58 protein-coding genes (1 of these 58 only partly in view) are annotated in these 56,366 nt (G+C 74.8%); 38 read left to right on the top strand and 20 right to left on the bottom strand.

Going from position 1 to position 56,366, the window contains the following annotated elements; all coding sequences use genetic code 11:
- The first annotated feature begins 34 nt into the window (after positions 1-34).
- The 8 genes from AB0637_RS11555 to AB0637_RS11520 are packed head-to-tail and all read left to right on the top strand — an operon-like array spanning position 35 to position 4,960.
- Positions 35-514 carry a VOC family protein gene (locus AB0637_RS11555; RefSeq protein ID WP_366172303.1) on the top strand — a complete coding sequence of 160 codons (480 nt, stop codon included), beginning with the start codon at positions 35-37 and terminating at the stop codon, positions 512-514.
- Between the two features lie 52 nt (positions 515-566).
- Complete coding sequence (locus tag AB0637_RS11550; RefSeq protein ID WP_366172302.1) at positions 567-806, top strand: hypothetical protein; 240 nt, start codon at positions 567-569, stop codon at positions 804-806.
- Positions 806-1,726, top strand: coding sequence for an FAD:protein FMN transferase (locus tag AB0637_RS11545; protein ID WP_366172301.1), 921 nt, complete (start codon positions 806-808; stop codon positions 1,724-1,726). Before AB0637_RS11550 ends, AB0637_RS11545 begins: the two co-directional genes overlap by 1 nt.
- Positions 1,723-2,301, top strand: coding sequence for a ferric reductase-like transmembrane domain-containing protein (locus tag AB0637_RS11540; RefSeq protein WP_366172300.1), 579 nt, complete (start codon positions 1,723-1,725; stop codon positions 2,299-2,301). Before AB0637_RS11545 ends, AB0637_RS11540 begins: the two co-directional genes overlap by 4 nt.
- The gene (locus tag AB0637_RS11535) at positions 2,301-3,395 is read left to right on the top strand and encodes an NADH-ubiquinone oxidoreductase-F iron-sulfur binding region domain-containing protein (RefSeq protein ID WP_366172299.1); all 1,095 of its coding nucleotides are present in this window, start codon (positions 2,301-2,303) and stop codon (positions 3,393-3,395) included. The genes AB0637_RS11540 and AB0637_RS11535 overlap by 1 nt, the downstream gene beginning before the upstream one ends.
- On the top strand, positions 3,392-3,607 hold the full coding sequence (locus AB0637_RS11530) for a ferredoxin (protein WP_366172298.1): 216 nt from the start codon (positions 3,392-3,394) through the stop codon (positions 3,605-3,607). Before AB0637_RS11535 ends, AB0637_RS11530 begins: the two co-directional genes overlap by 4 nt.
- A 9-nt stretch (positions 3,608-3,616) precedes the next feature.
- Positions 3,617-4,093 carry a DUF1992 domain-containing protein gene (locus AB0637_RS11525; RefSeq protein ID WP_366172297.1) on the top strand — a complete coding sequence of 159 codons (477 nt, stop codon included), beginning with the start codon at positions 3,617-3,619 and terminating at the stop codon, positions 4,091-4,093.
- A gap of 9 nt (positions 4,094-4,102) precedes the next feature.
- Positions 4,103-4,960, top strand: coding sequence for an LLM class flavin-dependent oxidoreductase (locus AB0637_RS11520; RefSeq protein ID WP_366172296.1), 858 nt, complete (start codon positions 4,103-4,105; stop codon positions 4,958-4,960).
- A gap of 3 nt (positions 4,961-4,963) precedes the next feature.
- Here AB0637_RS11520 and AB0637_RS11515 read toward each other — a convergent pair whose 3' ends face one another.
- From AB0637_RS11515 to AB0637_RS11500, 4 genes are read right to left on the bottom strand one after another with little or no spacing between them, the layout of a single operon-like run.
- On the bottom strand, positions 4,964-6,490 hold the full coding sequence (locus AB0637_RS11515; RefSeq protein ID WP_366172295.1) for an alpha-L-arabinofuranosidase C-terminal domain-containing protein: 1,527 nt from the start codon (positions 6,488-6,490) through the stop codon (positions 4,964-4,966).
- A gap of 8 nt (positions 6,491-6,498) precedes the next feature.
- A complete protein-coding gene (locus tag AB0637_RS11510; RefSeq protein ID WP_366172293.1) occupies positions 6,499-7,410 on the bottom strand; it encodes a carbohydrate ABC transporter permease in 912 nt (303 codons plus the stop codon).
- A 1-nt stretch (position 7,411) separates the two neighbouring features.
- Positions 7,412-8,353 carry a sugar ABC transporter permease gene (locus AB0637_RS11505; protein WP_366172292.1) on the bottom strand — a complete coding sequence of 314 codons (942 nt, stop codon included), beginning with the start codon at positions 8,351-8,353 and terminating at the stop codon, positions 7,412-7,414.
- Positions 8,350-9,711, bottom strand: coding sequence for an extracellular solute-binding protein (locus tag AB0637_RS11500; protein WP_366172291.1), 1,362 nt, complete (start codon positions 9,709-9,711; stop codon positions 8,350-8,352). The genes AB0637_RS11505 and AB0637_RS11500 overlap by 4 nt, the downstream gene beginning before the upstream one ends.
- A gap of 220 nt (positions 9,712-9,931) precedes the next feature.
- Here AB0637_RS11500 and AB0637_RS11495 point away from each other — a divergent pair, with 220 nt between their 5' ends.
- On the top strand, positions 9,932-11,785 hold the full coding sequence (locus AB0637_RS11495; protein ID WP_366172290.1) for a sugar-binding domain-containing protein: 1,854 nt from the start codon (positions 9,932-9,934) through the stop codon (positions 11,783-11,785).
- A 164-nt stretch (positions 11,786-11,949) separates the two neighbouring features.
- A complete protein-coding gene (locus AB0637_RS11490) occupies positions 11,950-13,185 on the top strand; it encodes a CAP domain-containing protein (RefSeq protein WP_366172288.1) in 1,236 nt (411 codons plus the stop codon).
- Here AB0637_RS11490 and AB0637_RS11485 read toward each other — a convergent pair.
- Both AB0637_RS11485 and AB0637_RS11480 read right to left on the bottom strand, forming a co-directional pair.
- Positions 13,182-14,771 (bottom strand): ABC transporter permease, encoded by a 1,590-nt coding sequence (locus tag AB0637_RS11485; RefSeq protein WP_366172287.1) that lies wholly within the window; start codon positions 14,769-14,771, stop codon positions 13,182-13,184. The genes AB0637_RS11490 and AB0637_RS11485 overlap by 4 nt on opposite strands.
- Positions 14,768-15,742 (bottom strand): ABC transporter ATP-binding protein, encoded by a 975-nt coding sequence (locus tag AB0637_RS11480; protein WP_366172286.1) that lies wholly within the window; start codon positions 15,740-15,742, stop codon positions 14,768-14,770. The genes AB0637_RS11485 and AB0637_RS11480 overlap by 4 nt, the downstream gene beginning before the upstream one ends.
- Before the next feature lie 65 nt (positions 15,743-15,807).
- Between AB0637_RS11480 and AB0637_RS11475 the strand changes: the two genes are divergently transcribed.
- The 3 genes from AB0637_RS11475 to AB0637_RS11465 all read left to right on the top strand — a co-directional run bounded on the left by AB0637_RS11475 (position 15,808) and on the right by AB0637_RS11465 (position 17,861).
- Positions 15,808-16,323 carry a MarR family transcriptional regulator gene (locus tag AB0637_RS11475; protein ID WP_366172285.1) on the top strand — a complete coding sequence of 172 codons (516 nt, stop codon included), beginning with the start codon at positions 15,808-15,810 and terminating at the stop codon, positions 16,321-16,323.
- A 10-nt stretch (positions 16,324-16,333) separates the two neighbouring features.
- The gene (locus tag AB0637_RS11470) at positions 16,334-17,401 is read left to right on the top strand and encodes an aldo/keto reductase (RefSeq protein WP_366172283.1); all 1,068 of its coding nucleotides are present in this window, start codon (positions 16,334-16,336) and stop codon (positions 17,399-17,401) included.
- Between the two features lie 115 nt (positions 17,402-17,516).
- Positions 17,517-17,861 carry an ANTAR domain-containing protein gene (locus AB0637_RS11465; protein WP_366172281.1) on the top strand — a complete coding sequence of 115 codons (345 nt, stop codon included), beginning with the start codon at positions 17,517-17,519 and terminating at the stop codon, positions 17,859-17,861.
- Positions 17,862-17,880: 19 nt separating this feature from the next.
- On the opposite strand, the gene AB0637_RS11460 is transcribed toward AB0637_RS11465, so the two are convergent.
- A complete protein-coding gene (locus tag AB0637_RS11460; protein ID WP_366172280.1) occupies positions 17,881-18,597 on the bottom strand; it encodes a GAF and ANTAR domain-containing protein in 717 nt (238 codons plus the stop codon).
- A gap of 102 nt (positions 18,598-18,699) precedes the next feature.
- The gene (locus AB0637_RS11455) at positions 18,700-18,969 is read right to left on the bottom strand and encodes a hypothetical protein (RefSeq protein WP_366172279.1); all 270 of its coding nucleotides are present in this window, start codon (positions 18,967-18,969) and stop codon (positions 18,700-18,702) included.
- 171 nt (positions 18,970-19,140) lie between these two features.
- Between AB0637_RS11455 and AB0637_RS11450 the strand changes: the two genes are divergently transcribed.
- From AB0637_RS11450 to AB0637_RS11440, 3 genes are read left to right on the top strand one after another with little or no spacing between them, the layout of a single operon-like run.
- Positions 19,141-19,728: a biliverdin-producing heme oxygenase gene (locus AB0637_RS11450; RefSeq protein ID WP_366172278.1), complete on the top strand. Its 588-nt coding sequence runs from the start codon at positions 19,141-19,143 to the stop codon at positions 19,726-19,728.
- Entirely contained in the window at positions 19,721-20,755 is a 1,035-nt protein-coding gene (locus AB0637_RS11445; RefSeq protein WP_366172277.1) for a DUF4037 domain-containing protein, read from the top strand. The genes AB0637_RS11450 and AB0637_RS11445 overlap by 8 nt, the downstream gene beginning before the upstream one ends.
- A complete protein-coding gene (locus AB0637_RS11440) occupies positions 20,752-21,099 on the top strand; it encodes a hypothetical protein (protein ID WP_366172276.1) in 348 nt (115 codons plus the stop codon). The genes AB0637_RS11445 and AB0637_RS11440 overlap by 4 nt, the downstream gene beginning before the upstream one ends.
- On the opposite strand, the gene AB0637_RS11435 is transcribed toward AB0637_RS11440, so the two are convergent.
- Both AB0637_RS11435 and AB0637_RS11430 read right to left on the bottom strand, forming a co-directional pair.
- A complete protein-coding gene (locus AB0637_RS11435) occupies positions 21,081-21,644 on the bottom strand; it encodes a dihydrofolate reductase family protein (protein ID WP_366172275.1) in 564 nt (187 codons plus the stop codon). The genes AB0637_RS11440 and AB0637_RS11435 overlap by 19 nt on opposite strands.
- Before the next feature lie 125 nt (positions 21,645-21,769).
- The gene (locus AB0637_RS11430; RefSeq protein WP_366172274.1) at positions 21,770-22,819 is read right to left on the bottom strand and encodes a substrate-binding domain-containing protein; all 1,050 of its coding nucleotides are present in this window, start codon (positions 22,817-22,819) and stop codon (positions 21,770-21,772) included.
- 293 nt (positions 22,820-23,112) lie between these two features.
- Between AB0637_RS11430 and AB0637_RS11425 the strand changes: the two genes are divergently transcribed.
- Genes AB0637_RS11425 through AB0637_RS11405 form a run of 5 tightly spaced genes read left to right on the top strand, consistent with a single transcriptional unit; the run spans position 23,113 to position 28,118 of the window.
- Positions 23,113-24,447, top strand: coding sequence for an extracellular solute-binding protein (locus AB0637_RS11425; RefSeq protein WP_366172273.1), 1,335 nt, complete (start codon positions 23,113-23,115; stop codon positions 24,445-24,447).
- 35 nt (positions 24,448-24,482) lie between these two features.
- Positions 24,483-25,373: a sugar ABC transporter permease gene (locus tag AB0637_RS11420; protein WP_366172272.1), complete on the top strand. Its 891-nt coding sequence runs from the start codon at positions 24,483-24,485 to the stop codon at positions 25,371-25,373.
- A 3-nt stretch (positions 25,374-25,376) separates the two neighbouring features.
- Positions 25,377-26,264, top strand: coding sequence for a carbohydrate ABC transporter permease (locus tag AB0637_RS11415; protein ID WP_366172271.1), 888 nt, complete (start codon positions 25,377-25,379; stop codon positions 26,262-26,264).
- Between the two features lie 16 nt (positions 26,265-26,280).
- Positions 26,281-27,006, top strand: coding sequence for a ThuA domain-containing protein (locus AB0637_RS11410; RefSeq protein ID WP_366172270.1), 726 nt, complete (start codon positions 26,281-26,283; stop codon positions 27,004-27,006).
- Positions 26,991-28,118 (top strand): Gfo/Idh/MocA family oxidoreductase, encoded by a 1,128-nt coding sequence (locus AB0637_RS11405; protein WP_366172269.1) that lies wholly within the window; start codon positions 26,991-26,993, stop codon positions 28,116-28,118. The genes AB0637_RS11410 and AB0637_RS11405 overlap by 16 nt, the downstream gene beginning before the upstream one ends.
- 73 nt (positions 28,119-28,191) lie before the next feature.
- On the opposite strand, the gene AB0637_RS11400 is transcribed toward AB0637_RS11405, so the two are convergent.
- From AB0637_RS11400 to AB0637_RS11390, 3 genes are read right to left on the bottom strand one after another with little or no spacing between them, the layout of a single operon-like run.
- On the bottom strand, positions 28,192-29,112 hold the full coding sequence (locus tag AB0637_RS11400) for an aminoglycoside phosphotransferase family protein (protein WP_366172268.1): 921 nt from the start codon (positions 29,110-29,112) through the stop codon (positions 28,192-28,194).
- A complete protein-coding gene (locus AB0637_RS11395) occupies positions 29,109-29,870 on the bottom strand; it encodes an AAA family ATPase (protein WP_366172267.1) in 762 nt (253 codons plus the stop codon). The genes AB0637_RS11400 and AB0637_RS11395 overlap by 4 nt, the downstream gene beginning before the upstream one ends.
- The gene (locus tag AB0637_RS11390; RefSeq protein WP_366172266.1) at positions 29,855-30,220 is read right to left on the bottom strand and encodes a VOC family protein; all 366 of its coding nucleotides are present in this window, start codon (positions 30,218-30,220) and stop codon (positions 29,855-29,857) included. The genes AB0637_RS11395 and AB0637_RS11390 overlap by 16 nt, the downstream gene beginning before the upstream one ends.
- A 114-nt stretch (positions 30,221-30,334) precedes the next feature.
- Between AB0637_RS11390 and AB0637_RS11385 the strand changes: the two genes are divergently transcribed.
- From AB0637_RS11385 to AB0637_RS11370, 4 genes are read left to right on the top strand one after another with little or no spacing between them, the layout of a single operon-like run.
- The gene (locus AB0637_RS11385; protein ID WP_366172265.1) at positions 30,335-30,820 is read left to right on the top strand and encodes a sigma-70 family RNA polymerase sigma factor; all 486 of its coding nucleotides are present in this window, start codon (positions 30,335-30,337) and stop codon (positions 30,818-30,820) included.
- Positions 30,820-31,410, top strand: coding sequence for a methylated-DNA--[protein]-cysteine S-methyltransferase (locus tag AB0637_RS11380; protein ID WP_366172264.1), 591 nt, complete (start codon positions 30,820-30,822; stop codon positions 31,408-31,410). The genes AB0637_RS11385 and AB0637_RS11380 overlap by 1 nt, the downstream gene beginning before the upstream one ends.
- A complete protein-coding gene (locus AB0637_RS11375; RefSeq protein WP_366172263.1) occupies positions 31,407-31,949 on the top strand; it encodes a DUF1697 domain-containing protein in 543 nt (180 codons plus the stop codon). Before AB0637_RS11380 ends, AB0637_RS11375 begins: the two co-directional genes overlap by 4 nt.
- Before the next feature lies 1 nt (position 31,950).
- Positions 31,951-32,511 (top strand): DUF6328 family protein, encoded by a 561-nt coding sequence (locus AB0637_RS11370; protein WP_366172262.1) that lies wholly within the window; start codon positions 31,951-31,953, stop codon positions 32,509-32,511.
- Here AB0637_RS11370 and AB0637_RS11365 read toward each other — a convergent pair.
- Positions 32,463-33,479: an ABC transporter substrate-binding protein gene (locus AB0637_RS11365; protein WP_366172261.1), complete on the bottom strand. Its 1,017-nt coding sequence runs from the start codon at positions 33,477-33,479 to the stop codon at positions 32,463-32,465. The two genes, AB0637_RS11370 and AB0637_RS11365, sit on opposite strands and share 49 nt — an antisense overlap.
- A gap of 209 nt (positions 33,480-33,688) precedes the next feature.
- Here AB0637_RS11365 and AB0637_RS11360 point away from each other — a divergent pair, with 209 nt between their 5' ends.
- Positions 33,689-34,888, top strand: coding sequence for a DegT/DnrJ/EryC1/StrS family aminotransferase (locus AB0637_RS11360; protein ID WP_366172260.1), 1,200 nt, complete (start codon positions 33,689-33,691; stop codon positions 34,886-34,888).
- Between the two features lie 22 nt (positions 34,889-34,910).
- On the opposite strand, the gene AB0637_RS11355 is transcribed toward AB0637_RS11360, so the two are convergent.
- The 5 genes from AB0637_RS11355 to AB0637_RS11335 form a co-directional block, all read right to left on the bottom strand.
- Positions 34,911-36,002, bottom strand: coding sequence for a glycosyltransferase (locus tag AB0637_RS11355; RefSeq protein WP_366172259.1), 1,092 nt, complete (start codon positions 36,000-36,002; stop codon positions 34,911-34,913).
- 74 nt (positions 36,003-36,076) lie between these two features.
- On the bottom strand, positions 36,077-37,927 hold the full coding sequence (locus tag AB0637_RS11350) for a thiamine pyrophosphate-requiring protein (protein ID WP_366172258.1): 1,851 nt from the start codon (positions 37,925-37,927) through the stop codon (positions 36,077-36,079).
- Between the two features lie 67 nt (positions 37,928-37,994).
- The gene (locus AB0637_RS11345) at positions 37,995-38,318 is read right to left on the bottom strand and encodes a YtxH domain-containing protein (protein ID WP_366172257.1); all 324 of its coding nucleotides are present in this window, start codon (positions 38,316-38,318) and stop codon (positions 37,995-37,997) included.
- An 84-nt stretch (positions 38,319-38,402) separates the two neighbouring features.
- Positions 38,403-39,563 (bottom strand): aminotransferase class V-fold PLP-dependent enzyme, encoded by a 1,161-nt coding sequence (locus AB0637_RS11340; protein ID WP_366172256.1) that lies wholly within the window; start codon positions 39,561-39,563, stop codon positions 38,403-38,405.
- A 33-nt stretch (positions 39,564-39,596) separates the two neighbouring features.
- The gene (locus AB0637_RS11335) at positions 39,597-39,836 is read right to left on the bottom strand and encodes a hypothetical protein (protein WP_366172255.1); all 240 of its coding nucleotides are present in this window, start codon (positions 39,834-39,836) and stop codon (positions 39,597-39,599) included.
- Positions 39,837-39,969: 133 nt separating this feature from the next.
- Here AB0637_RS11335 and AB0637_RS11330 point away from each other — a divergent pair, with 133 nt between their 5' ends.
- The 9 genes from AB0637_RS11330 (at position 39,970) to AB0637_RS11290 (ending at position 46,961) form a co-directional block, all read left to right on the top strand.
- Positions 39,970-40,695 (top strand): metal-dependent transcriptional regulator, encoded by a 726-nt coding sequence (locus tag AB0637_RS11330; protein ID WP_366172254.1) that lies wholly within the window; start codon positions 39,970-39,972, stop codon positions 40,693-40,695.
- Entirely contained in the window at positions 40,692-41,621 is a 930-nt protein-coding gene (locus AB0637_RS11325) for a ribokinase (protein ID WP_366172253.1), read from the top strand. The genes AB0637_RS11330 and AB0637_RS11325 overlap by 4 nt, the downstream gene beginning before the upstream one ends.
- Positions 41,618-42,619 (top strand): Gfo/Idh/MocA family oxidoreductase, encoded by a 1,002-nt coding sequence (locus tag AB0637_RS11320; protein ID WP_366172251.1) that lies wholly within the window; start codon positions 41,618-41,620, stop codon positions 42,617-42,619. Before AB0637_RS11325 ends, AB0637_RS11320 begins: the two co-directional genes overlap by 4 nt.
- Before the next feature lie 10 nt (positions 42,620-42,629).
- A complete protein-coding gene (locus tag AB0637_RS11315) occupies positions 42,630-43,067 on the top strand; it encodes a nitroreductase family deazaflavin-dependent oxidoreductase (protein WP_366172250.1) in 438 nt (145 codons plus the stop codon).
- Positions 43,068-43,237: 170 nt separating this feature from the next.
- Entirely contained in the window at positions 43,238-43,660 is a 423-nt protein-coding gene (locus AB0637_RS11310) for a hypothetical protein (RefSeq protein WP_366172249.1), read from the top strand.
- Between the two features lie 49 nt (positions 43,661-43,709).
- A complete protein-coding gene (locus AB0637_RS11305; protein WP_366172248.1) occupies positions 43,710-44,384 on the top strand; it encodes a histidine phosphatase family protein in 675 nt (224 codons plus the stop codon).
- The gene (locus AB0637_RS11300; protein ID WP_366172247.1) at positions 44,385-45,029 is read left to right on the top strand and encodes a nucleoside/nucleotide kinase family protein; all 645 of its coding nucleotides are present in this window, start codon (positions 44,385-44,387) and stop codon (positions 45,027-45,029) included.
- 101 nt (positions 45,030-45,130) lie between these two features.
- Positions 45,131-45,535 carry a hypothetical protein gene (locus AB0637_RS11295; RefSeq protein WP_366172246.1) on the top strand — a complete coding sequence of 135 codons (405 nt, stop codon included), beginning with the start codon at positions 45,131-45,133 and terminating at the stop codon, positions 45,533-45,535.
- A gap of 25 nt (positions 45,536-45,560) precedes the next feature.
- Positions 45,561-46,961 carry a threonine/serine exporter family protein gene (locus AB0637_RS11290; RefSeq protein WP_366172245.1) on the top strand — a complete coding sequence of 467 codons (1,401 nt, stop codon included), beginning with the start codon at positions 45,561-45,563 and terminating at the stop codon, positions 46,959-46,961.
- Here the strand turns inward: AB0637_RS11290 and AB0637_RS11285 are convergent.
- Positions 46,945-47,910, bottom strand: coding sequence for an MsnO8 family LLM class oxidoreductase (locus tag AB0637_RS11285; RefSeq protein ID WP_366172244.1), 966 nt, complete (start codon positions 47,908-47,910; stop codon positions 46,945-46,947). The two genes, AB0637_RS11290 and AB0637_RS11285, sit on opposite strands and share 17 nt — an antisense overlap.
- 64 nt (positions 47,911-47,974) lie before the next feature.
- Between AB0637_RS11285 and recC the strand changes: the two genes are divergently transcribed.
- The 3 genes in view from recC to recD are tightly spaced (at most 2 nt apart) and all read left to right on the top strand, a layout consistent with a single transcriptional unit that may run on beyond the window.
- Positions 47,975-51,385: an exodeoxyribonuclease V subunit gamma gene (gene recC / locus AB0637_RS11280; RefSeq protein ID WP_366172243.1), complete on the top strand. Its 3,411-nt coding sequence runs from the start codon at positions 47,975-47,977 to the stop codon at positions 51,383-51,385.
- Complete coding sequence (locus tag AB0637_RS11275) at positions 51,382-54,777, top strand: UvrD-helicase domain-containing protein (protein WP_366172242.1); 3,396 nt, start codon at positions 51,382-51,384, stop codon at positions 54,775-54,777. The genes recC and AB0637_RS11275 overlap by 4 nt, the downstream gene beginning before the upstream one ends.
- Positions 54,778-54,779: 2 nt before the next feature.
- On the top strand, positions 54,780-56,366 hold the 5' portion of the coding sequence (gene recD, locus AB0637_RS11270) for an exodeoxyribonuclease V subunit alpha (protein WP_366172241.1). 270 nt of this gene lie beyond the right edge of the window; only the first 1,587 of its 1,857 coding nucleotides appear in the window; its start codon is at positions 54,780-54,782; its stop codon lies off the right edge, out of view.

The following is a 56,366-nucleotide window of genomic DNA, read 5'->3' as shown; positions in this document are numbered from 1 at the left end:
GCGGTCGCGCACACCGGGGCACCAGGCTGGGCGCATGACCACTGGAGAGCACACGACGAACGGCGTCCCGCACGGCCTGACGAGCCTCACCCCCTTCCTGGCGGTGCCCCGCGCGGCGGAGGCGGTCGCCTTCTACCGGGACGTGTTCGGGGCGCGCGTCGTCGACGTCACCGAGGTGGGTGGCGTCGTCGTCCACGCCGACCTCGACTTCGGCAACGGCCACCTGCAGGTCGGGGAACCGAACCCCGAGTACCACCTCGTGCCCGGTCCGGCGGGGGAGGACGACTGCGTCTCCCTGGGCCTGTACTGCGCCGACGCGGACGCCGTCGTGGCGCGGGCCGAGGCGGCGGGGGCGACCGTGCGCGAACCGCTGACCGACTTCGTCTCCGGGGACCGGTTCGCGAGCGTCCGCGACCCCTTCGGCGTGCGGTGGTCGGTGATGACCCGGACGGTCGACCTCTCGGAGGAGGAGAGCGCCCGCCGGGTGCGGGATTGGGCGGCCTCGCTGGGCTGACCCACAGCCGGTTCCTGGGGTGGGGCGAGCCGGGCCGCGCACGCTGAGCGGCATGGGAACGACACGGGCGCGGTGGATCACCGCAGGGGTGGTGGTGGGCGGGGTCGTGGCCACCGCCGGCGCGACGGCCGCCTTCGCCACGACGAGCAGCACGGACACATCGGGCACGAGCGCGGGCACGAGCACGAGTTCCACCACGACCACGGACCAGGGGTCGTCGGGCTGGGCCCCCGGAACGTCGGGCACGTCGGCCGGGTCGGGGTCCGGCGCGGCCACCTCGGGCGGTTCGTGATGCCGCTCACCGAGACCCTGCCCGTCACCGAGGCGGTCGCGCAGTGGGACGTCTGGGGCACGACGGCCCGCCTCGTGGTCGAGGACCCCGCGGGCCTGCCGGCCGCGCGCGGGATCGTCGTCTCGGAGTTGTCCCGCGTCGACGACGCGTGCAACCGGTTCCGCCCCGACAGCGAGCTGTCCCGCCTGCCCGCGGACCGCTGGACGGAGGTCTCGCCCACCCTGGCCGACCTGCTGGCCGAGGCCCTGCGCGCCGCCGAGCGCACCGACGGGGACGTCGACCCGACGCTGGGCGACGCGATGTGCGCCCTCGGCTACGACCGTCCCCTCGCGCAGTTCTCGCTGTCCGGCGCCGCCGGGCCGCTGGCGGTGCGGGTCGTGACGCGCGGACGGCGGGACTGGCGGGACGTCGAGCTGGTAGGGAGCCGGGTGCGCGTCCCCGCGGACGTCCACCTCGACCTCGGGGCCACCGCGAAGGCCGTCGCCGCCGACCGGGCCGCGCGCCTCGTCGCCGACCGCCTCGGGACCGGCGTCCTCCTCGCCCTCGGCGGCGACGTCGCGACCGCGGGGCCGGACCGGCGCTGGGAGGTGCTCGTCAGCGACGGGCCCGGGGAACCCGCGCAGGTCGTCGCGCTCCCGGCCGGGGGTGCGCTCGCGACGTCCAGCACCCGGTCGCGCCGGTGGCGCCACGGCACCCGCGAGGTGCACCACGTCCTGGACCCGCGGACGCTGCTGCCGGCCGACCCCGTGTGGCGCACGGTGTCCGTCGCCGCGGACAGCTGCGTCGAGGCCAACACGGCCAGCACGGCGGCGCTGGTGCGCGGCCGGGCGGCGCTCGGCTGGTTCGCCGCCGCGGGGGTCAGCGCGCGGTGCGTGAGCGCCGACGGGACCGTCCGGACGACGGGGCGGTGGCCGGCGTGAGCTCCGAACTGCTCTGGGCGCTGTCGCGCGCCAGCGGCCTCGTCCTGCTGCCGTTGTTCACCCTCGTCGTCGTCCTCGGCGTCCTGGCCCACGGCGGCCGCCGGCTCGGCCGCTCGCCCCGCGTCGTGACGCCGCTGGTCCACCGCGCCCTGGCGCTCGCGGCGCTGGGGTTCCTCCTCCTGCACGTCGGGAGCGTCGTCGCGGACTCCTTCGTCGACGTCCCGCTGCTCGCCGTCGTCGTGCCCTTCAGCGCCGGGTACGAGCGGTTCTGGACGGGGCTGGGCACCGTGGCGGTGCTCCTGCTCGTCGCGGTCGTGGCCACGAGCCTGGCCCGCGTCCGGCTGGGCCGGCGCGTGTGGCGGGCCGTGCACGCCCTCGCCTGGCCGTTCCTCGCCGTCAGCCTCGCCCACGCGCTCGGCGTCGGCACCGACACCCGCACGCCCTGGGGCCTCGCGCTCGCGACCGCCTGCGTCGGCGCCGTCGTCGCGGCCGTCGTGGCCGGTCGCCGCCGCGACCGCTGGCGCCCCGCCGACCCCGTCCGCCGTCCCTCCGTCCTGCAGGAGAGTCCCCGGTGATGCTCACCACCAGCCCCGACCGTCCCGCCGGCACCGCCGGTGTGCCCGACCTGATCGACCGGTTGCGGCGCAGCGGGTTGCAGGGTCGAGGCGGGGCCGCCCGCCCCGTCGCGGCCGAGCTCGACCGCGTCCGGGCGGCCGGACCCGGCGGGGTCGTCGTCGTCAACGGCGTGGAGGGGGAGCCCCTCTCGCGCAAGGACGCGACCCTGCTCACCACCGTCCCGCACCTCGTCCTCGACGGCGCCGTCGCGGCCGCCACGACGGTCGGGGCTCCCGACGTCGTCGTCTGCGCGGCCGCCGGGCCGGGGCTCGAGGCCGTGCGCCGGGCCGCCGGGGAGCGGGGCGGGGTCGACGGCCCCGTCCACGTGCACGTGGTGGCGGCCGCCCCCGGGTTCGTCGCCGGGCAGGAGTCGGCCGTCGTCGCCCACCTCGACGGGTTCGCGGCCCGGCCGCGGGGCACGGGTGTCCCGTTGTGGCGCAGCGGTCTGGCGGGCCGCCCCACGGTGGTCAAGAACGTCGAGACCCTGGCCCGGACCGGTCTGCTGGCCCGGCACGGGCACCAGCCGGACACCGTCCTGCTGACCCTCGCCACGGCCGCCGGACCCCGGGTCCTGGAGGTGCCGGCGGGTTCCGCGCTCGACGTCGTGCTCGACCGCGAGGGCGTCGCGACCGGGGCCGGGGTGCTGCTCGGCGGCTACCACGGGACGTGGACCCCATCCGACGTGACGGTCCCGCTGACGGTCGACGCGGTCCGCGCGGGCGTCGTGCGACCGCTCCTCGCGGGGGAGTGCCCCCTCGCCGTCACGGCCGTCGTCGTCGGGCACCTGGCCGCGGCGTCGGTCCGCCAGTGCGGTCCCTGCACCTTCGGGCTGCCGCGGCTGCACCAGCTGACCCTCGCCCTGGCCGCCGGGCGCCTCGACGCCGACGGGGTGCACGAGCTGCGCCGCACCGTCGGCCTCCTGGTGGACCGCGGGGCCTGCCGGCACCCCGACGCCTCGGCCCGCACGGTGGCCAGCGCGCTCACCGCCTTCCCGGCGGAGGTGGCGGCCCACCGGCGCGGGGCGTGCCTGGCCGCCCGGGCGGTGGCGGCGTGACCGAGCTGCGCATCGACTTCGCCGCGTGCGACGGGCACGGCGCGTGCACCGACCTGCTGCCGGACCTGCTCGTCGCCGACGACTGGGGCTTCCCGGCCGTCCGCGGCGGGGGACGGCGCGCCGTCGTCCCGGACGGACTGCTGGCGCGGGCGCGGGAGGCCGAACGGCTCTGCCCCGTCCTCGCGCTGCGCCTGGGGTCCTCGCGGGGTTAGCGTCGCGGCGTGAGCACCGGCGGGCGCAAACCGTTCGGCACCTCCTTCGAGGACTGGATCGAACGGCAGGTGCGGGAGGCGCACGAGCGCGGGGACTTCGAGAACCTCCCCGGTGCCGGCAAACCCCTGCCCGGTCTGGACCGGGAGTTCACCGCCGAGCAGTGGGCCGCCGACAAGGCCCGCCGCGAGGGGTTCGACGTCAGCGCCATGCTGCCGCTGCCGCTGGCGCTGCGCCGGGAACGCGAGGTGCTCCTGCGCGACCTGCACCAGCTGGGCGGCGAACGGACCGTGCGCGAGGTGGCCGCCGACTTCAACGACCGCGTCCGCGAGCTGTACCGGCGACCGGCGGACGGGCCGCTCGTGGTCGTGGCGCTGCTCGACGTCGAGGCGCTCGTCGAGCAGTGGCGTCAGCGGCGCCCGCCGCCGCCGCCCGCCCCGGCCCCGGAACCGCCGCGCACCCGGCGCCGGTGGTGGCGCCGCGGCTAACGTTCCCGTGTGGACCTCTCCTGCGTCGTGCTCAACGACCTGCACCCGCACGCGTTCGCCGACACCGCCCGGACCGCCGAGGAGGCCGGGGTCCGCACGGTGTTCAGCTACGACCACCTCTCCTGGCGCGACCTGCGCGACGGGCCCTGGTTCGCCGCCGTCCCGCTGCTGGCCGCGGCGGCGCTCGCGACCGAGCGGGTCCGCCTCGGGACGCTCGTCGCCTCCCCGAACTACCGCCACCCCGTGACGTTCGCCGCCGAGGTCATGACGCTGGACCAGCTCTCCGGTGGCCGCGTCGAGCTCGGCGTGGGGGCGGGGACGTCGGCCCACGACGCGTCGGTCCTGGGCGTGCCCCCGCTCACCCCGCGCGAACGGCAGGACCGCTTCGAGGAGTGGACGACGCTGCTGCGCACGCTGCTCTCGCAACGGGTCACCGACGTCGCGGGGGAGCACTACACCGCGCACGACGCCAGGAACCTGCCCGGACCGGTGGCCGGGCGGGTCCCGTTCACGGTGGCCGCCGCCGGTCGGCGGGGGATGCGCTTCGCCGCCCGGCTGCGGGAGGGGTGGGTCACCTACGGCGAGGGCGAACCCCGCCCCGGGGACGGGGTCGAGGAGGCCGTCGCCCGGTTCACGGCACCGCTCGAGCGCTTCGCCGCGCTGCCCGGGGCGGGCGAGGTCCGGAAGGTGGCGCTGCTCGGCCTCGACGAGCGCGGCGCGTACGCGGACTGGCCGCGGTTCGCCGGTGCGCTCGCCGAGGCCGGCTACGACGAGGTGTGCGTGCACTGGCCGCGCCCGGACGGCAGGGGACTGCCGTCCGGGACGCTGGCCGGGGTCCTGCGGACCTGCGAGCTCACGACGGGCTGAGGCTCACGAGAGCGTGAGCTCCACCGTCGCGAAGGAGTGCGGCGGCAGGTCGACGACGAGGGTGTCGCCGTCCCGGCGCGCCCCGTCGAACGACGCGGGCGCGACGGCGTCCGGGGCGTCGACCGTGTTGTGGGCCTGGACGGTCGCTCCGGCCAGCACCCGCGCACGGGAGATCTCCCAGTTCCTGCCCCGCAGGTCGAGGCGGACCGTCGCGGGCCCCTCGACGTCGAGGTTGGTCAGGGAGACGAGCGCGGAACCGTCCTTGGAGCTGACGGTCGTGGTGAGCGTCCGGTAGGACCCCTGCTCACCCTCGTACGCCGCGTCCGCCGACGTCACCTGGACGGCGTGGGACGTGGCGTCCTGGTGCCCCGCGTTCATGGCGAACACGTGGTACGTGGGCGTCAGGACCATCCGCGCCCCGTCGGTGAGGACCATGGCCTGCAGCACGTTGACGGTCTGCGCGATGTTGGCCATGACGAGCCGGCGGGCGTTCTCGTGGAACACGTCGAAGTGCAGCCCGGCCACGAGTGCGTCCCGCAGGGTGTTCTGCTGGAAGAGGAACCCCGGGTTGGTCCCCGGTTCGACGTCCCACCAGGTGCCCCACTCGTCGCAGACGAGCCCGACGGCCGCCTCCGGGTCGTAGGCGTCCATGACCCGGACGTGGCCGCGGACGATCTCGTCGATGCGCCACGCCCGCACCATCGTCTCGTGGTACTCGGCGGCGGTGAACTCCGTCGCCGACCCCTTGTGCTGCCAGTCGTCGCTGGCGTGCGTGTAGTAGTGGAACGACAGCGCCTGCCACCCGTTGTGCTTGCGGGCGGTGACCGGGCCGCCGAGGCTGCTGATCGACTTCATCAGCGTCTCGGTCCAGTGGTAGTCGTCCTTGCTGGGACCCGCCGCGATCCGGTAGAGCTCGTTGCCGTCGTGGTTGCGGCAGTACGTCGCGAACTGGGCGGCGAGTTGGGTGTACTGCTCGGCGGTCATGTTGCCGCCGCAGCCCCAGTTCTCGTTGCCGATGCCCCAGAAGGGGACCGTCCAGGGGTCGGACCGGCCGTGCTCGCGGCGCAGCCGGGACATGGGGGCGTCGCCGGAGCGGGTGAGGTACTCGATCCAGTCGCTCATCTCGGCGACCGTGCCGGACCCCACGTTGCCCGAGACGTACGGGTCGGCCCCCAGCAGCTCGCACAGCCGCATGAACTCGTGCGTGCCGAAGGAGTTGTCCTCGACGACGTCACCCCAGTGGGTGTTGACCATCGACGGCCGCTCCTCGCGCGGGCCGACGCCGTTCATCCAGTGGTACTCGTCGGCGAAGCAGCCGCCCGGCCAGCGCAGGTTCGGGATGCTGATGTCCTTCAGCGCCTGCACGACGTCGTCGCGGACGCCCGAGGTGTTCTGGATGTCGGAGTCCTCCCCGACCCAGAACCCCTCGTAGATGCAGCGGCCGAGGTGTTCGGCGAAGTGCCCGTAGAGGTGACGGCTGATGGTGGCTCCGGAGACGTCGAGGTCGACGACTCCGTCGAGGCGTGTCACGGGGTGGTTCAGCCCTTCAGACCGGTTCCGGCCACACCTTCGACGATGCGGCGCTGGAAGATGACGAACAGGATGACGAGCGGCAGGGCCCCGAGGACCGTGGAGGCCTGGATGTCGGAGAACCGCTGGCCGTAGGAGCCCTGGACGGTCGCGAGACCGACGGGGATGGTCATGAGGTCGGGGTTGGACAGGACGAACAGCGGCAGGATGAGGTTGTTCCACACCCCGACGAACGTGACGATCGCCATGGCCGCCAGCACCGGGCGCGACAGCGGCATGAGGATCGACCAGTAGATGCGCCAGTTCCCCGCCCCGTCGATGCGCGCGGCCTCCTCGAGCTCGTTGGGCAGTCCGTCGAAGAACTGCTTGAACACGAAGAGCGCGATGACGCTGGAGACCTGCGGGAAGATGACGGCCCAGTAGGTGTTGAGCAGCCCGACCGTGTTGAGCATCTGGAAGATCGGGATGATGAGCACGTCGGCGGGGACCATGATCCCGGCGATGACGAGCAGGAAGACGACCTGCCGGCCGCGGAACCGCATCCGCGACAGCGCGAACGCCGCCATCGAGGCGAAGAGCACGACGAGCACCGCGGACAGGGTCGAGGTGATGAAGCTCGCCAGGTACCAGTTCCACAGGTCCCCGCCGCCGAGCAGTGAGGAGTAGGACGCCAGCGTCGGGTTGATGTCCTTGAGGATCGCCTGCGTGCCCAGGGCCGAGACGGAGTTGGCGGTGAGCGACGTCTTGATCGCCCACAGGCTCGGGACGAGCCAGAGCACCGCGAAGACGGTCAGGACGACGACCGCGATGCGGTTGAACGTCTTCCCGCCGTTCGTCCCGACCTTGGCCACGCGGGGCGGCGGTGCGGCGGCGGAGATGCCGGACCGGCGGGAGGTACCTGCGGCACCGGTGGTCGCCATCTCAGGCTCCCTTCAGCTGGGCGCGCTCGACGACCTGGCGGACGAGGGCGATGACGAGGATGACGAGGAAGAGGACGAACGAGGCCGCCGCGGCGGCACCGATGCGGTAGTCGGTGAACCCGGTCTTGGTGATGAACACCAGGGCCGTCTCGGTGCTCGTGCCCGGACCACCGCTGGTCATGAGGTACACCTGGTCGAAGATCTTCAGGCTGGCGATGATCTGCAGCAGCAGGACGAGAGTCGTCGTGCGGCTCAGCAGCGGGATCGTCAGGTGCCGGATCTGCTGCCACGGGGTCGCGCCGTCGATGGCGGCCGCTTCGTAGAGCTCGCGCGGGATGTCCTGCAGCCCGGCCAGGTAGAGGATGAAGTTGAAGCCGATCGTCCACCACACGGTCGCGACCGCGATGCCGACCATGGCCAGGTTCGGGGTCGCCAGGACGGGGGACGGGGCCTCGCTGCCCAGCCACTTCTGCACCGTCGCCCACAGCCCGGTGTCGGCCGTGAAGATGAAGACCCAGACGAGGGAGATGGCGGCCGAGGGGAGGATGAAGGGGGTGAAGAACGCCATCCGCCAGAAGATCTGCCCGCGCTGCATGCGGTTGGCCAGGACGGCGAAGACGAACGACAGCACGACCAGCGGCGGCACGGTGTAGAGCGTGAACTGCAGCGTGTGCCACATCGACGACCAGAAGTCCGAGGACGACAGGAGCGTCGTGTAGTTCTCCAGGCCGATGAAGTTGCCGAGGCCCGTCTTGACGATGCTCGTGTCGAAGAAGCTCGCGACGAACATGTAGATCGAGGGACCGAGGAGGAAGGCCAGGTAGAAGAGCCCGAAGGGGGCGACGAACAGCCAGGCCTTGTTCGTGCGGCGCAGCCGGTCCGGGTCCGTGCCGCGCACGGAGGGTCGCGCCGTCGTGGAGGCGCCGATCGTCTGGGTGCTCACAGTGGGTTCGCCGTCCGCGCGTAGGTCTCGAGTTGGTTGCGGATGCTGGCCGTGGCCGCCTCCGGGGTCGTCAGGCCCTGCAGGACCAGACCGATCTGGGACCCGGTGACGGTCTCGAAGTTCGAGCCCGAGCCCGAGTACCAGGCCGCGGGGTCGTACGAGGCGTACGTCGCGGTCTCGGCGTAGTCGGCCTGCGGTTCCAGCGTCTTGTACTGCTGGCTGTCGAAGATCGGCAGGTAGGTGGGGACGTGGCCGCCCTCGGCCCACGTCATGCCCTGCTCGAGCATCGAGTGGACGAAGCCCATGGCCCGCTTGAGCTGGTCGGCGTCGCGGTCCATCCGGGGCAGGACGAACGAGTGCGAGTCGGCGTGCGCAGCGGGCTTCTCGTACAGCTGCGGGAAGGCGGCCATGCTGAACTTCAGGCCCTCGATGCTCTGCAGCGTCGTGATCTCCCACTCGCCGTTCATGAAGAACGCCGACTGACCCTGCGAGAGCGCCAGTTCGGCCCCGGGCGTGTCCACGACCTTCGGCATGAGCCCGGAGGAGGTCCAGCGCTGGATCGTCGCCAGGGTGTCGACCATGAGCGCGTCGTCCATGGTGATCTCCTGCCCCTCCTCGCTCATGAGGGGTTTGGCGCCGTCGCGCTGGCTGTAGAGGGTGTTGACGAACCGCCAGCAGTTGGAGTCGTCGCCGACGGACGCCGTCGCGGCGCCGTAGGTCCCGGTGGCCTGCTTGGCGGCGGTGAGCGCGTCCTCCCAGGCCTGCAGGCCCTCGATCTTCGTGAGCTTGCCGTCCGCGCCGAGCAGCCCGGCCTTCTGGCAGACCTCGGTGTTGTAGAAGAGCACCCACGGGTGGGTGTCCATGGGGATCGCGTAGGACTGGCCCTCGAACTTCGCGGCCTCCCACGCCTTGGGGGTGAAGTCGGAGGTCTTGAGGCCCACGAGCGCGAGCGTCTCGTCGGTGATCGGCTCCAGCAGCCCCGCCGCGGCCAGGTTGGTGGCCCGGGTGAGGTGCGAGACGGCGACGTCCGGCGGCTTGTTCCCGAGCGTGGCCAGCGACACCTTCGTGTAGTACGGGTTGCCCCAGGCGAAGGTGGCCGCGACGAGGGAGTCGGCGCTGCCCTGCTGCTTGCGGTACTCGTCGAGCATGATCTGCAGGCGGGCACCGTCGCCGCCTCCGAAGAGGTTCCAGAAGGTGACGGTCCCCGGGTTGAGCTGGGACCCGACGAGTCCGGCGGCGAGCGGTGAGCCGCAGCCCGCGGCGCCGGCCACCAGGCCGAGACCGCCGGCGGCGAGGCCGCCGCGCAGCAGCGTCCGTCGGCTGAACGGGCTCCTGGGCCCTGGGGGATGACTGTTCACGCGTGTCCGTCCCTGCCGTCGTTGGCGGTCGGTGGCTGCCGGGTGGCGGGCACCGGCTGGTCGAGAACCGAGAACCACTCTGTCCCGATCAGTGCTGCGGAACCTAGCACGCGTTTGCAACGCTGCATAGCGTTGTGTGGACCCACGCTTGCAACGATGTACGACCGTCGGTGAGACTGGGCCCGCAAGCAGCGACACCGTCATCGACGAGGAGACGTCCGTGCCCACCACCCCGCGCCCCGAGCACCCGCGACCCTCGGTGGTCCGCGCCGACTGGCTCACCCTCAACGGCACCTGGCAGTTCGAGGTGGACGCGGGCGACTCCGGCCTCGAACGCGGGCTCCGCGACCGGGACCTCGCCGGGACCATCACGGTCCCCTTCGCGCCGGAGTCGGAGTTGTCGGGCGTCGGGACGACCGACTTCCTGCCGGCCGTCTGGTACCGCCGGACGTTCACCGTCCCGGCCGACTGGGCCGGTCGCCGCACGCTCCTGCACTTCGGCGCGGTCGACCACGACGCGACCGTGTGGGTCGACGGTGCGGAGGTCGTCCGGCACCGGGGCGGTTTCACGCCGTTCACCGCCGACCTCGGCCACCGCACGGGGGAGGTGACCGTCGTCGTGCGGGCCCGCGACGACCGCTACGGCCCGCAGGCCCGCGGCAAGCAGTCGACGCGCTACGAGAACTACGAGTGCCTCTACACCCGCACGACGGGGATCTGGCAGACCGTCTGGGCCGAACCCGTCCCGGACGTGTCCCTGGGGCGCCCGCGCATCACGCCCGACGTCGCGGGGTCGACGTTCCACCTCGAGCAACCCCTGCGCCGGAGCGGGACCGGGACCGCCGGCGACCGGGCCGGCTGGACGCTGGAGGCCGTCGTGCGCGACGAGGCGGGGGAGGTCGTCACGGCGTCCGTGCGCGCCGACCTCGACCTGTCCCCGCGGCTGACGCTGCCGGTGCCGGCGGACCGTGTGCGGCTGTGGGGTCCGGGCGACCCGCACCTGTACGACGTCACGCTCACGCTGCGGGACGCGACCGGGGACGTCGTCGACACTGTCGAGACGTACGCCGGTCTGCGCTCGGTGAGCATCGACGGCAAGGCCGTCCTGCTCAACGGCCGGCCGGTGTTCCAGCGCCTCGTGCTCGACCAGGGGTACTACCCCGACGGCCTCATGACGGCCCCGACCGACGAGGCCCTGCGCCGTGACGTCGAACTCGCCCTGGAGGCGGGGTTCAACGGCGCCCGGCTGCACCAGAAGGTGTTCGAGGAGCGGTTCCTCTTCCACGCCGACCGGCTCGGCTACCTCGTGTGGGGGGAGTTCGGCGACTGGGGGGCCGTGGAGGAGGGCACGTCCGTGCGCGGGGAGCACCAGCGCCCCACGCCGAACTTCGTCAGCCAGTGGCTGGAGGCCCTGGAACGCGACTACTCCCACCCCAGCGTCGTGGGCTGGTGCGGGCTCAACGAGACCCGGCAGGGCCTCACCGACCGCGGTCAGGTGCTCGACGACGTGACGCGGGCGATGTTCCTCGCGGCCAAGGCCATGGACACCTCCCGGCCCGTGCTCGACGCCTCCGGGTACTCCCACCGCGTCCTGGAGTCCGACGTGTGGGACTCGCACAACTACACGCAGGACCCGGCGCAGTTCGCCGCGGAGATGGCCGGCCTGGCCGCGGGGAACCCCGACACGAACTACGGAGCCGACGGCGAACCGTGGTCCCTGCCGTACCAGGGGCAGCCGTGGTTCTGCAGCGAGTTCGGCGGGATCTGGTGGCGGCCCGACGTCGCGGCCAGCAACCCCGAGGTGGACCGGGGGGCGACGTCCTCGTGGGGGTACGGCGAGCCGCCGCGCTCCGAGGAGGAGTTCCACCACCGCTTCGAAGGGCTCACGGGCGTCCTGCTCGAGGACCCGCTGATGTTCGGCTACTGCTACACCCAGCTCACCGACGTCTTCCAGGAGCAGAACGGGGTCTACTCCTTCGACCGCTCCGCCAAGCTCGACGTCGCCCGCGTGCGGGCCGCGCAGCAGCGACCCGCGGCGATCGAGGGACCCGCGGGCGGCGCGACGCAGGGGTAGTCACCGCGGGTGACGAGCGCTCGCCCGGGCGGGGGTAGCCCGGGCGGGCGCTGTCGTGACGGGTGCCCGAGGACGACACCAAACGGGTGACCAGGTCGACTGCTCCCCGCCGCTCCGCTCGTGGCACCGCTCGTGCCACCGGGCGTGCCCGTGCGCTCGCCCCCGTGCTCGCCGCGCTCGTCGTGCTGCCCTGCGCAGGGCTCGCCGAGGTCGCCACCGCCGCCCCGGCGGCGGCCGCCGTCCAGGTGCTGCAGCCGGTCGTTCCCGTGGACACCCAGCAGCAGCAGATCTTCGACGGGCTCAACGCCCAGCGCGCCGCCGTCGGCGCGCCCGCGCTGACGCTGGACCCGACGCTGGAGACGGTCGCCCAGGACTGGGCCGACGTCCTCGGCCAGGGCGACGGGATGAAGCACAACCCGAACCTGCAGACGCTGCTGTCGGACTTCCCGCAGTGGGGCGAGATCGTCGCGACGGCCGACATGGGCAACGCGGACACCCACGGCCTGGAGAACGGCAACCTCGCCGTCGACACCTGGATGAAGTCCGACCCGCACCGGGCCGTCCTGCAGGACCCGAAGTACACCAACGTCGGCATCGGGCTCGTCTACACGACCCTGTGGTCGGGCGGGCGGACCGTCTGGCGCTCCTACTGGGTGGCCGACGTCGGGTCCCCGCGCCGCACCCCGCTGGCCGGGCAGAACGCCGACGGGTCGCGCAGCTTCGGCGGCATCCCGGTCAAGGGCGCGATCCTGCAGGCCTACACCGCGGCCGGCGCGAACGGCGGCGTCCTCGGGCTGCCGACGGCCCGCGAGCTCGGACCGCTGCGCGGCGGCGGGTACGGGCAGCACTTCGCCGGCGGGTCGGTCTACTGGAGCGCCGCCACCGGCGCCGCCGCGGTGCGCGGGGCCATCCGCGACCGCTGGGCCGCCCTCGGGTGGGAGAACAGCTGGCTCGGGTACCCCACGGGCGCCGAGTTCGCCGTCCGCGGCGGCGTGGCCCAGCGCTTCCAGGGCGGTCTCGTCTACTGGTCGCCGGCGACGGGGGCGCAGGCCCTCGGCGGGTCCGTCCTGTCCGGGTACGGCGCGAGCGGCTGGGAGAACGGGGCGCTCGGGTTCCCCACGACGACGGCGGCCTCGCTGCCCGCGGGGTCCTACGCCCACTTCCAGAACGGGTCCGTCTACTCCTCCCCGGCGGCGGGCACGCACGTCGTGCCGAGCGCCGTCCGCGACGCCTGGGCCGCCCGCGGCTGGGAGGCCGGGGTCCTCGGGTACCCCGTCTCGGACGCCCGGACCACCGGCGGGGCGCTCGTGCAGGACTTCCAGGGCGGCCAGGTCACCGTCCGCGGCGGGTCGGCCCAGGTCCGGACCCTGTCGGTCGAGCGGACCCTGCGCACGCGCTAGCGACCGCGCAGGTCCCGGCGCGTCACCGCGACGGCCCCGGCCACCAGGAGCGCCACCGCGGCCGCGCCGAGGACGACGGTGGCGGTCACGGCGACGGGGGCGCCGGGCGCCGCGGGCAGGTGCGTGGTGGGGGACAGGTCGCCCACCCAGGACCCCAGCCCGAGGAGCGGACCGGCGAACCACGCCAGGGTCGTGGCCGCCAGGACCGCCCACGCCAGGGCGGCCCACCGGGGCAGCGCCCCCGCGAGCGCGAACCCCACGGCCGTGAGGAACCACACCGCCGGCAGCTGCGTCGCGGCCGCCGTCAGCGACGGACCCCACGCCGGCGCCGCCGCGCCCGCCGTCGCCCGGGTGGCCGCGACCCCGCACAGCAGCGTCAGCGCCGAGGCGAGGAGACCGACGGACAGGTGCCCGAGGAACCAGGGCAACCGCCGTCCGCCCGTGGCCAGCAGCAGGTCCAGGTGCCCGCCGGCCTCCTCCTCGCGCGCGTGCACGGCGGCCTGCACCCCGGCCGCCGCCGCGACGAGGCCGTACACCGCGGTGAGCGTGCCGAGGAACGCGGCACCCACCTGCTGCGCCCCGCCGGCCGACCGCAGCACGTCGCTCGCGCCCGCGCTGCCCGCCAGGAGCCCGCTGACCGAGGGGGTCAGGGTCCCCAGCGCGGCCCCGGCCAGCCCCGTCCCGAGGCACCAGCCCAGCACGCTCCCGCGCGCCAGCCGCCAGGCCAGCGCCGTGGTGGACCGCAACCAGCCCGGTGCGCCCGCCCGGCCTCCCCGCGGGGCCACCAGGCCGGCGCCGAGGTCGCGGTGCCGCCGCAGCAGCCGGGTGAGGGCGAGGAGGCCCGCCGTCAGCGCCAGCGGGGCCAGCAGGACCGGCCAGTGGTCCCCGGCGAACGGCTGCGCCCGGCCCACCCAGGCCAGCGGCGAGAGCCAGCCGAGTCCCGACAGCGCTGACCCGCGCGGCGCCGTGTCGGCGGCGGCGCGCAGCAGGAACGCGGCCCCCACGACGGCGCTCGCGACCGCGCGGGCCGACCGGGCGGTCGGCAGCACCTGGGCCGCGAGCAGTCCCAGGCCCGCACCGGTGGCACCCACGAGACCCGTGACGAGGCCCAGCAGCAGGCTCCCCGCGGCACCCGCCCCGGTCGCCGCCAGGGCGAGCGCCGTCACCAGGCCGGTGAGCACGGCCGCCCCGGCGGCCAGCAGGGCCGCGGCGTCGGTGGGGGCCGACCGCCCGACCGCGCCCGCGGCGACGAGGTCCGCGCGGCCGGCGTCCTCCTCGGCGCGCGTGTGCCGCACGGCCGTGAACACCGCCACGAGCGCCACGGCCGCGGCGAGGAAGGAACCGACGCGCCACGCCGTGAAACCCCCGGCCGTCGTGAGGTCGCCGACCGGACCGTAGAGCGCCTGCAGCGCCGGGGTCCTGCGGGCGGTCGCGTCCAGCGTCGCCCGTTCCGCGACGGTCGGGTAGAGCCGGGCGTAGGAGGAGGCCGTCGCGGCCGGCAGCACGCCGAGGAGCAGGACGGGCAGCCCCGCGCGCACCCGGTCCCGGCGCAGGGCGCAGCGCAGGAGCACGACCCGCCCGTTCACCGCGCACCGGCCTGGTCGTCGTGCTGGTCGTCGTGCTGGTCGTCGTGCTGGTCGTCGTGCTGGTCGTAGTGCCGCAGGAACAGTTCCTCCAGGGTCGTCGGCGTGCTCGTGAGGTCGGTGACACCGCTGTCCCGCAACGCCTCCAGCACCGCGCCCATCCCGTCCTGGTCCACGCTGAACCGCACGTCGACCCCGGTCCCCCCACCGGTCACGTCGTCCTCGACGGTGTGGTCGAGGGTGAGGTCGTGCACCACGGCGAGCCGGTCCAGCCCCGTCGGCGCGCGCCGGGCGCGGACGGCGACGTGGGTGCGCGTCAGGTGCCGCAGCGCGCTCAACGTCCCGGTCTCCACGACGCGACCGGCGCGCACGATGCTGACGCGGTCGCACAGGGCCTCGACCTCGGACAGGACGTGGCTGGAGAGCAGCACGGTGCGGCCCTGGGCGCGCACCTCCCGGACGGTCCGCTGGAACTGCTGCTCGCCGAGGGGGTCGAGGCCGGCGGTGGGTTCGTCGAGCAGGAGGAGTTCGGCGTCGCACGAGAACGCGGCGACCAGGGCGACCTTGCGGCGGTTGCCCGTCGACAGGGACCCGCACCGGGACCGTTCGTCGAGGTCGAAGCGCTCGACGAGCTCGGCGCGACGGCGCGCGTCCTGGCCGCCGTGCAGGCGCCCGAGCAGGTCGACGACCTCCCCGGCCGACAGGTTCGGCCACAGCGCGACCTCCCCGGGGACGAAGGCCAGCCGGCGGTGCAGGGCGGCCGCGTCGCGCCAGGGGTCCGCGCCGAGGAGTTCCACGTGCCCGGCGTCGGCGCGCAGCAGTCCGAGCAGGATCCGCAGCGTCGTCGACTTGCCGGCCCCGTTGGGACCCAGCAGACCGTGGACCTCGCCGGTCGGCACGCGCAGGTCGAGGTGGTCGAGGGCGACCCGGCGCCCGAACGTCTTGCGCAACCCCGCGGTGGAGACGGCGTCCATGGGGACCACGCTACGCTCGTTTCACAAAACCGTGAAAGCTGTGAATCGTCGGTAGGGTGACGGTCGTGCCCACCCGACACCGCGACGACGCTCCGCGCCGCTCCGTGGACGAGGAAGCCCTGCGCCACTTCGTGGAGGACTTCGCGCTCGAGCTCGCGGGGGCCGGGATGCCGCGGATGGCGGCCCGCACGTTCAGCGTCCTGCTGGCCTCGGAGGACGGCAGCCTCACGGCCCGCGAGATCGCCGGACGGCTCGGGGTCAGCGCCGCGGCCGTCAGTGGCGCCGTGCGCTACCTCGAACGCGTCGACATGCTGCGGCGCAGGCGGTTGCCCATGGAACGGGTCGACCGGTACGTCGTCGAGGACGAGACGTGGTTCCACACCACGGCCACCCAGACCGCCGTGCTGGCGACGCTCGTCGCCACCCTCGAGGAGGGCCTCACGGCGGTGCCCGGCGACAGCGCGACGGCGGCCCGCCTGGACCAGGCGCAGGACTTCTTCGCCTACCTCATCGAGGAACTGCCCCGCCTCGTCGAGGACTGGCGCGAACGTCGCGGGGCCCGGACGGGAGGCGGGGAGTAGCGTCCGGCCCATGGAGTACCGACGACTCGGACGCTCGGGGCTGCGCGTCTCGACGATCACGCTGGGGACGATGACGTTCGGCGGCACGGGGGCCTTCGCGGCCGTCGGGAACACCGATGTGGCGCAGGCCCGGCGCCAGGTGGAGATCGCGCTGGACGCGGGGGTGAACCTCCTCGACACCGCCGACATGTACTCCGACGGGCTCAGCGAGGAGATCACCGGGGAGGTGCTCGAGGGCCTCGGGTCGCGCCGCGACGACCTCCTCGTGGCCACCAAGGCGCGCATGGTCGTCGGCCCCGGCCCGAACGACGGGGGCGCCTCCCGGCACCACCTCGTCCGGTCGGTCGAGCGCAGCCTGCGCCGCCTGCGGACGGACCACGTCGACCTCTACCAGATCCACGAGTGGGACGGTCAGACCCCGCTGGAGGAGACGCTCGAAGCGCTCGACACCCTCGTCCGGTCGGGCAAGGTCCGCTACGTCGGTGCGTCGAACTTCTGCGGCTGGCAGCTGATGAAGGCTCTCGCGACGGCCGACGCCCGCGGGTACCAGCGGTACGTCAGCCAGCAGATCCACTACACGCTGCAGGCGCGCGACGCGGAGTCCGAACTCCTCCCGCTGAGCCTGGAGGAGGAGGTCGGCGTCCTCGTCTGGAGCCCCCCCGCCGGCGGGTTGCTCTCCGGCAAGTACCGCCGCGACGTCGCCGCGCCGGAGGGTTCCCGGCACCTGGGGAACTGGTCCGAACCGCCGGTGCACGACGAGGAGAAGCTCTACGACGTCGTCGAGGAGCTCGTGCGGACGGGCGAGGCGCACGGGGTGTCCGCGGCGCAGGTCGCCCTGGCCTGGCTGCTGGGACGTCCGGGCGTGACGTCCCTCGTCGTCGGTGCCCGCACCGACGAGCAGTTGCGCGACAACCTCGCGGCCGCCGACCTCGTGCTGAGCGCCGAGGAACGTCGCCGCCTCGACGACGTCAGCGCCGTCCCGCTGCGGTACCCGCACTGGCACCAGGCCGCGACCGCGAAGGACCGGTTGTCCGCCGCCGACCTCAGCCTGCTCGGGCCCTTCGTCGACGGCGCGTGAGCACGGCCGTTCCGTCGTAGGATCTTCGTCGGCTTCGCTCCGCCCAGACCTCGCTGCGCGAACCGCCCTCCGTCGACCGGTGGAGGGTCGGCTTGCACCGGAGGACGCAACGAGGATGCACGACGAGGACGGCGGGGTCGCTGAGCTGGACGCCCCCCACCCCACGACGGGCCGTGGCCCGGACGGCACGGACACCGCTGCGCTGCAGGCCGAACTGGCCCAGCTGCGCACCGCCCTGACCCGGCGGCCCGTCATCGACATGGCCAAGGGCGCGATCATGGCCCTCACGCGGTGCGACGAGGACACGGCGTTCCGGCAGTTGTCGCAGGTGTCGCAGACGCACAACGTCAAGCTCTACGACCTGGCGAGCGCGTTGCTGAGCGACCTGCGCCGCGCGGAGGCCGCGCCGGGGAACGCCGAGGTCGACCACCTGGTGCAGCGGAACTGGACCCGCCGCTGAGGACGCCGCGGGGACCGGGTCAGGCGCCGCGAGCCCGGCCCAGCGGCGCCACGACCTCCGAGGCGACCTCGCGCAGCCGGCGGCGTTCGGCCCGGGCCCGCGCGCGCAGCTGCGCGAACGCCTCGTCGGGGTGGATGCGGTGCCGTTCGGCCAGCACTCCCTTGGCCTGCTCCAGGACGACCCGGGTGTCGAGGGCCACCTGCAGCTGGTCGCGCAGCCGCTCGCCCTGCGCGCTCGCCTCGAGCTGACCGATGCCGACCGCGACGAACGACGCCATGGCGTGCGCCACGTCCGTCTCCACCGCGGAGAACGGTCCCTCGTGGTCGCGGAACAGGTTGAGCGCACCGATCGTCCGGCCGCCGACCTGCACGGGCACGGCGTGCACGGCGACGATGCCCTGCGCGGCGGCACCCACGGCGAACGTCGGCCAGGTCCGGCGCAGCTCCTCGGCGTCGACCGCGGCGGTGGGCGTCCCCGTCCGGTAGCAGTCCAGGCACGGGCCCTCGTCGTTCTGCAGCTGGAACAGCTCGACGACCCGTGCCTCGCCGGAACTCGCCGCGAGCAGCCCGAGGTCGCCGCGGGCGTCCTCCACGAGCAGCCCCACCGCGCTGGCGGACAGCAGTCGCGCGCAGTGCACGACCAGCCGGTAGGCCAGGTCGAGCGGTTCGCCCTGCTCCGCCAGCACCTCCGCGACGTCGCCGACCGCCGCGGCGACGTCCTCCGCGCGCACCTCCACCGCACCCCTCCTCGTCCTCGACTGGCACAGAGCGTGCCAGGCGCGGGGGAGCGGTGCGTTCCGGGCAACAGTCCCGCGGACTGCTCCGGGACGGCGCCGGGATCAGCCGAGGAAGGTCGAGGGGTCCGGCCCGGAGCGCCGCGGCAGCACCCGGCCCGCGGGACGGCAGCGACGTTCGAGGTCGGCGATCTCGGTCGCGTTGCGCGACAGGCCGTCCGCCGTCGGGTGGTCGGGGGCGTCGTCCGCCACGAGGTGCCAGCGCTCGTCGTAGGCCCGGCGCAGGTCCTCCAGCGGGCGGTCGCGGACGTCGACCACGTGTCCCGGGTGGGGGCTGTCGTGGGTGCTGCGGGTGGTGGTGCTGTGAGAGGTCATCTGCACGGTCATGGGGAACCCCGTCGTCTCCGGTCCCTCCGCGGCGCGTCTCTGGACCACGGCTTCCACCCATTCGACCCCCGGTCGGGGGTCGCAGCAACCCCGGGGCGTGTCGCAACCCAGTAGTTTCTGGGGGAACTGGCAGGTGGGTCTCGACGGAGGGGGACGGCGGTGGACGCGGAACAGGGACCGCTGGCGCGGTTGCGCTCGGCGACGGCCGCGGCCCACGCGGACCTCGACACCGCGCTCGACGTCCTGGACCGCCCGTGGGACACCGCCGTCCACCGGCGCTGGCTGGAACTCACCTGGGGGTTGCTCGCGCCGCTGGAACGGGCCCTCGCCGCCCAGGCCGCCACCGACCCGGCCGCCCTCGACGGCGCCGGACGGGCCCGGGCCGAGCTCGTGGTGGCGGACCTGCGCGCGCTCGCCGTCCCCGAGGACGAGGTCGCCGCCCTGGCCGAGTGCCCCGACGTCCCCGCGGTGCCGGACCGGGCCGCGGCCCTCGGCGTCCGCTACGTCCTGGACGGCTCGACGCTCGGCGGCCGGCTCATCGCGCGGGCCGTCGTCGCCGCCGGGGTGCCCGCCGCGGCGACGACGTCGCTGACCGGGCGCGAGGGGGCCGGCCGCCGCTGGCGCGAGACGACCGCGGCCCTCGAGGCGACCGGGCCGGCGGACGTGCCCGGGATGACCGCGGCCGCGCTGGGCACCTTCGCCGCCTACCGCGCCTGGCTGGCCCCGCTGGAGCGGGCCCGTGCCTGAGACGGGTGCGGGCCTGGCCCGCGGGTTCCACGACGAGGTCGTCGCGCCGTTGCTGCGGCGCGAGCTGCCCGGCGTCCCCCTCGTCGCGGGACGGTTCGGCGCGGGATCGGACGTCCTGGGGTTCGACGACGAGGTCTCGCGCGACCACGACTGGGGCCTGCGGCTGACCGTGCTCGTCCCGCAGGACGCGGTCGGGCCCGTCGGGGACCTCCTGGACCGCGAGCTGCCGCCGGCCTGGGCCGGACACCCCGTGCGCTTCCCGACGACCTGGGACCCGGCGCAGCGGCACCGCGTCGAGGTCGACACGCCCGACGGCTTCGTGCGGGCCCGGCTGGGGGTCGGGGCGGCGCAGGAACCGACGACCGCCGACTGGTTCTCCTTCACGGGGCAGGCCGTCCTCGAACTCCTCGCCGGACCCGTGTTCTGCGACGACGAGGGCCGGTGGGCGGCGCTGCGGGACCGGTTCGCCTGGTACCCCGACGACGTCTGGTGCCACCTCGTGGCGAGTGCCTGGCAGCAGCTTGAGCAGGAACTGCCGTTCGTCGGCCGCACCGGGGCGCGCGGTGACGACCTGGGCTCGCGCCTGCTCACCGCCCGCCTCGCCGGGGTCGCCGTGCAGCTCGGGCTCCTGCTGGACCGGGTCTGGGCGCCCTACGCCAAGTGGGTGGGGACGGTCTTCGCGGGCAGCCCGAGCGGCCGGGTCGCCCCCCACCTCGACCGGGCCCTGGCGGCCGGGGACTGGCGCGGGCGCGAGGCCGGGCTGTGCGCGGCCCTCGACGGTCTGCTGCAGCGGCAGGCGCAGGTGGGGTTGCCCGCCCCGGGCCCCGCGACGGCCCCGTTCCACGACCGGCCGTTCCGCGGGGTGGTCGAGACGCTGCCGGCAGCCCTCGCCCCGGCCGGTGGCGGGTGGGGACCGCTCGGGGTCGGTGCCGTCGGGCACTGGGTCGACGCCGTCGACGTCCTCGTGCGCCCCGGGTTGCGGCGGGAGCTGGCCCGCGTCGTGCTGGGTGCGGAGGTCGGCCCGTGAGCCCCGCCGCGCAGGCCCAGCTCCTCGGCCACGTCGTGGCGGCGGGGGAGGACCTCCTCGTCGCGCTGCCGCTGCGGGCCGGGCTCGTCGGCGGCGAAGGCGCCCTCGGTGTCGGGACGGTCCAGCTGTGGCTGTCCCGTCCCCAGCTCGTCGGCGGGGCCTCGATCGCCGCGGTCCCGCTCGGCGAGGTGGGCGCGGGCGACGTCCGGGAGCGGCGGTTCGGCGGGATCGTCCTGCAGCTGGTCCTGTCTGGCCGCCCGGTGCAGTTCGCGACGAGCGCGGACCGGGCGGCCGCCGAGGAGTTCCTGCGCGTCCTCGCGCAGGCTCAGCGCACGGCGTCGTAGACGAGCTTCACGATGCCGTTGGCGTAGGTCTGCGACTCCACCACGCGCAGCGGCCGCTTGTCCTTGTCCGTCTCGCTCCACAGCCGCTTCCCGGCGCCGAGCAGCAGCGGGAAGACGAGCAGGTGGTACCGGTCGACGAGTCCGGCGTCCTCGAGGGAGCGGGCCAGGGTCGCGCTGCCGTGCACCGCGATCGGGCCGCCCTCGGTCTCCTTCAGCGCCGCGACGTCGTCGAGCGAGCGCAGCACCGTCGCGGGCCACCGCTCGTCGTCGTGCGCGAGCGTCGTGGAGACGACGTAGCGCGGCATGGCGTTGTAGCCGGCGAAGTCGTCCATGGTCGGCCAGACGGGGGCGAACGCCTCGTAGGTGGTGCGGCCCAGGAGGAGGGCCGTCGTCTCCTCCTGCTCGCGGCCCTTGATCTCGTAGGCCTCCGGGACGAACTCGACGTCCTTGAACGTCCAGCCGGAACTGCGGTGGCCGGGTTCGCCCCCCGGGGCCTCGACGACCCCGTCGAGGGAGACGAAGGCGGTGACGACGAGCTGGCGCATGGGGAGCCCTCCGGTGGCGGGGTCGTGACGTTCCGAGGAACCTACTGCCCCTCGTGACCCGGCCGGGCCCGCGAACTCACCGGTCGGCGGTTCACCGTCAGCGGTTCACTGTCGGCGGTGGCCCGTCAGCGTGGCGCCGTCGACCCCCGGACGACGAGTTCGGTGGCGAGTTCGACGTGGTGGGAGTCCAGCAGGTCCCCGCTCGCCATCCGCAGGACCGTGCGCAGCGCGACCCGGCCCATCTCCCGCAGCGGCTGGCGGATCGTCGTCAGCGGGGGAGCGGCCATGGCCGCGAGCTCGGTGTCGTCGAAACCGGTCACCGACAGGTCGTCGGGCACGCGCAGGCCGAGGGCGCGGGCGGCCTCCATGACGCCGAGCGCGATGGAGTCGCAACCGCCGACGACGGCCGTGGGCCGGTCCGGACCGGCGAGCAGCTGGGCCCCGAGCCGGCGTCCCGCCTCGTACTGGAAGTCGGAGTTCAGGACGTGCTCGGCGACGGGGGCGAGCCCGGCCCCCTCCATGGCCGCGCGGTACCCGTGCAGGCGGGCCTGGTTGCACTGCGACCCGGGGGGGCCGCCGACCCACGCGATGCTCCGGTGGCCCTGGGCCAGCAGGTGGTTCGTCGCGGTCAGGCCGCCGGTGAAGTTCGTCGAGCCGACGCTCGCGACCTCACGGCGGGGCAGGTTCAGCGGGTCGATGACGACGAGGGGGACGTCGACGGCGGCGAGGGCGTCGACGTGCGCCCCCGTCAGCTCGCCCGTGACGACGATGACGCCGGTGCGCCCCTTGGCGGCCAGGGCGCGGGCCCAGGAGCGCGGCGGAGCGGGGTAGCGGCCGCCCCGCTCGTCGCGCAGGAGCCCGACGACGACCGAGGCGTCGGCGGCGCTCGCGGCCTCCACCACCCCGTCGACGACGGCCGTGGCGTAGGAGGAGAAGTCGCCGTCGATGAGGAACTCGACGGTGCTGCTGCCGGTGACGACCCGTCGCGTGGCCGGCGAGGCGTACGCGTGCTGGACGAGGAGCTCCTCCACGAGGGCGCGGGTCTGCGCGGACACGTCCTCCCGGCCGTTGACGACCTTGGAGACGGTCGCCACGGAGACGCCGGCGCTCGCGGCGATGGTGGCCAGGGTGGTCTTGTCCCTGGACCGGGTGGGGGTGTGCGGACGGTCCAGCACGGGTCCTCCTCGACTCGAAGTGGCACGACTCTACGGCGCGACCGGTGCTGGACGCCAGCCTTTCTCGAAAATTTTCGATATGCGTTCGAGACATGGAGACCGTTGCGCGGCAACGACTTGCACATCGAGAGGGCGTGAGTGGTGACAACCGCTTGACCGCGGGACCGGGACCCTCTTATCGTCACTGCCAGACAGCGCGGTCGAAAGCTTTTCGACAGCGTTCGACACGGCCCCGCCCGGGGCCGTGGGGTGGAACAGCCGCAGGGCTGCGGCTCGGCACAACGGAGATCACTGTGGATCACAACCGCGCATCGCGTCGGTCCTTCCTCGCCCTGGCCGGGGTGACCCCGCTCGTCGCCACCGTCCTGGCCTCCTGCGGCGACTCCGGTCCCGCCGGCTCGGGCTCGGGTGGGGGCGCCACCGACTGGATCCTCAGCGGTCAGCCGGGCGAAGGCATCCGCCAGAGCACGGTCGAGGCGTGGAACAAGGCGCACTCCGACCAGAAGATCACCACGAGCTCGTTCCAGAACGACGCCTACAAGGCCAAGATCAAGACGGCCATCGGGGCCGGGCAGGCCCCGACCATCATCTTCGGGTGGGGCGGTGGCACCCTGCGCGACTACGCCAAGCAGGGCGTGGTCGACGACCTGACCTCGTTCTTCCAGTCGAACCCCGACGTCAAGAGCCGGCTCTTCGACACCGCCTACGCGGCGGCGACGGTCGAGGACAAGATCTACGCGATCCCGTGCGAGACGGTGCAGCCGATCATCCTCTACTACAACAAGAAGGTCTTCGACCAGGTCGGCGTCCAGCCGCCCACCAGCTGGAACGACATGCTGGAGCTGGTGTCGAAGTTCAACGCCGCCGGCATCGCCCCGATCTCCCTGGGCGGGCAGTCGCGCTGGACGAACATGATGTGGCTCGAGCTCATGTTCGACCGCGTCGGCGGTCCGCAGGTCTTCGAGGCGATCTACAACGGCACCAAGGACTCGTGGTCCAACCCGGCCGCCATCGAGGCCCTCACGAAGATCCAGGACCTCGTCAAGGCCAACGGCTTCGTCAAGGGGTTCGCGTCGATCACGGCCGACTCCAACGCCGACCAGGCCCTGCTCTACACGGGCAAGGCCGCCATGATGCTGCACGGTTCGTGGACCTACGGCTCCATGAAGACCGACGGCGGCGACTTCGTCTCCGGCGGCCACCTGGGCTACATGAACTTCCCGCCCGTCGAGGGTGGGACGGGTGACCCGTCCAACAACTTCGGCAACCCGGCCCAGTACCTCTCGATCTCCTCCAAGGCGTCGAAGGAGGCCAAGGACATCGCGCTGGCCTTCTTCAAGAGCGGCATCAACACCGACGCCGAGGCCAAGCAGTGGATCGCCTCCGGTGGCGTCCCCATCGTCAAGGGCTCGGACGCGCAGTTCGCCTCGGCCGCCCCCGACGACGCGGACTTCCTGAAGTTCGTCTACGACGCGGCCACCGAGGCCAAGAACTTCCAGCAGTCCTGGGACCAGGCGCTGTCGCCCACCGAGGCCGAGACGCTGCTCGACAACATCGAGAAGCTCTTCGGTCTGGCCATCACCCCGCAGCAGTTCGCCACCAACATGAACGCGGCGATCGGCTCGTGAGCGCGTCCGTGAGCACGGCCCCCCGCCGTGCGCCGGTGAAGAGCACTCCCACGGCCCACACCTCGACGGGTCGTCTGGGGTGGCTGGTGCTGCCGGCTCTCCTGATCTTCGTCGCGTTCGCCGTGATCCCCCTCATCGGGGTGTTCGTCCTGAGCTTCACCTCCTGGGACGGCATCGGGGCGATCTCCTTCACCGGGCTCACGAGCTGGACGGCCGTGCTCACGGACCCCGGTCTCCCGCACGCCCTCTGGGTGACGTTCCTCGTCATCGTCCTGTCGTGGCTGGCGCAGACCCCGCTGTCGATCCTGCTCGGAGTCTTCATCTCGGGCAGCCAGAAGTACCGCGCGTTCCTGGCGGTCCTGTTCTTCCTGCCGCTGCTGCTCTCGGCCGCGGCCGTGTCCATCGCCTACAAGGCGCTGCTCGACCCGAACTTCGGTCTCGGGCCGGGGCTGAAGCTCGGCATCCTCACGCAGGACTGGCTGGGCAACGGCACGCTGGCCATGGGCGTCGTGATCTTCATCATCGCCTGGCAGTGGATCCCGTTCCACTCCCTCATCTACCAAGGTGCGATCCGTCAGATCCCGGTCTCGATGTACGAGGCCGCCCAGATCGACGGGGCCGGCCGGGTGCGGCAGTTCTTCTCCATCACCCTGCCCCAGCTCAAGAACACGATGATCACGTCCTCGACGCTGATGGTCGTGGGGTCGCTCACCACGTTCGACCTGATCTTCGTCCTCACCCAGGGCGGCCCGAACGACGCGACCCGCGTCCTGGCGCTGGACATGTACCTGACCGGGTTCCGGGCCAACCAGATGGGTCTCGCCTCGGCCATCGCCGTGATCCTCGTCGTGGTCGGCCTCGTCCTGGCCCAGCTCCTGCAGCGCCTCGGCGGCAAGGAACGCAACTCCCAGCTGGAAGGTGCCTGACCGATGGCCACGCAAGCCACCGCGGGTCCCGCGGCCCGCACCACGTCCGGTCCCTCCGGCTCGCGCCGCAAGGCCACCGAGCGCAAGAACTGGCTCGGGGGCAGCTTCGGCTGGCTCTGGCTGCTCATCGTCCTGGTGCCGATCTACTGGATCGTCATCACGAGCTTCAAGACGTCGGCCACCTACTTCAGCTCGAACCCGCTGCTCCCGGCGTCCGCGCCGACGCTGGACAACTACGAGCTCGTCCTCCAGAACGACTTCCTGCGCTACTTCGCGAACTCCGTCATCGTGACGGTGGGTGCCACCGTCCCGGCGGTCCTCATCTCGTTCATGGCGGCCTTCGCGATCGTGCGGGGCGCCGGTCGCTGGCTCAAGGCGGTCAACGCCCTGTTCCTCATGGGGCTCGCGATCCCGCTGCAGGCGACGATCATCCCGATCTACCTGATCATCATCAAGACCGGGATGTACAACTCGCTCGGCGCGCTGATCCTGCCCTCGATCGCCTTCGCCATCCCGCTGACCGTCCTCATCCTCTCGAACTTCGTCCGCGACGTCCCGAACGAGCTGTTCGAGGCCATGCGCATGGACGGGTCGAGCGAGTGGGGCACCATGTGGCGCCTGGCGTTCCCGCTGACCCGGCCCGCGCTGGTGACGGTGACGATCTACCAGGGGCTGCAGATCTGGAACGGGTTCCTGCTCCCGCTGATCCTCACCGACCGCGCCGACCTGCGCGTCCTCCCGCTCGCGCTGTGGAGCTTCCAGGGCCAGTACTCGGTCAACATCCCGGCCGTGCTCGCCTCGGTCGTCCTCACCACGCTGCCGATCCTCGCCCTGTACGTGGTCGGTCGTCGTCAGCTGCTCTCCGGCCTCACCGCCGGCTTCTCCAAGTGACCGGAAGGTTCCACCTGTGACGCGTCAGGCCCTCGTCGTCCGCGGCGGCTGGGACGGGCACTCGCCCGTCGAGGCCACCGAACTCTTCATCCCGCACCTGGAGGCGAACGGCTTCACCGTCCGCGTCGAGGACCTCGGCACCGACTTCGGGCCCAGCTCGAAGGCCACGCCGACGGTGTACACCGACGCCGAGTACCTGGCGACGGTCGACCTCATCGTCCAGTGCAACACCATGAACACCATCGAGCAGGCCGAGTTCGAGGGCCTGCGCACGGCCGTCGAGAACGGCACCGGGTTCGCCGGCTGGCACGGCGGCATCGCCGACTCCTACCGCGCGAACTCGGACTACCTCACCCTCGTCGGGGGTCAGTTCGGGTGCCACCCGGGCAAGCACCCCGACGAGCGCGAGGGCGGTCCGCAGGACAACTACATGCCCTACCGCGTGAACATGCTGCCGGCGGCGGCCTCGCACCCCATCACCTCCGGGATCGAGGACTTCGACCTCGTCACCGAGCAGTACTGGGTGCTGTCCGACGACTACGTCGACGTGCTGGCCACGACGACGCAGGCCGTCCGGCAGTGGGACCCGTGGACCCGCCCGGTGACCTCCCCGGCGGTCTGGACGCGCCAGTGGGGCAAGGGCAGGATCTTCGTCGCGACGCCGGGTCACGACCCGGCCACCTTGAAGGACGAGAACGTCAAGACGATCATCGAGAGGGGCCTCTTGTGGGCAGCCCGCTGAAGGTCGGCGTCGTCGGCGCCGGTGTCATCTCCGCGCAGTACTCGGCGTCGCTGAAGCGCCTGCCGCAGCTGCAGATCACCGCGGTGAGCGACTTCGTGCCCGAGCGGGCGCAGGCGCTGGCCGACGAGCACGGCGCGCAGGTGCTGTCCCTGGAGGGACTGCTCGCGTCCCCGGACGTCGACGTGGTGCTCAACCTGACGCTGCCGCGCACGCACGCCGAGGTCGCGCTGCAGGCCATCGCGGCCGACAAGCACGTCTACGGCGAGAAGCCGCTGGCGATGACCGTCGCCGAGGGCCGTGAGGTCGTCAAGGCCGCCGCGGCGGCCGGAGTGCGCGTCGGGTGCGCCCCGGACACCGTGCTCGGCACGGGCATCCAGACCGCGCGCGCCCTCGTGGACGCCGGAAGGATCGGCACGCCGCACTCGGCCACCGCGTTCATGACCACCCCCGGCCACGAGCGCTGGCACCCGCAGCCGGACTTCTACTACCAGCCCGGCGGTGGCCCCCTGCTCGACATGGGGCCGTACTACCTCACCTCGCTGGTGCACCTGCTCGGCCCGGTCGTCCGCGTCGTCGGCGCGTCGGCGCGTCCCTCGCAGCAGCGCACCATCGGTTCCGGTCCGCGGGCGGGGGAGTCGTTCGACGTCACGATCGACACCCACATCACGGGCATCCTCGAGCACGCCTCCGGTGCGCTGTCGACGCTCGTCATGAGCTTCGACACGTGGGCCGCGCGGCTGCCGCGCATCGAGGTGCACGGCACCGGCGGTTCGATCTCGGTCCCGGACCCGAACATGTTCGAGGGTTCCGTGGAACTGTTCGCCGCGGCGACCGCTCCCGCCCCTGGCCCGGACGTGGACCCCGCGGTGAACTGGGTCGACGCCGGCGCCACCGCCGGGTACGTCGACTCCGGCCGCGGCTACGGCCTGGCCGACCTGGCGCTGGCCGTGGAGGCAGGCCGTCCGCACCGCGCCAACGACGAGGTCGCCCTGCACGTCCTCGAGATCATGGAGTCGGTGCAGGCCGCCGCCGACGGGCACACGTCGGTGACGCTCACCACGACGTGCGAACGTCCCGAGGCGATCGGCGAACCGGTCGACCTCACCGTCTGACCGGCCGGTAGGACCGAAGGCCCCCACGCCCCCGCGTGGGGGCCTTCCGTTCGTCCGGGGTCACGGGTTCGGGTCACAGGTCCGGCAGCAGCCGCCGCGCCGACTCCAGCAGCGGACCGGCGAGGTCGTCGGCCCCGAGCGCCCGGGCGTACGTGCCGGTGCTGACGCGTTCGAGGAACGCGAACTCCCACACGGCCTGCGGGTCGGTGCCGGTCCGGGCCGCCGCGCTGGCGCACCAGCCGCGCAGCAGCTCGGCGGGGCGGGGGTGGGCCAGCAGTTCGGCGGACCAGTCGCGCAGCGCGACCCCCACGTCGTAGGCGGGGTCGCCGGTGAACCCGTCGGGATCGACGAAGGCCGCGCCCTCGGGGCGCTGCGGTGCGAGCAACGCGTGCGGCGCAGCCGCGTCGCCGTGCAGGAGGCGCGCCCGCTCCGGGACGAACGCGCGCGAGCGCCGGTCCGCGCACTCGAGCGCCGCGCCGGTGACGTCGTCGGGAGCGCCGTCGAGCAGGTCCAGCACGAAGCGCGTGAGCCCCGCGGCCTCGTCGACGGGCGGACCGTGCGGCGGCAGCCGCCACACCCGCGGCAGGAGCGCCGTGAGCACGGCGAGCTGCTCGTCGGCCGTCCGCCCCGACGCGGCCAGCGACGGGCCGAGGCGTTCCAGCAGCAGGTCGTCCCCGTCGTGGGCCAGGACCCGGACGAACCCGCCCCCGTCCTCGGTCCGGGCAGCGGTGAGCAGGGTCCGGGTCGTCAGCGCGTTCCCCGGGTCCGGGACGGGCAGCTTGAGCACCGCCGGTGTGCCGTCGGCCCGGACGACCTCGTGGACGACGGCGGCCGTCCCGCCCGCCAGGGGCGCCCCGAGGGCGAGGGCCCAGCGCCGGGTGAGTTCCCCGGTGCGGCGGGGGAGGTCGTCCAGCCACGCCGGCCCGTCCGCGGCGCGCAGGGCCCGGGCGCGGACGACGGGGGTGACGACGGGAGTTCCTCCAGGGGTGGTCACGGCACGTCCCCGAGGTAGCGCTCGGGGGCATCGAGGAAGAACCGCCAGTCGTGCACGAGCCGGAGGTCCTCCCACGTGGTCGGGGTCAGACCCCGCTCGTCGACCTCGAGGATCCGGGCGCCGGGCAGGGCCGTCAGCACCGGGGAGTGGGTGGCGCAGACGACCTGCTTGCCCCGTGCGGCCAGGTCGGCGAGGGCCCGCGCGGCGACGAGGCAGTTCTCGAACGAGAGGGCGGACTCCGGTTCGTCGAGGAGGACGACGGCGGCGCGGGCGACGTACTGGCCGGTGAGGAGGTCGAGGAACCCCTCCCCGTGGCTGCGGTAGTGGTACTGGTACCCGACCTTGTTCACCGCCTCGCGGTCGGACTCCTCGAGGTAGTCGTAGAACCGGTGCATCGTCTCGGCGCGCAGGAAGAACGTCTCGCGTCGCCCGCCCGGCCCCCGCACGACCTGCAGCCGGTCCGCCAGCGTGGAGCGGTCGGTCCGGCGGCCGCGGTCCGGGCCGGCGTGGTGGTCGCCGGTGCCCCCTTCGACGTGCGCCCCCAACGCTCCGGCCATCGCCTCGACCAGCGTGGACTTGCCGGCTCCGTTGGCGCCGACGAGGAAGGTCACGCCGGCCGGCAGGTCGAGCCCGGTCGTCAGCAGCCGGCGGACCGCGGGGACGCGGTCGGGCCAGGCCTGCGGGTCCAGCACCGTCCCGGGCCGGGGGACGAACCCGCGGACGGGACGGGCCCGGGCCGGGTTCAGCCCTCCAGGCACAGGCAGAACGGGTGCCCCGACGGGTCGGCGTAGACCCGCCAGGACGGGTGCTCGGCGTCGTCCTCGAGGAGGCGGCCGCCGAGGGCCAGGACCTGCGGTTCGGTGCTCGCGTAGTCGGCGACGTGCAGGTCGACGTGGGCCTGCTGCGGGACGGCACCGGTGGGCCACGTCGGGGGCACGTGGTCGGGCGCCAGCTGGAAGGACAGCCGCACCCCGCCCCCGCTGATCGTGACCCACTCGTCGTCGGAGGAGTCCTCGACCTCCCAGCCCAGGAGGGTCCCGTAGAAGGCGGCCAGGCCGCGGGGGTCGGGGGTGTCGAGGGCGACGGTGCCGAAGCGGACGGAGCTCATGGGCCGAGCCTGGCCCGCCACGTGCCAGGCTGTCCACGCCCTTGCGGGACGCCGGTCGCAGGGCCGACCTCACATCCGGGGTGCGCGGTGCGTTGGTGGGGTGTGGGAGCAGCGGTGGAACCCTTCGAGCGGGTCGTCGAGCAGCACGGGGAGACCGTGCTGCGGGTGTGCCGCGCCCTCCTGGGCGAGCACGCGGCCGAGGACGCCTGGTCGGAGACGTTCCTGGCCGCGTTGACGGCCTACCCGCGGTTGCGGCCCGGCAGCGACGTGCGGGGATGGCTCGTGACCATCGCGCACCGCAAGGCCGTCGACGTGCTGCGGGCCCGGGCGCGCGGGGCGGTGCCCGTCGCGGACCCGCCGGAACCGGCCACGTCGGGGGAGCACCCCGGCGACGGCCGGTCGCAGCAACGGGACCAGGTGTGGCGCGCCGTGGCGGCCCTGCCCCCCAAGCAGCGCCAGTGCGTGGCCTACCACCACGTGGGCGGGCTGCCCTACGACGAGGTCGCCGCCCTCGTGGGCGGTACGCCCGCCGCCGCGCGTCGCGCCGCGGCCGACGGCATCGCCGCGTTGCGGCGCACCTGGACGGAGGAGGAGTTCTGATGAGCCTGGTGGAGGCGCACCTCACGACGCGGCTGCGGGAGCGGTTGGCGCAGCGGGCGGCCGAGGCGGGGGTGCTCGACGTGGCCTACCGCACGGTCGACTCACCGCTGGGGTCGCTGCTCGTCGCCGCGACGACGGCCGGGGTGGTCCGGGTGGCCTTCGAGCAGCAGGGGCACGACGCGGCCGTGGAGGAACTCGCGCAGCGCATCAGCCCGCGGGTCCTGCGGGCTCCGGCCCGGCTCGACCCGCTGGCCCGGGAGCTGGAGGAGTACTTCGCGGGCCGGCGGCACGTGTTCGACGTGCCCGTCGACCTCAGCCTGGCCCCGGGCGGGCTCCGCCGCTCGGTGCTGGACGCCCTGCCGCACATCGGTTTCGGGCTGCGCATCAGCTACGCCGAGCTGGCGGCGGCGGTCGGCAGCCCCCGGGCGGTCCGCGCGGTCGGCACGGCGTGCGCCCGCAACCCGGTGCCGTTGGTGCTGCCCTGCCACCGCGTGGTGCGGTCCGACGGCAGCACCGGTCAGTACGCCGGCGGGGCCGAGGCGAAGGGCCGGTTGCTGGAGCTGGAACGCCGCGACAAGGTGGGGGCGTGAAGTGGGTCGTCCTCCTGCGCGGGGTGAACGTGGGCGGGGTCACCGTCCGGTCGGCACCCCTGTCGGCCTGCCTGCAGGAGGCCGGGTTCACGGGGGTGCGTTCGGTGCTGGCCAGCGGCAACGTCGTCCTGGAGGCGCAGGACGGTTCGGCCCGGGACGTCCAGGTCCGCGCCGAGGCCGCGTTGCGCGCGACCTTCGGGTACGACGCGTGGGTCGTCGTCCTCACGCTGCAGCGCCTCGCCCAGGTCGCGGCGGCCTACCCCTTCGTCCGTGACGACGAGCGGTTCCACCCCTACGTCGTGTTCACCTCCGACCCCGACCGGCTCGCGGCCCTGGCCGGCGAGCACACCCCGGACGACGACGAGGAGGGGGAGGAGGTGGCCCTGGCGGGTGACGTCCTGTACTGGCGCTGCCCCAAGGGGTCCAGCACGGACACCCCGTTCGCCCGGCGCGCCGCGGCCGCGCGGTGGAAGCCCCACCTCACGACGCGCAACCTGCGCACGGTCGTCCGGTTGCTCGCCGTCGCGGGCGGGGCGTGACGTGACGACGGGGGCGCAGGACCCGGAGGACCCCTACCGCGGGTTGCGGCGGGAGACGCCCACGGAGCGGCTGGACCGGAACTGGGTGGAACTCCTGCAGGAACTCCGCGTCGTGCAGACCGGGGTGCAGCTGCTGACGGGTTTCCTCCTGACGCTGCCGTTCCAGTCCCGGTTCGAGGACCTCGACCGCTACCAGGAGTCGGTCTACCTCGTGGTCCTGCTGCTGGCGGTGACGGCCGTCGTGCTGTTCATCGCCCCGGTCGGCTACCACCGGGCGTTGTTCCAGCAGCGGTCCAAGGCGCAGCTGGTGCGGGCCGGGTCGGCGTTCGCCAAGGCCGGACTGGCCACCGTCGGGCTCGTCGTGTCCGGCGGTGTGTCCCTCGTCGTCGACGTCGTGGGCGGCCGCGTCGCCGGCTGGGTGGCCGGCGGTGCGGTGGCCGCCCTCGTCCTCGTCTGCTGGTACGTGTTGCCGCGCAGGACGTTGGCGGTCGTGCTCCGGGACCGTGCGGCGGCTCAGGACAGCGCGGACGCGAGTTCCGGCACGAGCCGCGAGACGCCGTAGGGCACCGACAGGACGCTGTTGTAGGTCATGGCGCCCCGCACGTCGAGCTCGGGCAGCACGAGGCCGCCCCGGCGCACGACGGGCAGGTCGGCGAGGACCCGGTCCGCCTGCACCGCCGGTCGCGTCGTGTCGTCGGTGAGCACGACGAGGACGTCGGCCTCGAGGAGGTCGAGCCGTTCGGCGGAGACGTCGATGAAGAAGCTCGCACCCGTGTCCAGCGCGGCGATCGCCGGCGGCAGGGTGAACCCGAGGTCGCGCAGGAAGGCGCCGCGGGCGTCCCGGGGCGAGAACACGCCGTACCTGCCCTCGTAGGGCAGGGCGACGACACCGGTGCGGCCGCCGAACTCGGGGTGGGCGGCGACGGCGTCGGTGAACGCGGCGTCGGCGGCGTCGGTCAGTCTCCGTCCCTCCTCCTCCCGGCCGAGGGCCCGCGCGACGGTGAGGGTGGAGGCGGTGCGGTCGGCGGCGTAGGGGACGGACCCCGCCGGTCGGGCCAGGACGGGGGCCACGGCGGAGAGCTGTTCGTAGCGCGCCTCGTCGATGCCCGAGACGAGGGCCAGGACGAGGTCGGGCCGCACGGCGGCGACCTGTTCGACGCTCGCCTCGGAGTCGGAGGAGAGCTTCACCAGGTCACCGGTGAGCAGGTCGGCGGCCCACGGACCGAGTCCCTGCCGGGGGTAGAAGCTGAACCCCGTGTTCGTCAGGGGCTGCACCCCGAGGGCGAGCAGCGGGTCGGCGTCGGTGACCCCGAGGACGGCCACCCGCCGGGCCGGCGCGTCCAGGACGGTCTCGCCGAAGACGTGCTCGTACCGGAACGGGAACCCCGCCGTCTCGGCCCCGGTGCCCGCCTCGGCCCCCGCGTCCAGCTCCGACTCCTGGGCCGCGCCGCACGCGGCGAGACCGGACGTGCCCGCGAGGCCGAGCACGGAGGCGGACAGGAGGTGACGGCGGGTGAGGCGCGTGGGCATGGAAGAGAGCTTAGCCTCACCTCACTTACAGTCCGAACGGCGGGTTCCGGTCGACACAGCGTTCCTGTGGGTGACGCACTGCAGCGCAGCGCTTCCGGTGCTCCGGAAGGGGGATCCGAGAACGGGTTCCAGGTGTTAGCTTCCAGGCGTCCCGGGGGGTCGGGACGACGGGGGCGGCCGCGTTCGGCCGTCGTGGAGGGGGAACGACGATGGCACCGGCGCCGACCACGCTGCAGACCGCGCAGCACACCGCGCAGCACACCGCGCAGCACACCGGGGGGACCACGGAAAAGGTGCCGGTGTACCGGCCCTACCTCGGTCCCGAGGTCCAGCAGGCCGCCCAGGACGCGCTCGCGGCCGGCTGGCTGGGGATGGGCCCGCTGAGCAAGAAGTTCGAGGAGGCGATCGAGGAACGGCTCGGTCTCACCGACCGCCGCGTGGTCTCGACGAACTCCTGCACCGAGGCCCTGCACATCGCCGCGCGCCTCATCGGCCTCGGCCCGGGCGACGAGGTCATCGCCCCGTCGTTCACCTACGTCGCCGGGCACCAGGCCTTCAGCCGCACCGGCGCGGACGTCGTGTTCGCCGACGTGGACCGCGAACTGCTCACGCTGGACCCGGCCCGGGTCGCCGAACTCGTCACCGACCGCACCCGCGCGATCCTCGTCGTGGACTACCTCGGGATCCCCGCCCGCGTCGACGAGCTGCGCGAACTCGCCGACCGGCACGGCCTGCGCATCATCGAGGACGCCGCCCACGCCTTCGGCTCCAGCAGCGGTGGCCGCCCCGTCGGGTCCTTCGGGGACATCACGTGCTTCAGCTTCGGCCCGGTGAAGACCATCACGACCCTCGAGGGCGGCGCCGTCGTCACACCCGACCCGGCCGACGTCCAGGTCCTGCGCGAACTGCGCCACCTCGGCATCGACTCCGACACCGACGCCCGCTACCGCAACCAGCGGAACTGGGACTTCGACGTCGTCCGGCAGGGGTACCGCTGCCACCTGGGGTCCGTGCCGTCGGCCATCGGCCTGGCCCAGATGCCGCTGCTCGACGAGATCGTCGCCAATCGGCAGGACTACTGCCGCTACTACGACGACGCCCTGCGGCCGCTGGACGGGCTGCTGTCCTTCCCCACCGACTGGGAGGGGGTCGCGCCCTACCTCTACGTCACGCGGGTCCTCGGCGGGCGCCGCCAGGAACTCGTCGACCACCTCGCGCGGCGGGGGATCGCGACGGGCGTCCACTACTACGGGCCCCACGGCTACTCGTTCTACGCGGGCAACCGGCGGGGCGACCTCAGCGTCACCGAGGAGGCCTCCGAGCAGGTGCTCACCCTGCCCCTGCACCCGTACATGGAGAAGGAGACGCTGGACCGGGTCGTCGACGGGGTCCGGTCCTTCTTCGGCTGATTCCGGCTGACTCCGGCCGACCTCAGCGGAAGGCGTTGAGGGCGTCCACCCACGCCTGCGCCATGGGGCCCCGGTCGAACGCGCGCACGTGCTCCAGACCCCGCGCCGCCAGCTCCCGCAGCGGACCGGGGTCCTGCAGGTGGGCGCGCAGGGCGTCGGCGAGCGCGTCGACGTCCTCGACGGGGACCAGCCGCCCGGCGCGGCCGCCGTCGAGCGCGACGCGGACCCCCTCGGCGCAGTCGGCCGCCACGACGGGGACGCCGAGGGCGAGGGCCTCGAGCAGCGCCAGCGGCAGTCCCTCGTGCCGCGACGGCAGGGCGAACAGGTCGGCGGCGGCCACGGTCGGCAGCAGCGGGACGTCGGCGCCGGCGAACTCCACCGACCCGGTGACCCCGAGCTCCGCGGCGAGCTGCTGCAGCCCAGCCCGTTCCGGGCCGTCGTTGAGGACCAGGACCCGGTGCGGGTGGTCCGCCACGACGCGGGCGTGGGCGCGCAGCAGCAGGTCGTACCCCTTCTGCGGGGCGAGCCGGCCCGTCGCCACGACGACCGGGACCGTGCGTGGGGCCGGGTCACCCGTGAGCAGCCCGGCCCCGGACCGCGCGGCGTTGCGGATGGCCTCCAGGTCGACACCGTTGCGCACGACGCGGATGCGGTCGGCCGGCAACCCGTTGCGCACCAGCGGGTCCACCAACGCCGCCGCCACGGCCAGGGCCCCGTCGGCGTGCCGGTGGACGAACCGGGTCAGCCCGTGCAGGCGCCGTGGCACCCACTCCTGCAGGGCCTCGTCGAGGTCGGCGTGCACCGCCACGACGAACGGCCGACGACCCAACCGCGCGGCGAGGAACCCGACGAGCACGCCGGGGCCGATCTCGGACGCCGTCACCACGATGTCGGCTCCCCGGGCCCGGGCCACCAGGTGCGGCAGACCCCGCAGGACCCCCTCGCGCAACCGACCCGTCCGGGGGGCCAGCCGCTCGACGACCGTGCCGGCCGGTGGCGTGCGCTCACCCGGCGTGCTGCTGAGGACCAGCAGCCGCGCCCCCGCGTCCGCCCACCGGCGGGCCAGGTCCACGGTGATGCTCACGGCGCCGTTGCTGCGCAGCGAGTCGGCCACGAAGAGGACGCGGGGGGTGGACAGGGGGACCTCCGGGCGTCGGGAGCGCCGGGTGCCCCCGGCTCCCGCCGAGACTAGTCCGGCCGCCGCACGCGCTCCCGCACCGCGCGGGCCGCGGCCCCCACGGTCTCGCGCACGCCCTCCACGACGATCTCGCGCGCCGACTCACGGTCCGCGGCGTCGCCGCTCAGCCCCGCCGCGAGCGTCGCCTTGGCCGTCCCGAGGACCTGCTCGAGGCTCACGTGCGGCGGGATCATCGGCACGTTCGGGTCGACGACCGCGTCGAGGACGAAGGGGCGGTCGGCGGCCATCGCGGCGGTGAGGACGTCGTCGAGACCCTCGGGCCCTTCGACGCGACGGCCCGCGAGGCCGAGCAGTTCCGCCCACCCGGCGTAGGGGACGTCCGGGACGTCCATCGCCGCGTCGAACGGCACCTCGCCCTGCATCGCCCGCGCCTCCCAGGCGACGAACGACAACTGCCGGTTGTTCATCACCACGACGACGAACCGCGGGTCAGCCCACGTCCGCCAGCGCTGGGCGACGGTGACGAGTTCGGACAGCCCGTTCATCTGCATCGCCCCGTCGCCGAGCAGCGCGAGGACCGGGCGGTCGGGGTGGGCCTGCTTGGCGGCGATGGCGTACGGCAGCCCTCCGCCCATCGACAGCAACGTGCCGGACAGCGACGCCGTCATGCCGGGCCGCAGGTCGAGGTCGCGGGCGAACCAGCTCGTGACGGTCCCGCAGTCGACGGCGACCTGGTGGTCGTCGGCGAGGCGGTCGGACAACCCGCGGACGAGGAGTTCGGGGTTCAAGGGTTTCGCCTCGGCCCGCGCGCGTTCGACCCCCCACGCGTCCCAGGCGTGGTTCCACCGCGCGATGTCCTCGCGCCAGGAGGGGTCGGGGTCGGCGCCCTCCAGCAGCGGCAGCAGGGCGGCGAGGGTCTCCCGGGCGTCGCCGACGAGGTTCACCTCGGTGGGGTAGCGCATCCCGCACCGCGTGCCGTCGACGTCGATCTGGACGGCGCGGGCCTGCCCCGGGGCGGGGTAGTACTCCGAGTACGGCATCGTCGTGCCGACCATGAGGAGCACGTCGCACTGCCGCATGAGGTCGTAGCTGGGACGGGTGCCGAGGAGCCCGATGGCACCCGTCACCCAGTCGAGGCGGTCGTCGAGGACGGCCTTGCCCAGCAGGGCCTTGGCGACCCCGGCCCCGAGCCGGTCCGCGACGGCCGTGAGTTCCGGGGTCGCGCCCAGGGCGCCCGCGCCGGCGAGGATCGCGACCTTCTTCCCGGACCGCAGCACCTCCGCGGCCTGGGCGAGCGCCTCGGCCCGGGGGGTTCCCGGCAGCGAACCGCGTACGGCGGAGGTGTGGCTGAACCCGTGGCCCTCGGGGACGTCGAGGACGGCGTCGAGGTCCTGGACGTCGCTGGGCAGGACGACCGCGGTGACGGTCCGCCGTTCCAGCGCCGTGCGGGCGGCGCGGTCGACGACGTGCTGCACCTGGCTGGGGGAGGTCACCTGGAACACGAAGTCGCCGGCCACGTCGCTGTAGAGCCGGACGAGGTCGAGTTCCTGGTAGTAGCCCGTCCCCAGCGCGTTCGTCGCGGTCTGGCCCACGAGGGCCACGACCGGGACGTGGTCGAGCTTGGCGTCGTAGAGGCCGTTGAGCAGGTGCACGGCGCCGGGGCCGGAGGTGGCGACGGCGACCCCCAGCGGGGAACCGCCGTACTTCACGTCGGCCGTCGCGGCGAAACCCGCGGTCTCCTCGTGCCGGACCTGGACGAACTCGGCGTCCCCGGCAGCCACGGCCCGGCCGATGGCCGAGACGACACCGCCGATGCCGTCGCCGGGGTAGCCGTAGAACCGGCGGGCGCCCCACGCCCCCAGACGCGAGACGACGTGGTCACCGACGGTGGGAGAACTCATGTCCCCACCCTCGGTGCCACGTCGCCGGTGCGCACCCGCTGGTGCTGTGCTGGTCAGTCGGTGCCCGTCAGTCGGTGGGCATCCGGGTGTGGTGCTGGTCGCCGAGCGCCGACCCGCTGCCGGCGCCGTTCGACCCGCCGGAGAACCGGTCCTTCACCGAGCCGGCCACCGACCCCGCGGCCGCGCCGACCTTCTCCTGCGCGACGGACCCGGCCTGACGGGCCAGGTCACCCGCCTTGTCCTCCAGGTCGACCACGCGGGACTGGACCTTCGGGTTGCCCCACAGCCGGCTCACCGAACTGCTGATCTGCTCGTAGCGCTCCCGGCCGGCGCGCGCCCCGAGCACGTACCCGGCCCCCGCCGCCGCCAGCAGCAGAACCTTTCCCACCATGGACTTCCTCCTCCGCGTACGACTTCCGGACCGTCTTCTAGTCAACCTTGGCAGGGTCGACCACCGCCCGCCCGCCGGGAACGGTCAGGAACGTCCCAGCAGGGCGGTCACCAGGGCGTCGACGTCATCGGCCGTGGTGTCGAGGTGGCCGCTGACGCGCAGCGCGGGCGCCGTCATCTCCAGCGGGGCGCGTTCGGTGCCGAGGGCGGTGGTGACGATCCCGTCGGTCGCGATGAGGTCGGCGCGCAGACCGGGCACGTCGAGGGCCTGCAGCGGGCGCAGCGTCACGGTCGCGCTGGGTTCGTCGAGGGGTTCGAGGACCTCCCACGACCCCGCGAGGCCGTCGGCCAGCCGGCGACGGACGGCCGACCCCACGGCCGCCAGGCCCGCGTGGACGGCCGCCGGCCCGAGGTCGACGTGCTCGGCCAGGGCCGCCGCGAACCCGACGCGGCCCGCGACGGTCGCCTCGGCCTGCTCCAGCGGCCCGCAGCGGTCGGCCAGCGGCCCGCGGACGGCGACGAAACCGACTCCCCGGGGCCCGGCGAGCCACTTGCGGGACGTGCCGTAGACGACGTCGGCCTCCCGGGCCGGGGTGGTGTCGAGGTGCCCGAAGGCCTGCGCGGCGTCGACGACGACGGGCAGACCCGCTGCACGGCAGACGGACACGACGTCCGCGAGCGGCTGGACGGTGCCCGCGTGCGACCCGAGCCAGGTGAGGTGCACGAGGTCCGGCCGCTCACCCGCCCCGGCCAGACCCCGGGCGACCGCGTCCGGGTCCCAGCGGTGCGGGACGTCCAGGACGAGGGTGCCGATGCCGAGCCCGGCCAGGACGCCGAGGTTCGGGCCGTACTCACCGCGGGGGTGGGCCACCGCGACGGGCAGGTCGCCCGGCCAGCGCAGCAGGACCTGCCGCAGCGCGTCCTCGGCGCTGTGGACGAAGGCCACGACCCCCTCGCCGGGCTGCCAGCCGAGCAGGGTCCGGACGTGCTCGCGGGCGCGGTCCAGGACCGGGGCCGCCTCCAGCGCCGCGACGTAGGCGCCCCGGGTGGCCTCGGCGCGCAGGTGCGTCGTCACGGCGTCGAGCACGGCCCAGCTGCTGCGGCCCGCCGCGGCGGAGTCGAGGTGTCGCAGTGCCCGCGGCGGCCGACCGCGGCGCCAGGCGGGTCCCAGGTCGGGGGTCAGGTCGGGGGTCAGATCGGGGGCCAGGTCGGCGGTCTGGGCACGAGTCGGGTCAGGCGCGGTCACCGGGCGATCGTGGCACCACCACGGGGGAGGGGGTCAGCCCGCGGTGCGGGCACGACCGGCGGGCCGGGTCCCGCGGACACGGCCGAGCCGCCACCACGCGGCCGCCCACCACACGACGGCGACGACCACGGCGAGGGCGGCGGTGCTCCAGCGCGCCTCCGCTCCGGCGAAGCCCGCGACGACGAGGAGGGCCAGGCCCACGAGGACGTCGCCCGCCGAGACGACCGCGTCCCGGCCCGTGTCCCGGCCCGTGGTGCGAGCACTGCGCTGCACGTCGTCTCCCGTGGTCGTCCAACACCCCTGTCCGTTCGACTGTAACCCCGAGTTCGGTGCACCGAAACCCCGGAGGGTCGGGTGCTCCGGTGCGCCCCGGACCGGTGTCGGACCGAGGTGGCAAGCTGTGGCCGTGCCCCGCGCCTCGTCGACCTCCGCGCCGGCGGCCACCCCGGCCGCGGAGGACTGCCTCAAGACCGTCTACGCCGCCGGGGAGTGGTCCGACGCCAAGATCACGCTGTCGATGCTGGCGCAGAGCATGGGCGTGTCCGCCTCCACGGCCTCCGAGGCCGTCCGCAAGCTCACCGACGCGGGGCTGCTGCGCCACGAGCGGTACGGCGGGGTCGAGCTGACCGACGCCGGCCGCACCCGCGCGCTCGCCGTCGTCCGCCGGCACCGCCTGCTCGAGACGTTCCTCGTCGCCGACCTCGGCTACTCCTGGGACGAGGTGCACGAGGAGGCCGAGGTGCTCGAGCACGTCGTCTCCGACCGGATGCTCGACCGCCTCGACGCACGGCTCGGGCACCCCGAGCGCGACCCGCACGGCGATCCCATCCCGCGCCCCGACGGCACCGTGCCCCAGCCGGGGGCGCACAACCTCTCCGACGTCCCCGAGGGCGGCGTCGGCGTCGTGGCGCGCATCTCCGACGCCGACCCCGACGTCCTGCGCTACTTCGCCGACCTCGGCATCGGGCTGGACCTGCGGCTGGAGGTCCTGCAGCGCCGGGAGTTCGCCGGCACCACCGTCGTGCGGCTGGGCGCCGAACGCACCGTCGACCTCGGTGACCCCGCGGTGGCCGCCATCTGGGTCCTGCCCGTGCGCGGCGACGCGGGGGACCACGGGGAGGTGGGGGCGTGAGCATCACGTACGACAGTCACGGCAACCCGCACGCCGAGAAGACGCGCGACGTCACCGTGGTCGGCAGCGTCAACGCCGACCTCGCCATCCGGCTGGCCGAGCTCCCGCCCGCGGGGCAGACCGTGCGCGGTGCCGACGCCGAGCGGGGTCTGGGCGGCAAGGGCGCCAACCAGGCCGTCGCGGCCGCCCGGCTCGGGCGCAGCGTGACCATGGTGGGGGCCGTCGGGGACGACGCCGAGGGCCGTGGGCTGCGTGAGGCGCTGGCCGCGGAGGGTGTCGACGTCCAGCACGTCGCCGAGCTCGACGTCCCCACCGGGGTGGCCGTGGTCCTCGTCCACTCCGGGGAGTCGACCATCGTCCTGAGCCCCGGCGCCAACGACCACGTCGACGACGCCCGCGTGCGGGCGGCCGCCGAGGCGGTGAGCTCGGCGCGCGTCGTCCTGCTGCAGTGCGAGGTCCCGGACGCCGCGCTGCTCGCGGCCGCCGAGCTGTGCACCGGGCTGCTCGTCCTCAACCCCGCCCCCGCGCGCCCGCTGCCCCCGCAGCTGCTGACCCGCGCCGACTTGCTGGTCCCCAACGCGGGGGAGCTCGCCGTGCTCGCGGGCGGGGAGGTGGCGACCGACGTCGACGGGCTGGTGGCGCAGGCGCGCGCGGTGCGGCCCACGGGCACGACGATCGTCACGCGCGGCGAACGCGGTTCCCTCGTCGTCACCCCCGGCGGGCACGCCGAGGTCGCCGCGACCCCGGCCGACCTCGTCGACGCGACGGCCGCGGGGGACAGCTACGTGGCGGCGCTCGCCGACGGCCTGCTCGACGGGCTGGGCCTGCTCGAGGCCGCGCAGTGGGCGGCCCGGGTGGCCGCCGTGACCGTGAGCCGGGCCGGGGCCTCGCAGTCCCTGCCGCACAAGGAGGAGGTGCCGCAGTGACCGTGGGCTGGGGGTTCGTCGGGACGGGTGGCATCGCCCGCGACGTGGCGCAGGCGCTGGACCTCGCGCCGGCGGGTCGGCTCGCCGCCGTCGCATCGCGCGACGCCGAGCGGGCGCGACGCTTCGTGCCCGAGGGGCGCACCGACGTCGGCGCGTACGGCTCGGTGGAGGAGATGCTGGCGGACCCGGGGGTCGACGCCGTCTACGTCGCGACGACCCACCCGCAGCACCACGCCCCCGCGAAGGCCACGCTGCTGGCGGGCAAGGCCGTCCTCGTCGAGAAGCCGCTGACCGTGAGCCTGGCCGCGACCCGGGACCTGCTCGACACCGCCCGCGAGCGCGGGGTCTTCCTCATGGAGGCCTACTGGACGCGCTTCCTGCCGGGCACCGTGGCGCTCCTGGACCTCATCGGGCGCGGCGAGGTCGGTGACGTGCACGGCCTGCACGCCGACTTCGGCTTCCCCGCCCCGCCGTCCCTGACGCGGTTCCACGACCCGGCCATCGGTGGCGGGTCGCTCTTCGACCTCGGGCCCTACCCGGTGGGGCTGGCCCTCACCCTCTTCGGGACGCCCTCGACCGTGCGGGTCGCGGGGTCGCTCACCCCGTCGGGGGTCGACCGGCAGGTCGCGCTGGCCCTCGGCTGGGACTCCGGGGCGGCCGCGGCCGTCTCGACGACGATGGTGGCGCGCACGCCGTCCCGCGCCTGGATCGAGGCGAGCGAGGGCTGGATCGAGGTCGGCTCGCCGTTGCCGGCGGCGCCCCGGTTCACCGTCCACCGCACCGGCCCGGACGGGACCGAGCACGTCACCGAGCACGACCACGTCGTCGCCCACGGCCACCGGTTCATGCTCGAGCACGTCCACGAGTGCCTGGTCGGCGGGCTGACGAGCAGCCCGCTCGTGACGCCGCAGTTCTCCCTCGACCTCGCGACGGTGTTCGAGGCGGCCGTCGACGAGCTGGGGATCACCCGCGCGGCGGAGCTCGGGACGGCGAACTAGCCTGCGGGCCATGCCCTTGACCGGAGAGTACGAGCCCAGCCCCGAGGCGTGGGTCCGCGAACAGGTGGAGCAGTACGAGGGGAGCGGGGGGACGGAGGGGACCGACATGCGTGGCATGCCCGTCGTCGTCCTCACGACCCTCGGTGCGAAGTCCGGGAAGCTGCGCAAGCAGCCCCTCATGCGCGTCGAGCACGACGGCGCCTACGCGGCCGTGGCCTCGCTCGGCGGCGCCCCCAGGAACCCCGTCTGGTACCACAACGTGAAGGCCCACCCGTTGGTCGAGCTGCAGGACGGGCCCGTGAAGAAGGACTACACGGCCCGTGAGGTCACGGGTGAGGAGAAGGCGCAGTGGTGGGAGCGCGCCGTCGCCGCCTACCCGGACTACGCCGACTACCAGCGCAAGACCGACCGGGAGATCCCCGTCTTCGTGCTCGAGCCCGTGGGCTGAGGACGGGGCTGAGGACGGGGGCTGCAGGCCCCTGACCTGCGAGGACGCAGCTCACCCGGACGGCCGTTGGGCCGTCCGGGTGACTTGTCCTCAGATCATGGTCGCTCCTGCCGGACACTGGGAGTCACACAGGGAACACTCTGGGCAACTCCACGGAGACAGGACAGGAGATGACGATGCGACTCGGAACGGTGACCTCGGCCCCGGCGGTCCGCACCGCCTCCCGGCTGGACGGCATGAGCGGCACGGACGCGGTGACCCCGGTCCGCCGCATCACGCCCGAGTGGATCGACGAGGACCCCCTCGACGAGCTCACGCAGTCCGACCGGGCACTGCTCGGCCACCTCTACGGCGCCGGGGACCCCTCCCAGGACGTCGGCTCCGCGCCCGTGGCCTCCCTGGCCCGCGAGATCAACCGCGAACGCGCCAGCGGCATGGTGTCGGACCAGCGCGACCTGACGGCCGAGGACCTGCGCCGCATGATCGGCCGGCTCACCTTCACCGCGAAGGAACCCGTGCCCGTCGAGGTGCAGCTGCGGCTCATGACGATGCTCAACGGCTCGACGCAGGGCCGCCTGGACGTCGTGCTCTGAGCCGTCGTGCCCTGAGCCGTCGTGGGAAGCGGTCTGGGATCGTGGCGGCGTGCGACTCCTCCTCGTCCGTCACGGCCAGACCCGCTCCAACGTCGAGCACCTGCTCGACACCGCCGTCCCCGGCGCCGACCTCAGCGACCTCGGACGCGAGCAGGCCGCCGCGCTCGTACCCGCCCTGGGCGCCCTCGGCATCGGGGCGCTGACCGCCTCCACCCTCGTGCGCACCCAGCAGACGGCGGCGCCCCTGGCCGCCCACCTCGGCCTCGAGGTCGCCGTCGCCGACGGGCTGCGCGAGATCGAGGCCGGGGACCTGGAGATGCGCGGGGACGAGGCCTCCGTCCGGCGCTACCTCGACGTCGTCGCGGCCTGGCTGCACGGGGACCTGTCCGCCGCCGAACCGGGCGCGGAGGACGGGCACGCCTTCTTCGCCCGCTACGACGCGGCCGTCGCCGACGCCCTGGCCGCGGCCCGCGCCGCCGGCGTCGACACGCTCGTCCTCGTCAGCCACGGCGCCGCCATCCGCACCTGGGCCGGGTCGCGCGTGCTCAACGTCTCCGCGGACTTCGTCATCACCACCGGCCTGGAGAACACCGGCGTCGTCGAGCTCGTCGGGTCCCCCGAGGACGGCTGGACCTGCGAGCGGTGGGCCGGGGCCGTCGTGGACCCCGGGCAGGCCGACGCGGCCGGTGCCGGTCCCGCCGCCGAACCCGGGTCGGTGTTCTGAGTGCGAGCCCCCGGGCTGCCCGTGACCTCACCGCCCTACGACGCGTTGCTCGACCGGGCCCGCGCCCTCACCACCGGACCCCGGCGCGTCCTGGGCCTGGTCGGTCCGCCTGGTGCGGGCAAGTCGACGCTGGCCGACCGCCTCGTGGGCGACCTCGGCCCGGAGCTGGCCGTCGTCGTCCCCATGGACGGCTTCCACTACGCCAACCGCGTCCTGGACGCCCTCGGCCGTCGGGACCGCAAGGGTGCCCCGGACACGTTCGACGCGTGCGGGTTCGTCGCGCTCCTGCGACGGCTGCGGGGCGGGGCGGAGGACGTGGTGCACGCCCCGGAGTTCCGCCGCGACCTCGACGAGTCCGTCGGCTCGGCGCTGCCCGTGCCGCGGGACGTCCCGCTGGTCGTCACCGAAGGCAACTACCTCCTCCTGCGTGAGGGGCCGTGGGCCGCGCTGGAGGCGCTGCTGGACGAGACCTGGTACGTGGACCCGGTGCAGGACCGGCGGCACGACCGGCTCGTCGCGAGGCACGAGGCCTTCGGCCTGGCCCCGACCGCGGCGCGCGCCTGGGTCCTGGGCAGCGACGAGGCGAACGCCGCCGTCGTCGCGGCGAGCCGGCACCGCGCCGACCTGGTGGTCGACCCCGGGTGAGGAGGTTCTGAGGAGAGCCCTCCGGAGTGCAACCGCCGGGGCGCCGCGTGCGTCCACCTCCCGAACGCGCACGACGAGCCTGACCACGGGAGGTCGGAACCATGAACCGCCGCACCACGCTCACCCTGACCGCCCTCACCGCCCCCGCGCTGGCCCTCGTCCTGGCCGGCTCCAGCGCCTCCGCCAGCACGACCGGCCCCACCGGCAGCGCCGCCGACTCCGCCACCCCCGCGGTCGCCCGCGCCGTCGCGGCGAGCCCGCTGGTGGCCGGTGTCCCCGCCGGGTCCTTCACGGTCACCGACGTCCGCGTCGCCGGGGACTGGGCCGCCGCGGACCTCGCGCCGACCGACCCGACCGCCCTCGACCCCGCCACCGCCGTGCTGCAGCGCGTGGCGGGCGGCACGACGGCCGGCTCGGGGTGGAAGGTCGTCGACCTCGGCACCGCCGGCGTCGGCTGCGACACCGTCCCGGTCGCCGACCGGGGGGCCCTCGCCCTCAGCTGCTGACGCAGCGCTTCGATAGCGTCACCGCGTGGCGCTGCGGACGGCATTCTCGACGGCTCGCTGGCGGAGCCGGCTCGCGGAGATCGTCGCGGGGGAGACACCGTCGCCCGAACCCGTCGTCGAGGGGGGCCTGACCCAGGTCGAGGCCCTCGACGCCCTCGACGCCGTCGCCCGCATGGCCGAGGCCCTGTTGTCCGCGGGCGCCTCGGCCGCCGACGTCACCGCGCTCTCGCTCCGGGCGGCCGCGGGGGCCGGCCTGCGGCACACCCAGGTCGACATCAACTACACCGCCGTCATCGTCTCGACGGCGGGTGCCGACCGCGTCCCGCTCACCTCCGCCCGCGTCGTCAAGGTGCGGGCCAGCGACTACTCGCGGCTCGGCGCGCTCTACGCCCTGGCCCACGAGGCCGGCGAGGGGCTGCCCGCCGCGGAGATCAACACCCGGCTCAAGCGGCTGCTGTCCCAGCGCCGGCCGTACCGACCGTGGATCTCCGCCGCCGGGACGGTAGGCCTCGCGGCCGCCGTCGCCGTCACCATCGGCGGCACGTGGGCCGTCGCCGTCTGCGCCGCGTTCGTCACCTGCGTCCTGCAGGTCGTGCTGTCCTCGCTGAACCGCCGCGGTCTTCCGGCCTTCTTCCAGCAGTTCGCCGGCGCGGCCATCGCGACGGCCTTCGCCCTCGCCCTGCTCGTGTCCGGTCCGCACCTGCCCGACTGGCTCGGGCGGCTGCCGCCCTCCCTCGTCGTCGGGTCCGGCATCGTCGTCCTGCTGGCCGGGCTCTCGCTCGTCGGGTCCGCGGAGGACGCGATCTCGGGCTTCTACGTCACCGCCGGCGCCCGTGCCTTCGAGACGGTCCTGCTGACGACGGGGCTCGTCCTCGGCATCGCCGCCGTCCTGGACCTTGGACAGCGGGCCGGGATCGGCCTCAGCCTCACGTTCTCCGACGGGGAGTCCTACCCGCTCGCCGTCCAGGTCGCCGCGGGTGCCGTCGCCGCCTTCACCTGGGCGGTCTCGGGGTACGCGGGGCTGCGGGCGGTCCTGCTCGCCGGGCTCGCCGGGGCCACCGCCGTCTTCGCCGCGGGGGTGGCGACGACGCTCGGCACCGGCCCGGTCGCGGCCGCCGGTCTCGCCGCCCTGCTCGTCGGCCTGCTCGCCGAGGGGACGGCCTGGCGCTGGGGCGTGCCGGGGCTCGTCGTCTCCGTCTGCGGCATCGTCCCGCTGCTGCCCGGTCTGACCATCTACCGCGCGATCTTCTCCATCGTCGGCGGCGGCACGTCGACGGGACTGGCCCAGCTCGTGACGGCGTTCGGGACGGCGCTCGCGCTCGCCGCCGGGGTCACGCTGGGCGAGTTCTGCTCCCAGCCCCTGCGCCGGGAGTTCGACCGCATCGAGAAGCGCGTGCGGCGCCGCTCGCTCAACCGGCAGTTCTGAGGTCGGCCACCAGCTCGGCGAGCCGCGCGTCGTTGGCCGCCTCGACGTCGCGCGCATGCGGGGTCGCGGCCAGCAGCAGCTCGTCGGCGCCGGTGCGGTCCAGCAGGTCCTGCAGCCGCCGCCGCACCTGCCCCGCGCTCCCGGCCACGGCGTCGGCCAGGTAGCGGTCGACGTCGACGCGTTCGCGGTCGGTCAGGTCCGCGGCGGCCGCCGCGGCCGGGGTGGGGAGGGGACCGAACGCGCCGCGGCTGCGGGCCCGGGCGAGGGCCACGGCCTGCGGCAGCAGCTCCCGGCGCGCCGCCGACTCGTCCTCGGCGACCACCACGTCGACCAGCAGGCTCACGCGGCCCCCGGGGTGCTCGTCGCGGTAGCGCCGCAGCGGCTCGGGGTCGCGCAGCAACCGGCCGCCCACGACGACCGGCAGCCCCAGCCGCGCCGCCGTCCGCAACCCCTCACCCGTGGCCAGCAGCCAGACCGGCGGTGCGGGCACGAGCGGGCGCAGGGTCACCGGACCCCGGCCGTGCAGCCAGTCGAGCAGCTCGGCGAGGCGCTCGTCCGCGTCGGCGCTCGCGTGCGCACCGAGCGCCCGGCGGACCGGGGCGGTGAAGCCCAGCGACCGGCCGACCCCGACCTCGACGCGCCCGGGGTGCAGCGCCGCCAGCGTCGCCACCTGCTCCGCGACGACGAACGGGCGGTGGTTGGGGAGCATGACCCCGGCCGTCCCGACCCGCACCCGGGTGGTGGCCGCGGCGACGGCGGCGAGCAGGACGGTCGGCGCCGACCCGACGACGCCCGGCACGGCGTGGTGCTCGGCGACCCAGAACCCGTCGGCGCCGAGGTCCTCGGCCCGCCGCGCCCTGCCCAGGGTGGCCCGCAGGGCGTCCGCGTCGTCCTGCCCGGTCCGCGTGCGGGAGCGGTCCAGGAAGGACAGCGCGGGAGCGGTCGGCACCGGGCCAGCACACCACGGGGACCGCGGGGACCGCGTGTCCGAGCCGTCGGGTAGACAGGGGACCGTGCTCCACGTCCACCGTTCCGAGAGTGCGACGGCCCTCGTCGCGGGCCTCGCCGACGTCCTGCGCGCTCCCGCCGCGGGCGCCGACCCGTTCGCGCCCGACGTCCTGGCCGTCGGCGCGCGCGGCACCGAACGGTGGATCGCCCAGCGGCTCTCGCACCACCTCGGCGCCGCGGCCGGTGCGGACGACGGCATCTGCGCCCGCGTCGACTTCTCCTCCCCGGCCCGGCTGCTCGACGGCGTCGTCGCCGACGTCGTCGGCCGGGTGCGTCCCGAGGCCGCCGACGCGGTCGAGCGGTGGGCGCCGGACGCGCTGACGTGGGACGTGCTCGAGGTGTTCGACGAGGTGGCCCCCGCGGCCGGTGGTCCCGCCGCCGACGCGCGGGCCGAGTTCGCCGTCCTGCGCCACCACCTGCGCGCCGTCCCGGGCGAGGACGTGCCCCGGGTCCGGCGGACCGCCGCGGCGGCCCGCCTGGCGGGCCTGTTCGCCCGCTACGGGGCCGCCCGCCCCGGGCTGCTCGTCGACTGGGCCGCCGGCGGCGGTGACGTCCCGGCCGACCTGCGCTGGCAGCCGGCGGTCTTCCGCGCCGTGCGCGAGCACGTCGGGGTCCCCGCCCCCGCCGAACTGCTCGACGACGTGTGCTCGGCCCTGCGCGCCGACCCCGCCCTGACCGGCCTGGGGGAACGGTTCGGCGTCTTCGTCGTGACGCGGCTGGCCGAGTCCCGGCTGCGCGTGCTCGCCGCCCTGGCCGAGCACCGCGAGGTGCACCTCTTCCTGCAGCACCCGAGCCCGGCGCTGTGGGCGTCGGCGCAGCGGCCGACGAGCCTGCGCAGGACCGACCAGGGGAGCGACCCGGTGCGGCACCCGCTGCTGCGCTCGCTCTCGCGCGACGTGCGCGAGCTGCAGGCCCGGCTGCTGGAGGCCGTCCCGGACCTGCGCGACGTCCACCACCCGGCCCCGGTGCCCCGGGACACGCTGCTCGGCCGGTTGCAGGCCGCGCTCGCGGCCGACGAGGTCCCCGCGCCGGGCCCCGACCCCGGTCCGCACGACCGGTCGGTGCAGGTGCACTCCTGCCACGGCCGGGCCCGGCAGGTCGAGGTGCTGCGCGAGGTCGTCCTCGGGCTGCTCGACGACGACCCGACGCTGCAGCCGCGCGACGTCCTCGTCATGTGCCCCGACGTCGAGGCGTACGCCCCGCTCGTCCAGGCGGTCTTCTCCACCGACTCCCACCCCGGCGGGGGGCTGCGGGTCTCGGTGGCCGACCGGTCGGCGCTGCAGACGAACCCGCTGCTCGGGCTCGCGGCCCGGCTGCTGGTCCTGGCCCAGAGCCGCCTCACGGCCAGCGAGGTGCTCGACCTCGCCGGCACGGCCGCCGTCCGCCGCCGCTTCGACCTCGACGACGAGGACCTCGAGCAGGTCCGTGAGTGGACCGTCGACGCCGGCGTGCACTGGGGCCTGTCGGCGCAGCACCGCGCGGCGTGGTCGCTGGGCGAGGTCGCGCAGGGCTCCTGGCGGGCCGGGCTGGACCGGCTCCTCGTCGGTGTCGCCGTGGGGGGCGGTGCCCAGGAGGAGCTCGTCGGTGCGGACCTCGAGGGTGTCGTCCCCCTGGCCGACGTCGAGTCCTCCCGCGTCGACCTGGCCGGGCGGCTGGCCGAACTGCTCGACCGCCTCGACGCGGCCGTGACCCGGCTGTCCGGTCGGCGCGGTGTGGCCGCCTGGTGCGAGGCTCTGCTCGACGGCGTCCTGGACCTGGCCGACGTCCCCTCCGACGGGGCGTGGCAGGTCGCGCAGCTGCGGCGCGAGCTCGGGGCCGTCGCGCAGGACGCTGCGCGCGCCGGGACGGCCGAGGTCGGGCTGGCCGACGTCGCGGCGCTCGTCGCCGAACGGTTCGCGGGCCGCCCCCAGCGGGCGAACTTCCGCACCGGGGCCCTCACGGTCTGCACCCTCACCCCCATGCGCTCGGTGCCGCACCGCGTCGTGTGCCTGCTCGGCATGGACGACGGCGCGTTCCCGCGCGTGACGAACCCCGACGCGGACGACGTGCTGACGCGCGACCCCCACCTCGGTGACCGCGACCCCCGCAGCGAGGACCGCCAGGTGCTGCTCGACGCCGTCTGCTCGGCCGCCGACACGTTCGTCGTCACCTACTCGGGCCGCGACGTGCGGACCGGGGTGAAGCTGCCGCCCGCCGTGCCCGTCGGGGAGCTGCTCGACAGCCTCGAGGCCGCCCACCCCGGGGTGCGCGAACGCGTCGTCGTGCAGCACCCGCTGCAGCCGACCGACCCGAAGAACTTCGCCGGAGGGGCGCTGGGCCGGCCGGGACCCTTCAGCTACGACCGCAGTGCCCTCGCCGGCGCCGCGACCGGCGTGGCCGACCCCGTGGCCCCGCCGCCGTTCCTCACCGCCGGTCTGCCGCCGGCCCCCGCCGCCGACCTCGACCTGGACCAGCTCGTGCAGTTCTTCCAGCACCCGGCCAAGGGGTTCCTGCGCCAGCGGCTCGACGTCGCGACCGCCACGCGCGAGGAGGAACCGGCCGACGCGCTGCCCGTCGAGCTGGACGCCCTCGCGAAGTGGTCGGTCGGCGACCGGGCGCTCGCGGCCCGGTTGCGCGGGGCCGGGGCGAGCGACGTCGTCCGCCTCGAGACCGCCCGCGGCGCGCTGCCCCCCGGCCCGCTGGGGGCCGCCGTCCTGCGCGAGGTCGGACCCCTCGTCGACCGGATCGCCGGCGTGGCCGCGGAGTTCGACACCGGGCTCGCGGGCTCCGAACCCCGCAGCGTCGACGTCGAGCTCGACCTCGACGTGCCCGGGACGGGCCCGGTCCGCCTCACCGGCAACGTCCGGGGCGTCCGGCCCGTGCGTCCGGGCGGGCGCGCGAGCGGCGACGTCGCCGTCACGACGCTGTACTCCCGGGTCAAGGCCAAGCAGACCGTCCGGGCCTGGCTCGAACTGCTGGCCCTGTCGGCCGCCCACCCCGGCACGGAGTTCCGCACGGTCGTCGTCGGCCGGGGCGCCCAGGGCAGCGTGGCGCTGCTGACCCTCGGCCCGGTCCCCGCCGCCGTGGCCCGGGGCACGCTCGCGGACCTCCTCGAGCTGCGCGCCGCCGGGCTGTGCGCCCCGCTGCCGCTGCCCGTGGACACCGCGATGGCCTACGCGCAGGCCGCGTGGGCCGGCCGGCCGGCCGCCGCCTGCCGCCGTGCCGCGAGCGGTGCGTGGACGTCGGACTGGTCCTTCCCCAAGGAGGACGCCGACGAGGAGAACGTCAGCGTCTGGGGTGCGCGGGCACCCGTCGACGTCCTGCTCGACTGGTCACCGCCGACGGGCTGGCCCGCGGGCGCTCCCGTGACGTTCGACGCTGCGGTGCAACGGTTCTGGGAGCCCCTCCTCGGCGTCCTGCGGATGGACGAGCGGTGAGCGCGCCCACCTCCGACGGGCACCCGCGCCACTTCGAGGTCACCGGTCCGCTGCCGACCGGCACGACCGTCCTGGAGGCGAGCGCCGGCACCGGCAAGACCTGGACCATCGCCGGCCTCGTGACGCGGTACGTGGCCGAGGGCGTGGCCCGCGTCGACGAGCTGCTCGTCGTCACCTTCGGGCGCGCCGCGACGGCCGAGCTGCGCGACCGCGTCCGCGACCGCCTCGTCGCCGCCCGCGACGCGCTCGCCGACCCCGCCGCCGCGGCGGTCTCCGACGACGCCGTCGTCCGGCACCTCGCGGCCACCGACGAGACCGGCCTGCAGGCCAGGCGCGCACGCTTGGCCGCCGCGCTCGCGGGCTTCGACGCCGCCACCGTCGCGACCATCCACGAGTTCTGCCAGCAGGTGCTCACCAGCCTGGGCACCGCGGCCGACGTCGACCCCACCGCGACCCTCGTCGAGGACGTCGACGACCTCGTCGAGGAGGTCTGCGACGACCTCTACGTCCGCTTCGCCGTCCGGCCCGGGGGCGGCCCGCCGCCCTTCTCCCGCGCCGTCGCGCTGCGCATCGCCCGCGAGGCCGTCGGCCGCCCGGACGCCCGGATCGAGCCGCGCGGCACGGTCCCGCAGACGCCGGAGGACCTGCGCGTGCGGTTCGCCGAGGGGGTCCGCCGCGAGGTCGCGGCCCGCAAGCGGTCCCGCCGGGTCCTCGGCTTCGACGACCTGCTGACCCGGTTGCGGGACGCGCTGACCGACGAGGTGGCCGGGCCGACGGCGTGCGACCGGCTGCGGCGCAGGTACTCCGTCGTCCTCGTGGACGAGTTCCAGGACACCGACGCCGTGCAGTGGGACGTCCTGCGCACGGCGTTCCACGGCCGGTGCCCGCTCGTCCTCATCGGCGACCCCAAGCAGGCGATCTACGCCTTCCGCGGCGCCGACGTGAACAGCTACCTCGACGCCGTGGGGGTCGCCGACGTGACGGCGACGCTGGGCACGAACTTCCGCAGCGACCCCGCCGTCCTCGCCGGCACCGCGGCCCTGCTGCGCGGGGCGGCGCTGGGCGACGAGCGGATCGTCGTGCACCCCGTGCAGGCCCACCACCGCACCCCGGCCCTGCTCGGCCCGGCGGGAGCGGACCGGACCCCCGTCCGGTTGCGCGTGCTGCGGCGCGACGGGCTGCCCGTCACGGCCCGCACGGGGGTGCCGGCCGTCGCCGACGTACGGGCCGCGGTGGCGCGCGACACCGCCGACCAGGTCGTCGGCGTGCTGTCCGAGGGGTTGCGCGTGCAGCCCCACCGGGGCGGTCCCGAGCGGGCGCTCGCCGCGGGTGACGTGGCCGTGCTCGTCCGCACCCAGTCCCAGGCCCAGCTCGTGCACGAGGAGCTGCGCCGCCGGGGTGTTCCGTGCGTGCTCTCGCGCGGGACGTCCGTCTTCAGCACCCCTGCTGCCCGGGAGTGGGTGTGGCTGCTGGAGGCCGTCGAGCAGCCGCACCGGGCCGCCCGCGTGCGGCGCACGGCCCTGTCCTCCTTCGTCGGCTGGACCGCGGCCGAGCTCGACGCGGCGGGCGACCGCGCCACCGACGAGGTCTCCGTCGCCCTGCGCGGGTGGGGCACGGTCCTGGCCGAGCGCGGGGTCTCGGGCATGTTCGCGGCCCTCAACGAGGAGCGCGACCTGCCCCGCCGCCTGCTCGGCGTCGAGGGCGGCGAACGGCGCCTGACCGACCTGCGGCACATCGCCGAGGTGCTGCACGCCGAGTCCGCCCTCAACCCCGGCGGTGGCGTCTCCAGCCTGCTGTCGTGGCTGCGCGGCCGCGTCGAGGACGCGGCCGGGGACGTCGACCAGGAACGCTCGCGCCGCCTCGACACCGACCGGCAGGCCGTGCAGATCGCGACGGTCCACACGAGCAAGGGCCTGGAGTACGAGGTCGTCTGCGTGCCCTTCGGCTGGGACTCCACGGGGACGGGGTCCAAGGACCGGCTGCCCGTGGCGCACGCCCCCGACGGGCCGCGCGCGCTGCACGTGGGGGGGCCGGCCGCCCCGGCCTACGACGCCTTCTGCCGTGCGGCCGACAGCGAGGACCTCGGCGAGGAGCTGCGCCTGCTCTACGTCGCCCTGACGCGGGCCGTCTCCCGGTTGCTCGTGTGGTGGGCCCCCGCCACCAACACCCAACGCGGTGCGCTGCACCGGTTGCTGCTGACCGACGACGTCCGTGCGGTGCCGGAGAAGCTGCCCCTGCCGGACGACGACGCGCTGCGGACACGGCTCGCCGCGCTCTTCGGGCCGGACTCGCCCGTCGCGGTCGAGGACGTGCCGCTCGCGGCGCCCCCACGGCGGTGGACCGGGTCCGCGCCGGCCGCGGTCGAGCTGGCCGCGGCGGAGTTCGGCGCCCACGTCGACGCCGGGTGGCGGCGCACGTCGTACTCCGGCCTGACCCGCGGGGTCCACGAGGCGCACGCGTCGGGCCCGGCCGTCCTGTCCGAACCGGAGCTGGAGGTCGTCGTCGACGAGGTCGCCGTGCAGGAGGTCGGCGCCGCCGGGCCGCGGGCCGCCGCCGAGGACCCGCAGGGCTGGCGGGACGTCCCGTCCCCGCTCGCGGACCTCCCGGCCGGCACGGGCTTCGGCACCCTCGTGCACGCCGTGCTCGAGGGCTTCGACCCGGCCGTCCCCGACCGACCGGCCCACCTCGCCGCCCTGGCCCGTGAGCAGTTCGCCGCCCCGCTGGCCGAACCGCTCGCCGCGGCCCTCGACCCCGTCCTGCGCACCGGGCTCGGCCCCCTGGCCGACGACCGGGCGCTGGCGGACTTCGCCGTCGGCGACCGGCTCGCCGAGCTGGACTTCGAGCTGCCCCTGGCCGGGGGCGACGACGCGCGGGCCGGCGCGGGCGGGAGGCTGGGCGACCTCGCGGCCCTGCTGCGCCGCCACCTCGCACCGGGTGACCCCGTGCACCCCTACGCCGAGATGCTCACCGAACCCGCCCTGGCCGCCGAGGGGCTGCGCGGTTACCTGACGGGGTCGGTCGACGCCGTCCTGCGCTGCGGGTCGCGCTTCCTCGTCGTGGACTACAAGACGAACCGGCTGGCCGGACCGGGGGAGGAGCTCACCGCCTGGCACTACCGGCGGCAGGCCCTCGACGAGGCCGTCCTCGCCGCCCACTACCCGTTGCAGGCGCTGCTCTACAGCGTTGCGCTGCACCGGTTCCTGCGCTGGCGACTGCCCGGTTACGACCCGGCCAAGCACCTCGGCGGCTCGCTCTACCTGTTCCTGCGCGGGATGTGCGGGCCGCAGGTGGCCCCGGGGCCGGACGGCGTCCCGCCCGGGGTCTGGTCCTGGCGTCCGCCCGCCGCGCTCGTCGTGGACACCTCCGACCTGCTCGCCGGGAGGACCCCGTGACCGTGACCAGCACCACCACCACCACCACGAGCAGTGCCCTCGACCCCGACCGGTCCGCGTCCGTGGCGCGCTCGGCGACGGGACTGCTCCGGGAGGTCAACGAACTGGGGCTGCTCCACGCGGCCGACGTCCACGTCGCGCGGCGGCTGGGCGCCGTCGCCGGGGAGGACGACGAGCGCGTCCTGCTGGCCGTGGCGCTCGTCGTGCGGGCCGTGCGCCACGGGTCCGTCGTGCTGCGGCTGTCCGGGGTGGGCGACCTCGTGCCCGAGGACGCCGACGACTCCGGGTCCGTGGAACCGGTGAGCGTCCCCTGGCCGGAGCCGGGGGCCTGGCGCGAGGCGCTGCAGCGCAGCCCGCTGACGGTCGAGCACCCGCCGGGAGAGGTCCCCGACGACGGGGGACCGACGGTCCCCCTGCACCTCGTCGGCGACGGGGTGTGGCTGGACCGGTACTGGCGCCAGGAGCTCGCCGTGGCCCGCGACCTGCGCGGCCGCGGCGCGACCGTCGTGCCCTACGACCCCGCGCGGGTCGAGGAGGTGCTCGACCGGCTCTGGCCCGGTGACCCCGCCGACGACCAGCGCGCCGCGGCGGCCGTGTGCCTGTCCCACGGGGTGTCCGTGCTGGCGGGGGGACCGGGGACGGGCAAGACGACGACGGTCGCCCGGTTGCTGGCCGCCGTGCACGCGCTGTCGGACGGTGCGCCGCGAGTGGCACTTGCCGCGCCGACGGGCAAGGCGGCCGCTCGGTTGACCGAGGCCGTGGTCTCCGCCGCCGCCGAAGGCGCCTTCACCGACGCCGAACGCGCGTTCCTGCGCGCCTCCGCCGCCTCGACCCTGCACCGGCTGCTGGGGATCCGGCCGGGGTCGGTGCGGGCCCGCTTCGACGCCGAGCACCGGCTGCCGCACGACGTCGTCATCGTCGACGAGGCCTCGATGGTGGGTCTGGGGGTCATGGCCCGGCTGCTGTCGGCGCTGCGTCCCGGGGCCCGGCTCGTCCTCGTCGGGGACCCGCAGCAGCTCGCCTCCGTCGAGGTCGGTGCCGTCCTGGCCGACCTCGTCGCCCCCGCCGACGCCGCCCCGCACGGCGTGGCCGAGCTGACGCGGACCCACCGGTACGCGGCGGGCGGCGGCATCGCCGCCATCGCGCAGGCCGTGCGCGACGCGCGCTCCGACGACGTCGTCGACCTGCTCCGGGCCGGCGGTCCGGACGTGGAGTTCCTCGAGGTCCCCGACGCCGAGCTCGTCGCCGGGGCCGCGCTCGAGGTCGTGCGCGCGGACGTGCTCGTGCGGTCGCGGGCGGTCGTGGAGGCCGCACGGGCGGGCGACGCGGAGACGGCCCTCGCGGCCCTGGACACCCACCGGCTGCTGTGCGCGCACCGCCGCGGCACCCGTGGCGTGGCGCACTGGAGCGCGCTGGCCCAGCGCTGGGCGGTCGAGGAGCTCGGCGTCCTGCCGCGTCCGGACGGCCGGTACGTCGGGCTGCCCGTCATCGTCACCGCGAACGACCCGGCCGTCGGCGTGTTCAACGGCGACACCGGGGTGGTCCTGGAGGAGGACGGCGTCCTCGTCGCCGCGCTGGCCCGCGGGGCG

The sequence above is a fragment of the Kineococcus sp. NPDC059986 genome (assembly GCF_040702905.1).
In the GTDB taxonomy this organism is placed as follows: domain Bacteria; phylum Actinomycetota; class Actinomycetes; order Actinomycetales; family Kineococcaceae; genus Kineococcus.
Note: the sequence above shows the minus strand (reverse complement) of the source record. Positions and strands in the feature narration are given on the sequence as shown.

What these genes read in the sequence shown, in the direction of transcription:
- AB0637_RS11555 (WP_366172303.1), top strand. Translation starts at nt 35, where the DNA reads ATGACCACTGGAGAGCACACGACGAACGGCGTCCCGCACGGCCTGACG.
- AB0637_RS11550 (WP_366172302.1), top strand. Translation starts at nt 567, where the DNA reads ATGGGAACGACACGGGCGCGGTGGATCACCGCAGGGGTGGTGGTGGGC.
- AB0637_RS11545 (WP_366172301.1), top strand. Translation starts at nt 806, where the DNA reads ATGCCGCTCACCGAGACCCTGCCCGTCACCGAGGCGGTCGCGCAGTGG.
- AB0637_RS11535 (WP_366172299.1), top strand. Translation starts at nt 2,301, where the DNA reads ATGCTCACCACCAGCCCCGACCGTCCCGCCGGCACCGCCGGTGTGCCC.
- AB0637_RS11510 (WP_366172293.1), bottom strand. Translation starts at nt 7,410, where the DNA reads ATGGCGACCACCGGTGCCGCAGGTACCTCCCGCCGGTCCGGCATCTCC.
- AB0637_RS11480 (WP_366172286.1), bottom strand. Translation starts at nt 15,742, where the DNA reads ATGGACGCCGTCTCCACCGCGGGGTTGCGCAAGACGTTCGGGCGCCGG.
- AB0637_RS11470 (WP_366172283.1), top strand. Translation starts at nt 16,334, where the DNA reads ATGGAGTACCGACGACTCGGACGCTCGGGGCTGCGCGTCTCGACGATC.
- AB0637_RS11465 (WP_366172281.1), top strand. Translation starts at nt 17,517, where the DNA reads ATGCACGACGAGGACGGCGGGGTCGCTGAGCTGGACGCCCCCCACCCC.
- AB0637_RS11455 (WP_366172279.1), bottom strand. Translation starts at nt 18,969, where the DNA reads ATGACCTCTCACAGCACCACCACCCGCAGCACCCACGACAGCCCCCAC.
- AB0637_RS11435 (WP_366172275.1), bottom strand. Translation starts at nt 21,644, where the DNA reads ATGCGCCAGCTCGTCGTCACCGCCTTCGTCTCCCTCGACGGGGTCGTC.
- AB0637_RS11415 (WP_366172271.1), top strand. Translation starts at nt 25,377, where the DNA reads ATGGCCACGCAAGCCACCGCGGGTCCCGCGGCCCGCACCACGTCCGGT.
- AB0637_RS11390 (WP_366172266.1), bottom strand. Translation starts at nt 30,220, where the DNA reads ATGAGCTCCGTCCGCTTCGGCACCGTCGCCCTCGACACCCCCGACCCC.
- AB0637_RS11380 (WP_366172264.1), top strand. Translation starts at nt 30,820, where the DNA reads ATGAGCCTGGTGGAGGCGCACCTCACGACGCGGCTGCGGGAGCGGTTG.
- AB0637_RS11365 (WP_366172261.1), bottom strand. Translation starts at nt 33,479, where the DNA reads ATGCCCACGCGCCTCACCCGCCGTCACCTCCTGTCCGCCTCCGTGCTC.
- AB0637_RS11360 (WP_366172260.1), top strand. Translation starts at nt 33,689, where the DNA reads ATGGCACCGGCGCCGACCACGCTGCAGACCGCGCAGCACACCGCGCAG.
- AB0637_RS11350 (WP_366172258.1), bottom strand. Translation starts at nt 37,927, where the DNA reads ATGAGTTCTCCCACCGTCGGTGACCACGTCGTCTCGCGTCTGGGGGCG.
- AB0637_RS11345 (WP_366172257.1), bottom strand. Translation starts at nt 38,318, where the DNA reads ATGGTGGGAAAGGTTCTGCTGCTGGCGGCGGCGGGGGCCGGGTACGTG.
- AB0637_RS11315 (WP_366172250.1), top strand. Translation starts at nt 42,630, where the DNA reads ATGCCCTTGACCGGAGAGTACGAGCCCAGCCCCGAGGCGTGGGTCCGC.
- AB0637_RS11310 (WP_366172249.1), top strand. Translation starts at nt 43,238, where the DNA reads ATGACGATGCGACTCGGAACGGTGACCTCGGCCCCGGCGGTCCGCACC.
- AB0637_RS11295 (WP_366172246.1), top strand. Translation starts at nt 45,131, where the DNA reads ATGAACCGCCGCACCACGCTCACCCTGACCGCCCTCACCGCCCCCGCG.